The sequence below is a fragment of the Thioalkalivibrio sp. ALE12 genome (assembly GCF_000381105.1).
Classification (GTDB): Bacteria; Pseudomonadota; Gammaproteobacteria; order Ectothiorhodospirales; family Ectothiorhodospiraceae; genus Thioalkalivibrio.
On the sequence record NZ_KB905906.1, the window covers coordinates 168,935 to 225,497 of the forward strand.

54 protein-coding genes and 1 riboswitch (2 of these 55 cut by a window edge) are annotated in these 56,563 nt (G+C 67.7%); of the genes, 16 read left to right on the plus strand and 38 right to left on the minus strand.

Annotated elements, in window-relative coordinates:
- The 20 genes from glmS to rpmH form a co-directional block, all read right to left on the minus strand.
- Positions 1–583, minus strand: the 5' portion of a protein-coding gene (gene glmS, locus F614_RS0104095) for a glutamine--fructose-6-phosphate transaminase (isomerizing) (protein WP_019558329.1). Its footprint begins 1,268 nt before the window's first position; only the first 583 of its 1,851 coding nucleotides appear in the window; its start codon is at positions 581–583; its stop codon lies beyond the left edge, outside the window.
- Positions 584–586: 3 nt separating this feature from the next.
- On the minus strand, positions 587–1,969 hold the full coding sequence (gene glmU / locus F614_RS0104100) for a bifunctional UDP-N-acetylglucosamine diphosphorylase/glucosamine-1-phosphate N-acetyltransferase GlmU (protein ID WP_019558330.1): 1,383 nt from the start codon (positions 1,967–1,969) through the stop codon (positions 587–589).
- Between the two features lie 79 nt (positions 1,970–2,048).
- Entirely contained in the window at positions 2,049–2,468 is a 420-nt protein-coding gene (locus F614_RS0104105; RefSeq protein ID WP_018867623.1) for a F0F1 ATP synthase subunit epsilon, read from the minus strand.
- 13 nt (positions 2,469–2,481) lie between these two features.
- Positions 2,482–3,858 (minus strand): F0F1 ATP synthase subunit beta, encoded by a 1,377-nt coding sequence (gene atpD / locus F614_RS0104110; protein ID WP_018867622.1) that lies wholly within the window; start codon positions 3,856–3,858, stop codon positions 2,482–2,484.
- Positions 3,859–3,916: 58 nt separating this feature from the next.
- On the minus strand, positions 3,917–4,777 hold the full coding sequence (gene atpG / locus F614_RS0104115) for a F0F1 ATP synthase subunit gamma (protein WP_018867621.1): 861 nt from the start codon (positions 4,775–4,777) through the stop codon (positions 3,917–3,919).
- A gap of 12 nt (positions 4,778–4,789) precedes the next feature.
- Positions 4,790–6,331 (minus strand): F0F1 ATP synthase subunit alpha, encoded by a 1,542-nt coding sequence (atpA, locus tag F614_RS0104120; RefSeq protein ID WP_018867620.1) that lies wholly within the window; start codon positions 6,329–6,331, stop codon positions 4,790–4,792.
- A 13-nt stretch (positions 6,332–6,344) separates the two neighbouring features.
- Entirely contained in the window at positions 6,345–6,881 is a 537-nt protein-coding gene (locus F614_RS0104125; RefSeq protein WP_018867619.1) for a F0F1 ATP synthase subunit delta, read from the minus strand.
- 9 nt (positions 6,882–6,890) lie between these two features.
- Entirely contained in the window at positions 6,891–7,361 is a 471-nt protein-coding gene (locus F614_RS0104130) for a F0F1 ATP synthase subunit B (RefSeq protein WP_018867618.1), read from the minus strand.
- Positions 7,362–7,414: 53 nt separating this feature from the next.
- Positions 7,415–7,651 carry a F0F1 ATP synthase subunit C gene (gene atpE, locus F614_RS0104135; RefSeq protein WP_012983953.1) on the minus strand — a complete coding sequence of 79 codons (237 nt, stop codon included), beginning with the start codon at positions 7,649–7,651 and terminating at the stop codon, positions 7,415–7,417.
- Between the two features lie 53 nt (positions 7,652–7,704).
- A complete protein-coding gene (gene atpB / locus F614_RS0104140) occupies positions 7,705–8,547 on the minus strand; it encodes a F0F1 ATP synthase subunit A (RefSeq protein ID WP_018867617.1) in 843 nt (280 codons plus the stop codon).
- Between the two features lie 31 nt (positions 8,548–8,578).
- Complete coding sequence (locus F614_RS0104145; protein WP_018867616.1) at positions 8,579–8,965, minus strand: ATP synthase subunit I; 387 nt, start codon at positions 8,963–8,965, stop codon at positions 8,579–8,581.
- A 167-nt stretch (positions 8,966–9,132) separates the two neighbouring features.
- The gene (locus F614_RS0104150) at positions 9,133–9,975 is read right to left on the minus strand and encodes a ParB/RepB/Spo0J family partition protein (RefSeq protein ID WP_018881972.1); all 843 of its coding nucleotides are present in this window, start codon (positions 9,973–9,975) and stop codon (positions 9,133–9,135) included.
- Between the two features lie 43 nt (positions 9,976–10,018).
- Entirely contained in the window at positions 10,019–10,774 is a 756-nt protein-coding gene (locus tag F614_RS0104155) for a ParA family protein (protein WP_019558331.1), read from the minus strand.
- A 3-nt stretch (positions 10,775–10,777) separates the two neighbouring features.
- A complete protein-coding gene (gene rsmG / locus F614_RS0104160; protein ID WP_019558332.1) occupies positions 10,778–11,401 on the minus strand; it encodes a 16S rRNA (guanine(527)-N(7))-methyltransferase RsmG in 624 nt (207 codons plus the stop codon).
- A gap of 301 nt (positions 11,402–11,702) precedes the next feature.
- The gene (gene mnmG / locus F614_RS0104165; protein ID WP_019558333.1) at positions 11,703–13,565 is read right to left on the minus strand and encodes a tRNA uridine-5-carboxymethylaminomethyl(34) synthesis enzyme MnmG; all 1,863 of its coding nucleotides are present in this window, start codon (positions 13,563–13,565) and stop codon (positions 11,703–11,705) included.
- 111 nt (positions 13,566–13,676) lie between these two features.
- Complete coding sequence (gene mnmE / locus F614_RS0104170; RefSeq protein WP_019558334.1) at positions 13,677–14,993, minus strand: tRNA uridine-5-carboxymethylaminomethyl(34) synthesis GTPase MnmE; 1,317 nt, start codon at positions 14,991–14,993, stop codon at positions 13,677–13,679.
- A gap of 7 nt (positions 14,994–15,000) precedes the next feature.
- Positions 15,001–16,701: a membrane protein insertase YidC gene (gene yidC, locus F614_RS0104175; protein WP_019558335.1), complete on the minus strand. Its 1,701-nt coding sequence runs from the start codon at positions 16,699–16,701 to the stop codon at positions 15,001–15,003.
- 8 nt (positions 16,702–16,709) lie between these two features.
- The gene (gene yidD / locus F614_RS0104180; RefSeq protein ID WP_017943060.1) at positions 16,710–16,967 is read right to left on the minus strand and encodes a membrane protein insertion efficiency factor YidD; all 258 of its coding nucleotides are present in this window, start codon (positions 16,965–16,967) and stop codon (positions 16,710–16,712) included.
- Entirely contained in the window at positions 16,964–17,317 is a 354-nt protein-coding gene (rnpA, locus tag F614_RS0104185; protein ID WP_019558336.1) for a ribonuclease P protein component, read from the minus strand. Before rnpA ends, yidD begins: the two co-directional genes overlap by 4 nt.
- 22 nt (positions 17,318–17,339) lie before the next feature.
- The gene (gene rpmH, locus F614_RS0104190; RefSeq protein WP_018141118.1) at positions 17,340–17,474 is read right to left on the minus strand and encodes a 50S ribosomal protein L34; all 135 of its coding nucleotides are present in this window, start codon (positions 17,472–17,474) and stop codon (positions 17,340–17,342) included.
- 153 nt (positions 17,475–17,627) lie between these two features.
- On the opposite strand from rpmH, the gene dnaA reads away from it, so the two are divergent.
- From dnaA to F614_RS0104235, 9 genes are all read left to right on the plus strand, one after another.
- Complete coding sequence (gene dnaA, locus F614_RS0104195; protein WP_019558337.1) at positions 17,628–18,998, plus strand: chromosomal replication initiator protein DnaA; 1,371 nt, start codon at positions 17,628–17,630, stop codon at positions 18,996–18,998.
- Positions 18,999–19,244: 246 nt separating this feature from the next.
- Positions 19,245–20,348 (plus strand): DNA polymerase III subunit beta, encoded by a 1,104-nt coding sequence (dnaN, locus tag F614_RS0104200; RefSeq protein WP_019558338.1) that lies wholly within the window; start codon positions 19,245–19,247, stop codon positions 20,346–20,348.
- A gap of 328 nt (positions 20,349–20,676) precedes the next feature.
- The gene (locus F614_RS0104205; RefSeq protein ID WP_019558339.1) at positions 20,677–21,759 is read left to right on the plus strand and encodes a DNA replication/repair protein RecF; all 1,083 of its coding nucleotides are present in this window, start codon (positions 20,677–20,679) and stop codon (positions 21,757–21,759) included.
- A 125-nt stretch (positions 21,760–21,884) separates the two neighbouring features.
- Positions 21,885–24,314 (plus strand): DNA topoisomerase (ATP-hydrolyzing) subunit B, encoded by a 2,430-nt coding sequence (gyrB, locus tag F614_RS0104210; RefSeq protein ID WP_019558340.1) that lies wholly within the window; start codon positions 21,885–21,887, stop codon positions 24,312–24,314.
- Positions 24,315–24,349: 35 nt separating this feature from the next.
- Complete coding sequence (locus F614_RS0104215) at positions 24,350–24,865, plus strand: hypothetical protein (RefSeq protein WP_019558341.1); 516 nt, start codon at positions 24,350–24,352, stop codon at positions 24,863–24,865.
- 129 nt (positions 24,866–24,994) lie between these two features.
- A complete protein-coding gene (locus tag F614_RS0104220; RefSeq protein ID WP_019558342.1) occupies positions 24,995–27,043 on the plus strand; it encodes a M3 family metallopeptidase in 2,049 nt (682 codons plus the stop codon).
- Positions 27,040–27,807, plus strand: a complete 768-nt coding sequence (xth, locus tag F614_RS0104225) for an exodeoxyribonuclease III (protein WP_018876797.1) — start codon at positions 27,040–27,042, stop codon at positions 27,805–27,807. Before F614_RS0104220 ends, xth begins: the two co-directional genes overlap by 4 nt.
- Before the next feature lie 42 nt (positions 27,808–27,849).
- Entirely contained in the window at positions 27,850–29,313 is a 1,464-nt protein-coding gene (ubiD, locus tag F614_RS0104230; RefSeq protein WP_018876798.1) for a 4-hydroxy-3-polyprenylbenzoate decarboxylase, read from the plus strand.
- Between the two features lie 3 nt (positions 29,314–29,316).
- On the plus strand, positions 29,317–30,297 hold the full coding sequence (locus F614_RS0104235; RefSeq protein ID WP_018876799.1) for an alpha/beta fold hydrolase: 981 nt from the start codon (positions 29,317–29,319) through the stop codon (positions 30,295–30,297).
- On the opposite strand, the gene F614_RS0104240 is transcribed toward F614_RS0104235, so the two are convergent.
- Positions 30,294–30,881 (minus strand): hypothetical protein, encoded by a 588-nt coding sequence (locus F614_RS0104240; protein WP_018876800.1) that lies wholly within the window; start codon positions 30,879–30,881, stop codon positions 30,294–30,296. The two genes, F614_RS0104235 and F614_RS0104240, sit on opposite strands and share 4 nt — an antisense overlap.
- Positions 30,882–31,059: 178 nt before the next feature.
- On the opposite strand from F614_RS0104240, the gene F614_RS0104245 reads away from it, so the two are divergent.
- The gene (locus F614_RS0104245) at positions 31,060–32,088 is read left to right on the plus strand and encodes a CDP-6-deoxy-delta-3,4-glucoseen reductase (protein WP_018876801.1); all 1,029 of its coding nucleotides are present in this window, start codon (positions 31,060–31,062) and stop codon (positions 32,086–32,088) included.
- 231 nt (positions 32,089–32,319) lie between these two features.
- Here F614_RS0104245 and F614_RS0104250 read toward each other — a convergent pair whose 3' ends face one another.
- From F614_RS0104250 to F614_RS0104265, 4 genes are all read right to left on the minus strand, one after another.
- Entirely contained in the window at positions 32,320–33,150 is an 831-nt protein-coding gene (locus F614_RS0104250) for a uroporphyrinogen-III synthase (RefSeq protein ID WP_018867597.1), read from the minus strand.
- A 4-nt stretch (positions 33,151–33,154) separates the two neighbouring features.
- A complete protein-coding gene (gene hemC, locus F614_RS0104255) occupies positions 33,155–34,099 on the minus strand; it encodes a hydroxymethylbilane synthase (RefSeq protein WP_081618404.1) in 945 nt (314 codons plus the stop codon).
- A gap of 135 nt (positions 34,100–34,234) precedes the next feature.
- On the minus strand, positions 34,235–34,957 hold the full coding sequence (locus F614_RS0104260) for a LytTR family DNA-binding domain-containing protein (protein WP_019558343.1): 723 nt from the start codon (positions 34,955–34,957) through the stop codon (positions 34,235–34,237).
- Positions 34,954–35,985, minus strand: coding sequence for a sensor histidine kinase (locus F614_RS0104265; RefSeq protein WP_019558344.1), 1,032 nt, complete (start codon positions 35,983–35,985; stop codon positions 34,954–34,956). Before F614_RS0104265 ends, F614_RS0104260 begins: the two co-directional genes overlap by 4 nt.
- 115 nt (positions 35,986–36,100) lie before the next feature.
- Here F614_RS0104265 and argH point away from each other — a divergent pair, with 115 nt between their 5' ends.
- Positions 36,101–37,549, plus strand: coding sequence for an argininosuccinate lyase (argH, locus tag F614_RS0104270; RefSeq protein ID WP_019558345.1), 1,449 nt, complete (start codon positions 36,101–36,103; stop codon positions 37,547–37,549).
- A gap of 57 nt (positions 37,550–37,606) precedes the next feature.
- Here argH and F614_RS0104275 read toward each other — a convergent pair whose 3' ends face one another.
- A complete protein-coding gene (locus tag F614_RS0104275) occupies positions 37,607–38,110 on the minus strand; it encodes a hypothetical protein (protein ID WP_018867592.1) in 504 nt (167 codons plus the stop codon).
- 145 nt (positions 38,111–38,255) lie between these two features.
- On the opposite strand from F614_RS0104275, the gene F614_RS0104280 reads away from it, so the two are divergent.
- Complete coding sequence (locus tag F614_RS0104280) at positions 38,256–39,764, plus strand: YdiU family protein (protein ID WP_019558346.1); 1,509 nt, start codon at positions 38,256–38,258, stop codon at positions 39,762–39,764.
- A 42-nt stretch (positions 39,765–39,806) separates the two neighbouring features.
- Here F614_RS0104280 and F614_RS0104285 read toward each other — a convergent pair whose 3' ends face one another.
- Both F614_RS0104285 and F614_RS0104290 read right to left on the minus strand, forming a co-directional pair.
- Positions 39,807–41,066 (minus strand): inorganic phosphate transporter, encoded by a 1,260-nt coding sequence (locus F614_RS0104285; RefSeq protein ID WP_018881984.1) that lies wholly within the window; start codon positions 41,064–41,066, stop codon positions 39,807–39,809.
- 32 nt (positions 41,067–41,098) lie between these two features.
- Complete coding sequence (locus tag F614_RS0104290; RefSeq protein WP_018867589.1) at positions 41,099–41,779, minus strand: TIGR00153 family protein; 681 nt, start codon at positions 41,777–41,779, stop codon at positions 41,099–41,101.
- A 101-nt stretch (positions 41,780–41,880) separates the two neighbouring features.
- A riboswitch (TPP riboswitch) is annotated at positions 41,881–41,978 on the plus strand.
- A gap of 77 nt (positions 41,979–42,055) precedes the next feature.
- Between F614_RS0104290 and thiC the strand changes: the two genes are divergently transcribed.
- Complete coding sequence (gene thiC, locus F614_RS0104295; RefSeq protein WP_019558347.1) at positions 42,056–43,945, plus strand: phosphomethylpyrimidine synthase ThiC; 1,890 nt, start codon at positions 42,056–42,058, stop codon at positions 43,943–43,945.
- A gap of 30 nt (positions 43,946–43,975) precedes the next feature.
- Here thiC and F614_RS0104300 read toward each other — a convergent pair whose 3' ends face one another.
- Positions 43,976–45,073, minus strand: a complete 1,098-nt coding sequence (locus F614_RS0104300) for a diguanylate cyclase (RefSeq protein ID WP_019558348.1) — start codon at positions 45,071–45,073, stop codon at positions 43,976–43,978.
- A gap of 41 nt (positions 45,074–45,114) precedes the next feature.
- On the minus strand, positions 45,115–45,492 hold the full coding sequence (locus F614_RS0104305; protein WP_018876807.1) for a DUF5362 family protein: 378 nt from the start codon (positions 45,490–45,492) through the stop codon (positions 45,115–45,117).
- 226 nt (positions 45,493–45,718) lie between these two features.
- Here F614_RS0104305 and F614_RS0104310 point away from each other — a divergent pair, with 226 nt between their 5' ends.
- Together F614_RS0104310 and F614_RS0104315 are read left to right on the plus strand one after the other, a co-directional pair.
- Complete coding sequence (locus tag F614_RS0104310) at positions 45,719–46,201, plus strand: FHA domain-containing protein (protein WP_018878226.1); 483 nt, start codon at positions 45,719–45,721, stop codon at positions 46,199–46,201.
- Positions 46,202–46,221: 20 nt separating this feature from the next.
- On the plus strand, positions 46,222–47,922 hold the full coding sequence (locus F614_RS0104315) for a serine/threonine-protein kinase (RefSeq protein WP_018878225.1): 1,701 nt from the start codon (positions 46,222–46,224) through the stop codon (positions 47,920–47,922).
- 295 nt (positions 47,923–48,217) lie between these two features.
- On the opposite strand, the gene F614_RS0104320 is transcribed toward F614_RS0104315, so the two are convergent.
- The 3 genes from F614_RS0104320 to F614_RS0104330 form a co-directional block, all read right to left on the minus strand.
- On the minus strand, positions 48,218–49,255 hold the full coding sequence (locus F614_RS0104320) for a LysM peptidoglycan-binding domain-containing protein (protein WP_019558349.1): 1,038 nt from the start codon (positions 49,253–49,255) through the stop codon (positions 48,218–48,220).
- 52 nt (positions 49,256–49,307) lie between these two features.
- Positions 49,308–50,144, minus strand: a complete 837-nt coding sequence (locus F614_RS0104325) for a PP2C family serine/threonine-protein phosphatase (RefSeq protein ID WP_019558350.1) — start codon at positions 50,142–50,144, stop codon at positions 49,308–49,310.
- A gap of 75 nt (positions 50,145–50,219) precedes the next feature.
- Positions 50,220–51,170 carry a PDC sensor domain-containing protein gene (locus F614_RS0104330; RefSeq protein ID WP_018867581.1) on the minus strand — a complete coding sequence of 317 codons (951 nt, stop codon included), beginning with the start codon at positions 51,168–51,170 and terminating at the stop codon, positions 50,220–50,222.
- Between the two features lie 148 nt (positions 51,171–51,318).
- On the opposite strand from F614_RS0104330, the gene F614_RS0104335 reads away from it, so the two are divergent.
- Positions 51,319–51,837 carry a GNAT family N-acetyltransferase gene (locus F614_RS0104335; protein ID WP_018879292.1) on the plus strand — a complete coding sequence of 173 codons (519 nt, stop codon included), beginning with the start codon at positions 51,319–51,321 and terminating at the stop codon, positions 51,835–51,837.
- Between the two features lie 2 nt (positions 51,838–51,839).
- Here the strand turns inward: F614_RS0104335 and F614_RS0104340 are convergent, their stop codons facing one another.
- The 5 genes from F614_RS0104340 to hypF all read right to left on the minus strand — a co-directional run.
- Positions 51,840–52,052, minus strand: a complete 213-nt coding sequence (locus tag F614_RS0104340; protein WP_018867579.1) for a hypothetical protein — start codon at positions 52,050–52,052, stop codon at positions 51,840–51,842.
- A gap of 139 nt (positions 52,053–52,191) precedes the next feature.
- Entirely contained in the window at positions 52,192–53,196 is a 1,005-nt protein-coding gene (gene hypE / locus F614_RS0104345; protein ID WP_019558351.1) for a hydrogenase expression/formation protein HypE, read from the minus strand.
- Positions 53,193–54,281: a hydrogenase formation protein HypD gene (gene hypD / locus F614_RS0104350; RefSeq protein WP_019558352.1), complete on the minus strand. Its 1,089-nt coding sequence runs from the start codon at positions 54,279–54,281 to the stop codon at positions 53,193–53,195. The genes hypE and hypD overlap by 4 nt, the downstream gene beginning before the upstream one ends.
- Entirely contained in the window at positions 54,278–54,532 is a 255-nt protein-coding gene (locus tag F614_RS0104355; RefSeq protein WP_018877027.1) for a HypC/HybG/HupF family hydrogenase formation chaperone, read from the minus strand. Before F614_RS0104355 ends, hypD begins: the two co-directional genes overlap by 4 nt.
- 4 nt (positions 54,533–54,536) lie before the next feature.
- On the minus strand, positions 54,537–56,563 hold the 3' portion of the coding sequence (gene hypF / locus F614_RS0104360) for a carbamoyltransferase HypF (RefSeq protein WP_019558353.1). The gene runs 280 nt beyond the window's last position; the window shows 2,027 of its 2,307 coding nt (coding positions 281–2,307); its start codon lies beyond the right edge, outside the window — the gene reads right to left on this strand; its stop codon occupies positions 54,537–54,539.

A 56,563-nucleotide genomic window follows, 5' to 3' on the forward strand; every position in this document is an offset into this window, starting at 1 on the left:
CGTCGGATGCGGCAAAGGTCTCGCCAATCCCCAGGCCGAGCAGCACCGGACTCCCGGAGCGGGCGACGATCAGCTCGTCGGGGAAGTCCGCGAACACCGCGGCGATGGCGTAGGCCCCCTGGAGCTCGGCGCAGGTGCTGCGCATCGCCTCTCGCGGGGTGGCACCGGCCTCCAGCGCCTGTTCCAGCCGGTGGGCGATGACCTCGCTGTCGGTCGCCGACACGCAGGGCCAGCCCGCTGCGTCCAGTCGCGAGCGCAGGTCCGCATGGTTCTCGATGATGCCGTTGTGCACGATCGCCACGCGGCCATCCCGCGAACGATGGGGGTGGGCATTCTCCTCGCTCGGGGCACCGTGTGTGGCCCAGCGGGTGTGGGCGATGCCCACGCGCCCCTGCAGGCCGGCGGCGTCGATGCGCTGCTCCAGCGCCGCCACCTTGCCGATGGCGCGGATGTCCGCAACCGCCCCGTCGTTCACCACCGCCACGCCGGCGGAGTCATAGCCCCGGTACTCCAGGCGGTGAAGCCCTTCCACCAGGACGGGGACCAGGTTGCGCTCGCCGATGCCTGCCACCAGACCGCACATGGGTTAGCTCTCCTCGTTCTTGCTGGTCTTCTTCGGACGCGGCCAGTCGCGGATGGTGCGGGGCCGGGCGCGCGTGAGCGCCAGGGCACCCGGCTCGACGTCGTCGGACAGGGTCGACCCGGCCCCCACAGTGGCATCGTCGCCGATGCGGATGGGCGCCACCAGCGCGGTGTTCGAGCCGATAAAGGCCCGTTCGCCGATCTCGGTGTGGTGCTTGTTGGCCCCGTCATAATTGCATGTGATGGTGCCGGCGCCCAGGTTCGCGCCCGCGCCCACCCGGGCATCACCAACATACGTCAGGTGATTCGCCTTCGCTCCCGGGCCCAGGGTGGCGTTCTTGATCTCCACAAAGTTGCCGACCCGCGCGCCCGTGCCGAGAACCGTACCCGGCCGGAGGCGCGCAAACGGCCCGACCCGGGCATCCGCATCCACGCGCACCCCCTCGAGGACGCTGTGCGCCGCGATCTGCGTGCCCGACCCGATCTGGCAGTCGCGCAGCACGCAGCCGGGGCCAATGTAGACATCATCGGCGAGCGTGACCGTGCCCTCGATCACGACATTCACGTCGAGCGTGCAATCCTGCCCGAAGGTGAGAACGCCTCGGACATCGATACGGTCGGGATCGGCCAGGGCCAGGCCGTCGCGCATCATCTCGTTCGCCTGCGCCTGCTGGTAGAGCCGTTCCTGGACGGCCAGCTGGGCGCGATCGTTCACGCCGAGCACCGCGGCCGGATCCCGACTCTCGGCGACAGTGACCGCGGATCCGTCGGCGCGGGCCGCGGCGACCACGTCGGTCAGGTACCACTCGCGCGCGCCACCCGGTGCCGGCTCGCAGGCAGCCAGCCAACGGCGCAGATCGCCCGCCGGCGCGGCCAGGACCCCGGTATTGATCAGATCCACGGCCCGTTCGTCGATCGACGCCTCCTTGTCCTCGACGATCCGCTCGAGGGCGCCGTCCGGGGCCAGGATCAGGCGCCCGTAGCCCCCGGGATCGGCAACACGCGCGGCGAGCACGGTCACCCCATCGCCCGCCGCGCAGGCCTCGAGGTCGGCGACCGGGATCCGCGGCACATCGCCGTAGGTCACCAGCACGCGCGCTGCCTCGGGGACATGTTCCAGCGCGCGAAACACCGCGTGTCCCGTGCCGCGGGGCTCACCCTGATCGATCCAGTCGAGGGGCAGCGTCGATTCCGCGAACGCGGCGCGCACGCGTTCCTGCTGGTGGCTCACCACGAGGTGGCAGGCGGCGGCGTCCAGCGCGGCCGCGCGGTCGAGGACATGTGCAAGGAGGGGCCGGCCGGCGAGGGGCTGCAGGACCTTCGGCTTGCGCGAACGCATGCGCGTGCCCTTGCCGGCGGCCAGTACCACGAGATGGAGGGGTGTCATTTCAGGCATGGCTGCAATGATAAAGGGCCAACCGAGATGGTTGGCCCTTGGGGTAGGTCATCCGTCGCAATTCGCCGGATTATTTCCGGCGCAGCTTCTGGATCATCTGCAGGCGCGCGGCCGCCTCGACCAGTTCCGCCTGAGCCTTGGCGTAGTCGAAGTCGGCCTTGGAATTCTCCAGGGCCTCCTCCGCGCGCTTCTTGGCCTCCAGGGCCTCGGCCTCGTCGAGGTCCTTGGCCCGCACTGCGGTGTCCGCGAGGACGGTTACGTGGTAGGGCTGGACCTCGAGGATGCCGCCGGAGACGAACACCGGCTGCGGCTCGGCGCCTTCCTTTTCCTGGATGCGCAGTTCGCCCGGATTGAGCCGGGCGAGCATCTGGGTATGCCCGGCATATACGCCGACCTCGCCACCTTCGGCGGGCGCGGCGATCATCAGGGCCGTACCGGAGTAGATGGACTCCTCCGCACTGACCACATCCACATGCATATTCATGGGCATAACGCCTTGCTCCTTAGCCGAGCTTCTCGGCCTTCTCGACGGCTTCCTCGATGGTGCCGACCATGTAGAAGGCCTGCTCCGGCAGGTGGTCGTATTCACCGTCGACGATCGCCTTGAACGCACGGATGGTGTCCTTCAGGGACACGTACTTGCCGGGCGCCCCGGTGAAGACCTCGGCCACGAAGAACGGCTGCGACAGGTAGCGCTGGATCTTACGCGCGCGGGCCACGACCAGCTTGTCGTCTTCCGACAGCTCGTCCATCCCGAGGATCGCGATGATGTCCTTCAGCTCCTTGTAGCGCTGCAGGGTACCCTGCACCGCACGGGCGGTGTCGTAGTGCTCCTGGCCAATGATCTGCGGGTCCAGCTGGCGCGAGGTGGAATCCAGCGGATCCACCGCCGGGTAGATCCCCAGCTCGGCGATCTGGCGCGACAGCACGACGGTCGCATCCAGGTGCGCAAAGGTCGTGGCCGGGGACGGGTCGGTCAAGTCATCCGCCGGCACGTAGACGGCCTGGATGGAAGTGATCGAACCCTTCTTGGTCGAGGTGATGCGCTCCTGCAGCACACCCATCTCTTCCGCCAGGGTCGGCTGGTAACCCACCGCGGACGGCATACGACCCAGCAGCGCGGAGACCTCGGTCCCGGCCAGGGTGTAGCGGTAGATGTTGTCGATGAACATCAGCACGTCGCGGCCTTCGTCACGGAAGAACTCGGCCATGGTCAGACCGGTCAGCGCGACGCGCAGACGGTTGCCCGGCGGCTCGTTCATCTGGCCGTAGACCAGGGCCACCTTGTCGAGGACGTTGGAGTCCTTCATCTCGTGATAGAAGTCGTTCCCTTCACGAGTACGCTCGCCCACGCCGGCAAACACGGAATAACCGGAGTGCTCGATCGCGATGTTGCGGATCAGCTCCATCATGTTGACGGTCTTGCCCACGCCGGCGCCGCCGAACAGGCCGACCTTGCCGCCCTTCGCGAAGGGGCACAGTAGATCGATGACCTTGATGCCGGTTTCCAGCAGCTCGGTGGAGCCCGCCTGCTCGTCGAAGGTCGGGGCGGCGCGGTGGATCGACCAGGTCTCCTGGGCCTCCACGTCGCCGGCGTTGTCCACCGGACGACCGAGGACGTCCATCACGCGGCCCAGGGTCCCCTTGCCGACCGGCACGGAGATCGGCTTGCCGGTCGCGGTAACCGGGGTCTGACGCTTCACACCCTCGGTGGTACCCATGGCGATCGTGCGCACGACGCCGTCACCCAGCTGCTGCTGGACTTCCAGGGTCAGGCCGTTTTCCAGGGTCAGGGCGTCGTAGACCTTGGGCACTTCGCCGTGGGGGAACTCCACATCCACGACGGCGCCGATGATTTCGACAATCTTTCCAGAACTCATTTGTTCATCCTCGTAAGTCGTAATTCGTGCCGAGTCGACCGATACGTGACGGCGGGCGCTAGACCGCGGCCGCGCCGCTGACGATCTCGGAGATCTCCTGGGTGATCGCGGCCTGGCGCGCCTTGTTGTAGACGAGCTGCAGGTCCTTGATCATCGTGCCGGCGTTGTCGGAGGCGGACTTCATCGCCACCATGCGCGCGGCCATTTCGCAGGCCACGTTCTCGACCACCGCCTGGTAGATCAGGGACTCGACATAGCGCTCGAGCAGCGTATCCATCACCGGATGCGTGTCGGGCTCGTAGATGTAATCCCAGTGGTGCTTGAGCGATTCGTCCCGGCTCGGCGCCGTCGGCAGCAGCTGGGTCACCTCGGGCTGCTGCGTCATCGTGTTGACGAACTTGTTCTCCAGCAGCACGACGCGGTCCACCTTGCCGTCGCGGAAGTTGTCCAGCACCACCTTGATCGACCCGATCAGGTCGTTGATGTGCGGACGGTCACCGAGATCTTTGGCTTCGGCCACGATGTTGCCGCCAAGGCGCTTGAAGAACTGCAGCGCCTTGTTGCCCACCACGCAGAGATCGACCTCGACACCCTCGTCGCGGTACCGGCGCATCTCGCCGACAGCCTTCTTGAACAGGTTGGTATTCAACCCGCCGCAGAGGCCGCGATCGGTCGACACGATGATCAGCGCCACGCGCTTCACTTCGCGCTCAACCATGAACGGATGCTTGTACTCGGCATTCGCCATGGCGACGTGACCGATCACGTCGTGGATCTTCTGCGCGTAGGGCCGGGACTCTTCCATACGGTCCTGGGCCTTGCGCATCTTGGACGCGGCGACCATCTCCATCGCCTTGGTGATCTTCTGAGTATTCTGGATACTCTTGATCTGCGTCCGAATCTCCTTAGTGCCCGCCATTGCGTGCTCCCGTTACCAGCTGTGCTTGGCCTTGAACTCTTCCAGGGCCTTCTTCAGCTTTTCCTGGATGGAGTCGTTGTAGTCGCCAGTGCTGTTGATTTCGTCCAGGAGCTCCTTCTGCGAGGAACGCGCATAGGCGATCAGTTCCTTTTCGAAGCTCACGACCTTTTCCGCCTCAACGTCGTCGAGGTAGCCCTCGTTCGCGGCATACAGGGAGAAGGCCATCTCGCCAATGGACATCGGCTGGTACTGACCCTGCTTCATCAGCTCGGTCACGCGCTTGCCGCGATCCAGCTGCTTGCGGGTCAGTTCGTCCAGATCGGAGGCAAACTGCGAGAATGCCGCCAGCTCGCGATACTGGGCCAGCGCCAGACGCACGCCACCACCGAGCTTCTTGATGATCTTGGTCTGCGCCGAACCACCCACGCGGGAGACCGACAGACCGGCGTTGATCGCCGGACGGATACCCGAGTTGAACAGGTCGGTCTCGAGGAAGATCTGGCCGTCGGTGATCGAGATCACGTTGGTCGGCACGAACGCGGACACGTCGCCGGCCTGGGTCTCGATGATCGGCAGCGCGGTCAGCGAACCGGTCTGGCCCTTCACCTCGCCGTTGGTCTTTTCTTCCACGTACTCGGCGTTCACGCGGGAGGCCCGCTCCAGCAGACGCGAATGCAGGTAGAAGACGTCGCCCGGATAGGCTTCGCGGCCCGGCGGGCGGCGCAGCAGCAGGGAGACCTGACGGTAGGCCCAGGCCTGCTTGGTCAGGTCGTCGTAGACGATCAGGGCGTCTTCGCCACGGTCGCGGAAGTACTCGCCCATCGCGCAGCCGGCATACGGGGCAATGAACTGCATCGCGGCCGACTCGGAGGCGTTGGCGGCGACGATGATGGTGTTCTCCATCGCGCCGGCCTCTTCCAGCTTGGCCACCACGGACGCAACCGACGAGGCCTTCTGGCCCACGGCGACGTAGATGCACTTAACGCCGGAGTCCTTCTGGTTGATGATCGCGTCGATCGCCACGGCGGTCTTGCCGGTCTGACGGTCGCCGATGATCAGCTCGCGCTGGCCCCGGCCGACCGGAACCATGGCGTCGATCGCCTTGATGCCGGACTGCAGCGGCTGGTCGACGGACTGGCGTTCGATAACGCCCGGGGCGATCTTTTCGATCGGGCTGGTCACGTCGGTGTTCACCGGGCCCTTGCCGTCGATCGGGCGACCCAGGGAGTCCACCACGCGACCGAGCAGGGCCTCGCCCACCGGGACCTCGAGGATGCGGCCGGTGCACTTGACCGTGTCGCCTTCCTTGATGTGCTTGTAGTCACCCAGGATCACGACGCCGACGGAGTCGCGCTCGAGGTTGAGCGCCATGCCGAAGGTGTCCTCGGGGAACTCGAGCATCTCGCCCTGCATGACGTCACCCAGGCCGTGCACACGCGCGATACCGTCGGTCAGGCTGACCACGGTGCCCTCGTTGGAGGCCTCGGAGGAGGCATCGAATTTCTCGATGCGCTGTTTGATCAGATCACTGATCTCGGAGGGATTCAGTTGCATGTTAAATATCCTCTTAGCGACTCAAATTGGCAGCCAGGCGGTTCAGCTGGCCTCGCACGGAGCCGTCGATTACCAGGTCGCCGGCGCGGATGATGGCGCCCCCCAGCAGGGAGCTGTCGACTGAGCATTCGAGATCGACTTCGCAGCCCAGGCCCTTGACCAGGGCGTCGTGGATCTCTTTCTCCTGCGCCTGCGTGAGCTTGCGGAAGGCGGTGACATCGGCGTGCACGCGCTGTTCCGCGGCGGCCTTGAGTTCCTCGAAGGCGTCACGGACGGCGGGCAGGGCCGGCAGGCGGCCGTTCTCCGCCAGCAGGCGCACCAGATTGCCGGCCTCGGCACCGACCTTGTCACCGGCCACGTCCAGCACCAGCTGGGCGCGATCGGCACGCGGGAGCCGCGGGTTGGAGAGGAGACTGTGCATCTGCGAGTCGCTGGCGATCGCCGCCAGCAACTCGAGCTGCTCGGCCCAGCCGGCGAGATCCTTGGCCTCGCGGGCCCGCTCGAATGCCGCGCGGGCGTAGGGTCGGGCGACCGAAATCAGGTCTGACATAACGTCTCCTTAGAGCTTGGCCGCGAGCTTCTTGAGCAGATCGCCGTGGGCCTTGGCGTCAATCTCCTTAGCCAGGATCTGCTCGGCGCCGGCAACCGCCAGTTCGGAGACCTGCTTGCGCAGCTCTTCCTTCGCGCGATTGAGCTCCTGCTCGATTTCGGATTGCGCCGCTTCCTTGATGCGGTCGCCTTCCTCGCGGGCCGTGGTCTTGCTCTCCTCGACCAGATCGTTGGCACGCTTCTGGGCGGAGGCGACGATCTCGTTGGCCTGCTGCTTGGCTTCCTTGATCACCTCGGTCGCACGCTCCTGGGCGAGCTCCTGCTCTTTCTCGCCGCGCTCCGCTGCGGCGAGACCGTCGGCAATCTTCTTGCGACGCTCTTCCAGGGCGTTGGACATGGGCGGCCAGACGTAGCGCATCGTGAACCACACGAAGACGCTGAACGCGAGCAGCTGGCCGATGATGGTCAGATTGATATTCATCCTGCTACCTCGGGTTGACGAGTGTGAGGGATCCTCGGGACTCGGTCAGCCTCTTAGCCCAGGGCGAACAGAACGTACAGGCCGATACCCACACCGATCATCGGCACGGCGTCGGTCAGACCCATGACGATGAAGAACTGGGTACGCAGCATCGGGATCAGTTCCGGCTGACGCGCGGCGCCTTCCAGGAAGCGACCACCCAGGGTGCCCACGCCGATCGCGGCGCCGACAGCGGCCAGACCCAGGAGCAGAGAGCCAGCCAGAACGATCAGAGCGTTTGCCATTTCCATTTTTGTATCTCCAGTCGAGTGTTGAAACAGTCAGTTGAGTAGGAAGATCGGAATCAGTGGTCTTCGCTGTACGCCATGTCCAGATAGACGACGGTCAGCACCATGAAGATGAAGGCCTGCAGCGGCACCACGAGGATGTGGAAGATCGCCCAGCCGACATGCAGCACGCCGCCGGCCAGACCCAGGATCAGGCCCGCGGAGTACATCACGCCGATCAGGATGAAGATCATCTCCGCGGCGTAGAGGTTGCCGAACAGTCGCAGGGCGAGCGAGGCCGGCTTGGCCAGCAGGTTGATGAACTCCAGGACGAAGTTGATCGTCCAGAAGATCGGCTTCAGGAACACGATGTTGGTCTGGAACGGGATACCCGTGAGTTCCTTGATGAAGCCGACCGGGCCCTTGATCTTCAGCGAGTAGTAGATGATCAGGATAAACACGCCCAGCGCGAGGCCGGCGGTCACGTTGATATCCGTTGTGGGCACGATCTTGAAGTACGGGATGCCCAGCAGATAGGCGATGTGCGGCAGCAGATCCACCGGCACCAGGTCCATCAGGTTGAGCAGGAAGATCCAGACAAAGATGGTCAGCGCGAGCGGCGCGACCATGTCGTTCTTGTGCTTGAAGGAACCACGGACGTTGTCGTTGACGAAGTCCATGGTCATTTCGACGAAGTTCTGCCAGCCGCCCGGGACGCCGGCGGTGACCTTCTTGGCCGCGGCGCGGAACGTCAGGATAAACAGCAGACCCAGACCGATCGACCAGAGCATGGAGTCGACATGGATCGCCCAGAAGCCCATCTCGGCGGCTTCGGTGCTGGTCGAGGCGAAGCTCAGTCCGTTCTCGGGGTGGAGCCCGAAGGTGAGGTTCGTGAGATGGTGAGCAATGTGCTCTTCCATCGTGGGCAGTTCGCTTTCTGAAGCCATGCAGTTATCTCGTCATTGCTTGATCAGAAACCCGGTGCAGCCACCACAGGGGGGCCAGGTGCACCAGGAGGAAGATGCCGAACAGGGCCGGTAGGTCCGGCTCGTCCAGGTAAGCGAACGCCACCCCGAATGCCACCGCGATGATTGCCAGTCGTCCCAGCTGTGCGCCCATCATGCGGGCGGTCAGCGAGCCCACCTGATCGGCTCGATAGGGCCGAAACACGACGACCGCGGCCACGGCGTTGCCGAGGGTCGCGGTCATGCCGCCCACCGCGGCCGAGATCGCCACGATCGGGGGGAACAGGGCCAGAAGCAGGCCCGACAGAATCAGCGTTAAGGCGAGCTGCAGACCCAGCGATTGTAAGGCGTGTCTGAAGCGTCGCGGTGTCATTCAGCGGATGGGCACACCCACCCCTCTCCCAAAAAGTGCGCGTAGTATAAGAGCGCCCTTCTATTAGGTCAAACCGTTATGGGGCTGTAAGCAGGGGTTTGGGCCCGGTGCGGGCGGGGCGCGCGGACGGCGTTGCCGGGAGGATTGGCGCGGGGAGTCCGCGGCCTCTACTGGATGTGTTCGAGGATCCCGTCGAGCTCGTCGAGGCTGTTGTACTCGATGACCAGGCGACCCTTGCCCTGGCGGTTGTAGCGCACCTGCACCGGGGCGCCGAGCTGGTCGGACAGGCGGCTTTCCAGTTGCCGGACTTCGGGCGAGGGTCCGGTGTCCTTCTTCGGCTCCGGGGTGGCGGCCAGGACCTTCTTCACCAGTTGTTCGGTTGCGCGCACGGAGAGCCCGCGCTTGACGACGGTGGCGGCAACCCCCGGCTGATCGTCGAGGGGAACAGCGAGCAGGCAGCGCGCATGGCCCATTTCCAGGCGGCCCTCGTTGACGTGTTCCTTCACGCTGTCGTGGAGTTCCAGCAGGCGCAGCAGGTTGGTCACCGAGGTGCGCGAGCGGCCCACGGCATCGGCCGCGGCCTGGTGGGTCATCTCGAACTCCCCGATCAGGCGGCGGATCGCCTGGGCCTCCTCCAGCGGGTTCAGGTCCTCGCGCTGGATGTTCTCGATCAGGGCCATCGCGGCGGCGGCCTGGTCGGGGATTTCGCGCACCACCGCCGGCACGGTCTCCAGCCCCGCGATCTGGGCCGCGCGCCAGCGGCGTTCGCCGGCGATCAGTTCGTAGCCATCCTCCAGCCGCCGGACGACGACTGGCTGCACGATCCCCTGGGCACGAATGGAGTCCGCGAGTTCCGCCAGGGCGGCCTCGGCCATATGCACGCGCGGCTGGTATTTGCCACGCCGGATCTGCTCGATCGGGAGTTGATCCAGGCTGTCGGCTTCGTCGCCGCCGGCCTGGGCGCCGGAAAGGAGGGCATCGAGGCCGCGGCCCAGTCCACGTTTCGCCATGGTCGATCGTTCCTGCAGACAGTCGGTTGGGGGACGGGCGGCGTCAGCGCCGCAACATCTCGCCGGCCAGGGCCAGGTAGGCCACCGCGCCGCGCGAGGAGGCATCATACAACAAGGCCGGCTGGCCAAAACTGGGGGCCTCGGCCAGGCGGATGTTGCGCGGGATCACGGTGCGGAACACGCGGTCGCCGAAATGGCCGGTCAGCTGTTCGGAGACGTCCCCGGACAGCCGGTTGCGCGGGTCGAACATGGTGCGCAGCAGCCCGGAAATGCGCAGCTTCGGGTTGGGCCCGCGCTGGATGCTCTCGATGGTGCGCATCAGGGCGGTCAGGCCCTCGAGGGCATAGTACTCGCACTGCATCGGGATCACGACACCGTCGGCGGCGACCAGGCCATTGACCGTAAGCAGGTTCAGCGACGGCGGGCAGTCGACCAGGATGTGATCGTAGTTCGCAGTAGCCGCGCCCAGCGCATCCTGCAGGCGATATTCGCGGCGATCGGCCTCCATCAGCCGGACCTCGGCCACGGTCAGGTCGCCGTTCGAGGGCACCAGGTCGTAGCCGGCCTCGACCCGGTGGGCGGCCTCGGCGACCGTAGCCTGGCCCAGCAACACCTCGCAGGAGGTGGGGTCGTCGGCATGCTTGTCCACGCCGGAGCCGGTGGTGGCATTGCCCTGGGGGTCCATGTCCACCACCAGTACGCGCTTGCCCAGGCGCGCCAGCGATGCGGCCAGGTTGACGCAGGTGGTGGTCTTGCCGACCCCGCCCTTCTGATTGGTGATCGCCAGTGTATCGGTCACGGCTCAGGCTCTCTCGATAATGGCAACGTGGCGCTCGGCCACCTCGCCGGGAATGGTAACCGGATCCACCTGGCGGTACGTCCAGGGTGCCGGCAGGGGATCGTCGACCACCCGCCGCTGGCCGAGCATGGCCAGCACCCGGCCCCCGGGCGCCACGGTGTGTGCGACCCGCGCGAGCATTTCGGCCGGGGCCTTGAACGCCCGCGACAGCACCGTGGTATACGGCGCCTCGGGGTGGAAGTCTTCGATGCGCGCGTGAATGGCCTCGGCATTTACCAGGCCGGTCAGGCCGATCACGTTACGCAGGAAGCGGATGCGCTTGGCTGCGCTGTCCAGCAGACAGAAGTCGCGCTCGCGTTCCGTCGCGGCCAGGATGAACCCCGGGAGCCCGGCCCCGGTGCCCACGTCGAGCACGCGCTCGCCCTGAAGATACGGGCGCAGGGTCAGGCTGTCGAGTACGTGGCGTGGAATCAGCAAGGCGGGATCGCGCACCGCGGTGAGGTTGTGCACCCGGTTCCAGCGCTGGAGCTCGGCGAGGTACGTCGCCAGCGCCTCGCGGGCGCGGGCGTCCAGGTCCCAGGCCTCGGCGCAGGACGCGAGCCGCGCCCCCCAGTCGTCACTCGCCACTGGCGCGCTGCTCCAAGGAAACACTAATCCATGTACACCCTCGCGCTCGAGTCGCTTTTGCGTGCCAACAAGGCGCGGTGACCGCCGTGCAGTCATTCTGCACAAGGGAGCCGCAACGCCGTGCGCGCGCCCGTTTCTGATACCAACGGGCGGCCGAGCCCCTTCGGGGTTGGCACCCCAGGTTTTCGGATCCTGCGTTGCACCCCGAATCCATCAGAAACGGGCGGGTAGAACCACTACCCGCTGCGCGCCCCGCCTGGTCTCGGAAAACCTGGGGTACCAACGCGAGGGTGTACATGGATCAGTGTGTCCTTAGGTGTACGGCCAGGGCCGACAGCGCGGCCGGGGTCACGCCGGGAATGCGCTGGGCCTGGGCCAGGGTATGCGGACGGAATTCGGCCAGCTTCTGGCGGATCTCGTTGGACAGGCCGTGGACCCGGTCGTAGTCGAGACCGTCCGGCAGGGCCGTCTGCTCGGCGCTGGCCTGGCGCTCGATCTCGGCCTGCTGGCGCTCGATGTACCCGGCGTACTTGGCCTGGATCTCGGCCTGTTCGCGCACGTCCGGTGCGCAGCCCGCATCGAGTTCGGGGAGCGCCTGCATCAGGGCGTCGTAGTCGGCTTCGGGGCGGCGCAGCAGATCGAGCAGGGTCGCATCCGGGTCGGGGGCCTTGCCGAGGAGCTCGACCAGGGCCGGGCGGGTTCGCTGATCGCGGTCCGGTCGCGTCTGGGCCAGCCGGCTCATCTCCGACTCGATCGCGGCGGCGCGGTGCTCGAACCGTGCCCAGCGGGCATCGTCGACCAGGCCGTACTCGCGGCCGATCGGCGTCAGGCGCAGGTCGGCGTTGTCCTCGCGCAGCAGCAGCCGGTACTCGGCGCGCGAGGTGAACATGCGGTAGGGCTCCTGCGTGCCGCGGGTGACCAGGTCGTCGATCAGCACGCCGATGTAGGCCTCGGAACGCTGCGGGATCCAGGGTTCGGCGTCCCGGGTCAGGCGGGCGGCATTGAGCCCGGCGACCAGGCCTTGCGCCGCGGCCTCTTCGTATCCTGTGGTGCCGTTGATCTGCCCGGCGAAGAACAGATTGGCCACCTCGCGCGTGGCCAGCGACGGGCGCAGGCCGCGCGGGTCGAAGTAGTCGTACTCGATCGCGTAGCCCGGACGGGTAATACGCGCGTGCTCGAATCCCTCGATGCTCTGCACCAGCGGCACCTGGATCGCATACGGCAGGGAGGTGGAGATCCCGTTCGGGTAGAGCTCGTGCGTGGTCAGCCCTTCCGGCTCGACGAAGACCTGGTGGCTGGTCTTGTCGGCAAAGCGCACGACCTTGTCCTCGATCGAGGGGCAGTAGCGCGGTCCGGTGCTGTCGATCTGGCCGGAATACATCGGGGCCTGATCGAGGTTGGCGCGGATCAGGTCGTGGGTCTTCTCGCTGGTGCGCGCGATATGACAGGGGCGCTGGGCCGGGTGGTCGTCGGCCGAGCCGGTGAACGAGAACACCGGGCGCGGGTCATCGCCCGGCTGCACCTCGAGGCGCGCGAAGTCGACGCTGCGCCCGTCGATGCGCGGCGGGGTGCCGGTCTTCAGGCGCCCGACCGCAAAGGCCATCTCGCGCAGGCGCGCGGCCAGGCGCACGCTCGGCGGATCGCCCGCGCGACCGCCCGGCTGCCGGGTCAGCCCGGTGTGCATCTGGCCGTTGAGGAACGTCCCCACCGTCAGCACGACGGCGTGGGCCTGGAACGCAGTCCCCGCCTCGGTGACCACGCCGGTCGCACGATCGCCCTCCATGGTGATGTCGGCCACCGGCTGCTGGAAGATCTCCAGATTCGGCTCGGCCTCCACGAAGTGGCGAATGGCCTGGCGGTAGAGCTGCCGGTCGGACTGGGCGCGGGTCGCGCGCACCGCCGGGCCCTTGCGCCGGTTGAGGATGCGGAAGTGGATGCCGGCGGCATCCGCCGCACGTGCCATCACGCCCCCCAGGGCATCGATCTCCTTCACCAGGTGGCCCTTGCCGATGCCGCCGATCGCCGGATTGCAGCTCATCTGGCCGATGGTCTCGATGTTGTGGGTCAGCAGCAGCGTGCGCGCACCCGCGCGCGCCGCGGCCAGTGCGGCCTCGGTGCCGGCGTGTCCGCCGCCAATCACGATGACATCGAATGTTTCTGCCATGACCTCTGCAAGCCCGGCCGGTGGTCGGCCCGAAAACGTAAAATCAGCAGTTTAGCAGGAGTGGCGGCGGCGTCGAAGCGGCCGCATGGGGATCCATGTTTCCCTGCGCCATCACTTGCCGATGCAAAACCCGGCGAAGATCTCGCCGAGCAGGGCCTCGTGGTCCTGGCGACCCAGCAGGGCATCCAGCGCGGCCTCGGCCAGCCGCAGTTCCTCGGCGATCAGGTCGGGCGCGGCGCAGGCCTCGATGCGCCCCAGATGCAGCGCTGCCAGGCGCAGGCCATCGAGATGGCGCGCCCGCACGCTGAAGCGCTGCTGCCCGCCCTCGCCGGCACCGAGGCGCTCGACGATCGCCTGCTTGAGCTCATCAATGCCCGAACCCGTGCGTGCCGAGATGGAGATCCCCTCGCCTGGAAGGGAATCCTGTCCAACGCAGTCCTGCTTGTTCCAGACCGTGAGCCGCGGGATCTCGGGCGGGGCCTCCAGATCCGGCTTGGCCTCGGGGCGCGTGAGGTCGCGCAGATCCAGGATCAGGTCCGCCCCAGTGGCAGCCTCGCGGGCACGCTCCATGCCGATGCGCTCCACCGGGTCGTCGCTGGCATGCAGCCCTGCGGTATCGATCAGCTCGACCGGGATGCCGTGGATGGCGATCGGCGAGCGCAGCACATCGCGCGTAGTCCCGGGGCGGTCGGTGACGATCGCCACCTCACTCTCGGCCAGGCGGTTCATCAGGCTGGACTTGCCGACATTCGGGGCCCCCACCAGGGCCAGACGCAGGCCCTGGGCGAAGTACCGGGCCGGGCGCAGGCGCTCCAGCAACGCGACGATGGTGGCGTGCAGTTCCTCCGCCCGCCGGGCGATGTCCGGGGCCGCCTCGGATTCAAGATCGGTCTCGCCGAAGTCGATCTCGGCCTCGATGACCACGCGCATGTCGCGGATCGCGCGGGAGACCGGCTCCAGCTCCGCGGCCAGCGCACCATCGAGGCTGGAGCGGGCCAGGCGCGCGGCCTCGGCCGTCTGGGCATGGATCAGGTCGGCGACGGCCTCCGCCTGCGCGAGGTCGAGGCGGCCGTTCAGAAAGGCCTGTTCGGTGAATTCGCCCGGCCGCGCGCGGCGGGCCCCGAGATCGACCGACGCCGCGACCAGCGCCTCCAGCAGCACCGGGCTGCCATGCCCCTGCAGCTCGACCACGTCCTCGCCAGTGAAGGAATGGGGGGCGGGGAAATAGAGGATCAGGCCATCGTCGATGGCCTCGCCACTGGCCGGATCGAGGAGGCGGCCGTAGTGGGCATGGCGCGGTCGCAGGCGGTCGCGCCCGGTCAGACGCCGCGCGATCGCCGGTGCCTCGGGGCCCGACAGGCGGACCACGCCGATGCCGCCGACCCCCGGCGGGGTCGCGACCGCGACGATGGTGTCCGCCACGGTCACGGCCCGGTCAGCTCTTCTGCTTGTCCGGGTCCTCGCCGCTTTCGATCTTGCGCGTGATGTACCACTGCTGGGCGATGGAGAACAGGTTGTTGGTGAACCAGTACAGCACCAGGCCCGCCGGGAAGAAGGCGAAGAAGATCGTAAACACGAACGGCAGCGCCATGAAGATCTTCTGCTGCACCGGGTCCATCGGCGGCGGGTTCAGCTTGTACTGCACGAACATGGACACGCCCATCAGGATCGGCAGGATGAAGTACGGATCGCGCGAGGACAGATCCTGGATCCACAGCCACCACGGGGCCTGACGCAGTTCCACACTCTCCAGCAGCACCCAGTACAGGGCGATGAACACCGGGATCTGCACCAGGATCGGGAGACAGCCACCCAGCGGGTTGATCTTCTCCTTCTTGTACAGGTCCATCAGCGCCTGGTTCATGCGCTGCTTGTCGTCCTTGTAGCGCTCCTTCAGGGCCTGCAGCTTGGGCGCGACCTTGCGCATGCGCGCCATCGAGCGGTAGCTGGTCGCGGACAGCTTGAAGAACGCCAGCTTGATCAGGATGGTCAGGATGACGATCGCCCAGCCCCAGTTGCCGACCACCGCATGGATCTTGTCCAGCAGCCAGAAAAGGGGCTTGGACAGGAAGGTGAAGATGCCGTAGTCGACGGTCAGCTCCAGACCCTGTGCGATCTGGGAAAGCTCGTCCTGCAGCTTCGGGCCCACCCACAGGCGCGTGGAAAATGCGCCGCTGGAGCCGGCCGGGATCTGGATCGATTCGGAGTGGAGGCCGATCAGGTACTCGTCACCCACCTCGCCCGGCACCGCGCGGGCATAGAGCGCATTGACCTCGTCCTCGCCCGGGACCCAGGCGGACACAAAGTAGTGCTGGATCATCGCGACCCAGCCACCCTGGATGCGCGCCTGGATGGGGTCGTCGCGCAGCGACTCGAAGCGTTCGCGCTCGTAGCTCCCATCGAAATAGGCGGCACCGGTGAAGGTGTAAAGCCACCAGGACTCGCGGTCGGGCGTGGGGCCGTGACGCAGCTGACGGTACTGGCGACCGCTCCAGGTGGAATCCGAGCGGTTGTGGACCTCGTAGTCCACCTCGATCAGATGCGAGCCACGGGTGAAGGTATAGGTCTTGATGACCTCGATCTCGCCATCCTCGGAGGTCCAGCGCAGCGGGACCTCGAGGGTGTCCTGACCCTCGGCCAGTTCGAAGCGGTCCTGGTCGACCTGGAAATTGGCGTGATGCGACGGGGCGCGACCCTCCATGGATCGGTCGTTGACCCGATCATGGGTCAGGCCGCTCTGGGCAACATAGCCCCGGACCCGATGGTCGAACAGGCGCACAGGGACCAGCGGATCGTCCTGCAGGTCCCGCGGATACTGCAGCAGGTCCGCCCGCAGGAGCGTACCGCCACGGGTATCGATCAGGATCTCGTGGGTGTCGGTGCGCACCGTGATCTGGCGGCGGTCCGGCTCCTGCAGCGTACTGACCTGCGGCGCATCGTCCGCGCGCGGCTGGTCCTCCGACTCGAACTGCGGCGCATCCGGCACATCCTCCGGCCGCGCGTCCGGATCCTCCTCGGCCTGCTCGGCGGTACGATCCGGCTGGGAGGGAGTGCCGTAATCCTGATTCCAGGCCTGCCACATCAGGAACAGGACAAAGGCCAGGGTTAGCCACAGGAGGGGACGAAGGTTATCCATGAGCGCGACTACTTTGAGGGTCGGGTGCTGGGAGAATCGGAACGCGGTGCCGGAACCGGATCATAACCGCCCGGGGACCAGGGGTGGCAGCGCAGGATGCGCCGCAGACCCAGCCAGAAGCCCCGCAGGACCCCGTGGGTCTCGACCGCCTCGACGGTATACGCCGAGCAGGTCGGATAGTGACGGCAATGCGGGGCCATGAACGGCGAGATCCCGTACTGGTAGGCCCGCACGGGCAGCAGGGCAATCTTGCGGGGCAGGCTCATTGCAGACGTTCCAGCAGGCTGTCGATTTCGGCGCGCAATGCGCGTCGCTCGGCGCTCGCCGCGCCAACCCGCGCCAGCACGATCATGTCGAGCGGCGGCAGCTGGGCGCGGCGCACGCGGAACGCCTCGCGCACGATGCGCTTGATCCGGTTGCGGTCCGTGGCATGGCGCACATGCCGCTTGCCGATAGCCAGGCCCAGACGCGCCTCGCCGGTCTCCGAACGCCGATAGAGCAAGGTCAGGTTGCGACCGCGCTGACGTCGGGCATCCCCGAATACACGCTGGTAATCCGCGCCCGTCAGCAAACGGACGCGGCGCGGAAAGGTCTGGATGGCTGGCGCCGCGGTCACGGGAGCCGGCGCGCCGCCCGGTTTACGGGCAGAGGCGCTTGCGGCCCTTGGCGCGACGGGCGTTCAGGACCTTGCGGCCACCACGGGTGGCCATACGGGCCCGGAAGCCGTGCGTGCGGGCGCGGACGAGCCGGCTGGGTTGGAAAGTGCGCTTCATGTCGGTTCCCGGTGACGCTTGGTTAAAGGGCGGTGAAAACTATCGCCATCCGGGGACAAAGTCAATCTCGGGGTCGGCAAGCCGCTGGCACCGTGGGGGCCCATCGGCGTAGACTCGGGGACTTCCATTCCCCGCCGCCCCGGAGACAAACGCGTGTCAGCCAATGCCCTGTGGACAGCCTGTCTGGACCGCCTGCAGGGGAAGGTCAGCGAGCAACAACTCAACACCTGGCTAAGGCCACTGCATGCCGAAGAATCGGAGGGCTCGCTGCGCCTGCTGGCGCCGAACCAGTTCGTATTCGAGCACGTGCGCGACCACCTCCTGGCGTCGATCGAGGAAACAGTGGGCGAGCTGCAGCCCGCGAACGACCATTCGGGTCGGCGTGTGCGCCTCGGCATCGGTGGTGCGGAACTGTCGTCAAAACCGCCCCCCGATCCCCACGAGTCCCAGCGCGAGCGGGCCGCGGCGGAAAAGGCGAGCCCGCCACCCCGTCCCCAGGGCCCGGTCAGCAACCTGAACCCGGCATTCACCTTCGACACCTTTGTCGAGGGGAAGTCCAATCAACTGGCGCGGGCCGCGAGTCTGCAGGTCGCAGAGAATCCCGGGGTTGCCTACAACCCGCTGTTCATCTATGGCGGGGTGGGGCTCGGCAAGACCCATCTGATGCACGCGATCGGGCACAGCATCCTGGCGCGGCATCCGGAGGGGCGGATCATCTACCTGCACTCCGAACGTTTTGTGGCGGACATGATCAAGGCGCTGCAGCACAACGCGATCGACGAGTTCAAGCAGCACTACCGCTCCGCGGACGCACTGCTGATCGACGACATCCAGTTTTTCGCGGGCAAGGAGCGGTCCCAGGAAGAGTTCTTCCACACCTTCAACGCCCTTCTGGAAGGCCAGCAGCAGATCATCCTGACGTCGGATCGGTATCCGAAGGAGGTCGAGGGGCTCGAGGAGCGCCTGAAGTCGCGCTTTGGCTGGGGCCTGACGATTGCGATCGAACCGCCCGAACTGGAGACGCGCGTCGCGATCCTGCAGCGCAAGGCCGAACAGGCCGGGATCGAGCTTCCCACCGAGGTGGCCTTCTTCATGGGCAAGCGCATCCGGTCCAACATCCGCGAACTGGAAGGCTCCCTGCGTCGGGTGATCGCCAACGCCCATTTCACTGGCAAGCCGATCACGCTGGATTTCGCGAAGGATGCGCTGCGCGATCTGCTGGCTGTCCAGAACAAGTTGATTACGCTGGAGAATATCCAGAAGACCGTGGCGGATTACTATCGCGTGAAGGTCGCGGATCTGCTCTCCACCCGACGCAGCCGATCCATCGCCCGGCCGCGTCAGATCGCGATGGCACTGGCCAAGGAACTGACCCAGCACAGCCTCCCGGAGATCGGCCAGGCCTTCGGCGGGCGAGACCACACCACCGTGATCCATGCCTGCCGGAAGGTAGCGGAATTGCGCGAGGCGGATGCGAGCCTGGACGAGGACTACTCCAACCTGTTGCGGACATTGAGCAGTTGAACGCGGGGCATTCCGGTGGGCCGAAACCTGTGGATAACCTGGGTGCAACACCGGTATGGATGCGGGGAAAAATCGAGGGGGCAAACTGTCCACAGGTTGGCAACAGGCTTCACAGAGGTAGCAGAACCCCAAGGGAAAGAATTAAGTTTCTGATAAAAAAGAAGTTATAGGGTTTTCTTCACAGGGAAGTCGGCCCCTTATTATCACTAGATGAATATCTAAACAGACTAGATACAGGACATCGCCATGGAACTGTCTTTCAATCGCGAGACGATGACCGAAGCGCTGCAACGGATTGTGGGCGCGGCCGAGAAACGATTGACGATGCCCATTCTCGGGAACGTGCGCCTGCGCCCGGATGACCATGGCGCGATCCGGATGGACACCACCGATCTCGAACTCGCTTGGCAGGCCGGCGCCGAGGGCTCAATTCCCGGGGAATGCGATGTTACGGTCTCGGTTCGCAAGCTGCTCGACGTGGTCAAGGCCGCACCGGCCGACAGCGAGATTCGCGCGAAGGTCGAGGGCGAACGCATGACGGTCGGTTTCGGGGGCTCGCGCTTCAGTCTGGCCACGCTCCCGGGGGCAGATTTTCCCGACTGGGAGGCGCGTGGGTCCGAGGTCGTGCTGGATGTGCCGCAGAACCGACTGCGTCGGTTGCTGGAGGCTACGATGTTCTCCATGGCTCAGCAGGACGTGCGCTACTACCTGCAAGGGCTTCTCCTGGTCGCCAGTGGCAACAGTCTGCGGGCGGTAGCCACGGATGGTCATCGCCTGGCGCTCGCCGAGGTGGAGCTGGAACAGCCGGTCGAGGAGCGGATCGAACGCATCGTGCCGCGCAAGGCCGTCGCCGAGCTGCGGCGCAACCTGGCCGATGACGACACGTCGGTGCGCATCGGCTTCGGCGAAGACCAGGTGGTGTTCGAGCTCGGCAGCGCGGTGTTGCGCAGCAAGGTGATCGAAGGACGGTTCCCGGACTACGAACGGGTGATCCCGGCGGATCTGCCGGCGACCCTGCGGGTGGACCGCGAGATCCTGAAGCAGGCACTGGGGCGCGTCGCGATTGTGGCAAGCGACAAGTATCGGGGTGTGCGGATGGTGCTGGGCGAGAGCGGGTGTCAGGTCATGACCCATAACGCCGATCGTGAAGAGGCCCAGGAGTCGGTGGAGGCGGAATACGACGGCGGTCCGATGGAGATCGGGTTCAACCTGGGCTACCTCGCGGATGTGCTGAATGTGCTGGAGACCGACCAGGCGCGGATCGGGCTGCGCGACGGCAACTCGTCCATCCTGATCCAGGCGGAACCGCCGGGCGGGGCGCGCTACGTCGTTATGCCGATGCGGCTCTAGGGAAACACGGATTCATCTACTCACTCGCGTGGGCACCCCAGATTTTCCGAGGCAAGGCGCGGCATGCCGCGGGTAGTGGTTCTACCCGCCCGTTTCTGATCGAGTCGAGGCGCACCGCAGGATCGGGGAACAGGGGGCACCAACCTCACAAGGCATTCAATGCAGGAGCTGGGCCGCCCGTTGTTGATCAAAAACGGGCGCGCGCACGGCGTTGCGGCTCGCCTGCAACAGAATGACTGCACGGCAGTCACTGCGCATTAAACGCACGCAAAAGCGACTGGAGCGCGAGCGTGTAGACGAATCACTGTTTCGCTAGGCTGGAGGTTGTGTGCTGAAGTCGCTCTGGTGGCAGGGGGTGCGTAATCTCGAGGAGCAGTCGCTGGTACTGGGGCCGGGGATCAATCGCCTGATTGGCCCGAATGGCGCGGGAAAGACCTCGGTGCTCGAGGCCGTCCATATTCTAGCGGCGGGGCGTTCGTTCCGGACGCAGCAATTGCGGCGGGTATTGCGAAGTGGCGGCGAGTCGCTGTGGGTTGGCGGAGAGGTCCGCGACGGGCGTGGCGGGGCGCATCGTCTGGGCGTGGTCTGGGATGGTACGCGGCGATCCCGGTTGGATGGTCGCTGGATGGAGGGCCATGCGACGGTGGCCGAATGGCTGCCGGTGCGCACCCTGCATGCCGGTTCGTTCGAGTTGCTGACCGGGGGGCCGGAGGAGCGACGGCGCCTGCTGGACTGGGGTTGTTTTCATGCGATCCCGGGCTATCGTGCGAACTGGCAACGCTGGAAACGCGCCCACGATCAGCGCAACGCCGCCCTGCGCACCGGTGACCGGGCCGCCGCCCGGGAGTTCGAACGCCCGTGGGTGGAATTCGGGGTGGCGATCAGCGAGGCGCGGGCGCGGTACGTCGAGGCTTGGGAACAGTGCACGGCGGAGGCAGCGGAGCGATTCGGGTTTGGTGACCGGCTCGGCGACCTGGGCTTGCGGGTCCGCATGGGGTGGGATCGCGACCGCAGTCTCGGGGAGGCCCTGGAGCGTAGCCGGGGCAGCGACGAGGAGCGCGGGTTCGCGCAGGTCGGGCCGCAACGGGCGGATATCGACCTCCGGCTGGCGGGGCGGGCGGCAGCCGAGGCCTCCAGGGGGGAGCAAAAGCGGGTCGTGACAGCGCTGGTCGGGGGGCAGGCCCGAATGCTGGAACGCGAGTGCGGTCGGGCACCCGTGGTGCTGCTGGACGATGTCGTCTCGGAACTGGACCGGGAGGCGGTGGAGGGGTTGATGGCCGGACTGAGGGTGTCCGGTTGGCAGATCCTGGTGACGGCCGTGGAAGATGCGGTGCCGGGGCTGGTCGGAGCGGACGCGGGCGAATTGTTCCACGTGAAACATGGCCGCGTGACACCGGCCAACCCCGCCTGATCGCTCTTTCTTTCCCGAATCCCGCCTGCCCCGACGCTCCTGTAGCCTCTCGAAGCCCGCCCCCCCGGTTGCCCCCGTCTTTGCGCTATACTGGCGTGTCTGCAACTCGCCGGATGACCACCTGCATGTCCGATATCGAATCCCAAGATCCCGCCGCCTACGATTCTTCCCAGATCCGTGTCCTCAAGGGTCTCGACGCCGTGCGCAAGCGACCCGGGATGTACATCGGCGATACCGATGACGGGACGGGCCTGCACCACATGGTCTTCGAGGTCGTCGATAACTCCATCGACGAGGCCCTGGCCGGTTACTGCGACAGCATCGAGGTCACGATCCACGAGGACAACGCGGTCTCCGTCAGCGACAACGGTCGCGGTATCCCGGTGGATATCCACGAAGAAGAAGGCAAGTCCGCGGCCGAGGTTATCCTCACCGTCCTGCACGCCGGCGGGAAGTTCGACAACAACTCGTACAAGGTCTCCGGCGGGCTTCACGGTGTGGGTGTCTCGGTCGTGAACGCCCTTTCGGAAGAGCTGCGCCTCGAGATCCATCGCGACGGCAAGCGCCACGAACAGACCTACCACCTCGGGGTCCCCGCGGCGCCGCTGGCCGAAGCCGGCACGACCGACCGCCACGGCACCCGCGTATGGTTCCGGCCCAGCCCCGAGATCTTTACCGACATCAACTTTCACTACGAGGTGCTGGCCAAGCGTCTGCGCGAACTGTCGTTCCTGAACTCGGGGGTCCGCATCACCTTGCGCGATCATCGCGACAACCGCGAGGAGACGTTCGTCTTCGAGGGCGGGATTCGGGCCTTCGTCGAGCATCTCAACCAGAAGAAGACCGCGTTGCATCCTACCGTGGTCTATGCCGACCAGATGCGGGATGACTATGCGGTCGAGGTGGCGCTGCAGTGGAATGACTCCTACCAGGAGAATATCTTCTGCTACACCAACAACATCCCGCAGCGCGATGGTGGCTCCCACATGGCGGGCTTCCGCGCGGCGCTGACGCGCACCATCAACCAGTACCTGGAGAATGAAGGCCTCATCAAGAAGGCCAAGGTGGCCACGGCGGGCGACGACATGCGCGAGGGCCTGACGGCCGTGCTGTCGGTGAAGGTGCCCGATCCGAAGTTCTCCTCCCAGACCAAGGACAAGCTGGTCTCCTCAGAGGTCAAGCCGATTGTGGAGAGTGTGCTGTCGGACGCCCTCAACAACTTCCTGCTGGAGAATCCGCAGGAGGCCAAGGCGATTACGGAGAAGGTTCTGGACGCCGCGCGTGCTCGCGAGGCCGCCCGCAAGGCCCGCGAGGTGACCCGCCGCAAGGGGGCCCTGGATATCGCCGGGCTCCCCGGCAAGCTGGCCGACTGCCAGGAGAAGGATCCGGCCCAGTCCGAGCTCTACCTCGTGGAGGGGGACTCCGCGGGCGGATCGGCCAAGCAGGGGCGGGACCGTCATTTCCAGGCCATTCTGCCGCTGAAGGGCAAGATCCTGAATGTCGAACGGGCGCGCTTTGACCGCATGCTCGGCTCGGCCGAGGTCGGGACCCTGATTACCGCCCTGGGCTGCGGTATCGGCAAGGAAGAGTACGACCCGGACAAGCTGCGCTACCACCGCATCATCATCATGACGGATGCCGACGTGGACGGCTCCCATATCCGAACCCTTCTGCTCACGTTCTTCTTCCGCCAGATGCCGGAGCTGATCGAACGTGGCCATGTCTATATCGCCCAGCCGCCGCTGTACAAGATCAAGCGGGGCAAGCGCGAACAATACGTGCGCGACGAGGCGGAGATGGGCGAGATCGTGATCTCGCTGGCCCTGGATGGTGCCGCGCTCTATCCCAGCCCGGACGCCCCGCCCATCACCGGCGAGGCCTTCGAAGACCTGGTGAAGGGCTACCAGAAGGCCGCCCGCGCGGTCGAGCGCCTGGGCCGCATGTACGACCCGCGCATCCTCTGGGCGATGCTCGAGGCCGACGCCATCCCGGAACCGCGCAGCGTCACCAATCCGGAGGTGCAGGCCTGGTTCGCCCGCATCCTCAAGGGGCTCTCCAGCGACAAGGCCGGCGCGACGCGCTACAGCCTGGGGGCGGTGACCGACCGCGACGGCCACGCCCAGCTGAGCCTGGACCGGATCGAGCACGGCGCGGCCCTGTCCCAGTACATCAACGACGATACGCTGGCCTCGCGTGATTTCCAGGCTGTGCTGGACCTTTCTGCCCGACTCAATGCGTTGCTGGACGAAGGCGCCTACATGAAGCGCGGCGAGCGGGTCCACCTGATCGAGGGATTCTCGGAAGCGATGGAATGGCTCCTGCACGAAGGCCGCCGCGGCCTGGCCACCCAGCGTTACAAGGGTCTGGGCGAAATGAACCCGGATCAGTTGTGGGAAACCACCATGAACCCGGAATCCCGCCGCCTCCTGCAGGTCCGCGTGGAAGATGCGATCCGGGCCGACGAGATCTTCACCACGCTGATGGGTGACCAGGTCGAACCCCGGCGCGATTTTATCGAGTCGCGCGCATTGAGCGCGGAGAACGTCGATATCTGACGGACCCCGCCACGCCCCGACTTCAGCACCCGCGTATGGAGGTCCTGGCTGTCATCCTGACGCTCGTGGTCCTGAGCCTTGTCGGCTTCCGCGTCCACACCCACCTCGCGATCCACGAGCGCCAGGTGGTGTCCGCCTGGGATCGCCTGGACACACTGCTTACGCAACGCAACGGCGTCCTGCACATGATGGGATTGGCCGACCCCGATCCGCTCGTCGACGTCCAGACCGCCCTGCGTGCGCAGGAGGCTGCCCGACGCCGCGGCGATCTCCCCGCGCTGGCCCGAACCGAGCGCAGCATTCGAGCCGCGTGGGACAGCTATCTGTCTGAATTATCAGAAGAAAACGAATATGCACCGGCCCTTGTCGGGCGCACCCCGGAACGCGTCGCAGCCCTGGATCAGGCCATTACCGACGCACTCGCGCGATACAACACCGCGGTAGCTGACTTTTCCGCCCTGCGCAGGCACTGGGCCCTGGGTCCGCTGGCCCGCCTCGCGGGCTATCAAGCCTTCGACCCCATCGGACCCCCACCGGACACCTCGCCCTGAACCGGCTCGCATCCCCAGGGGGAACACCCTCCCGGGGATGCGGTCCGAATGGCATAATCCGCAGGCAGTCGCGCCCGCGTGTCTTGATCGGTTCGCGCGACCCTGGCTCACCCGACCCCTGGAGAGACCGTGTCCAATCCCCTGCTGCAGACCGACCGGCTGCCCGCCTTCCGCTCCATTGAACCCGAACACGTGCTGCCGGCGGTGGAAACCGTGCTGGTCGAGAATCGAACCGAGATCGACCGTCTCGTGGAAGCGGCCGGAGACCAGCCGAGCTGGGATTCGCTGATCCGACCACTGCAGGAACTGGATGCCCGTCTGGATGCCGTCTGGTCCCCGGTCGGCCACCTGAACGCCGTGATGAACGGCCCCGCGATCCGCGAGGCCTACAACGCCAGCCTGCCCCTGCTTTCCGACTATGGCAGCTGGGTTTCGCAGCATCAGGGACTGTACCGCGCCGTCCGTGCCCTGGCCGACAGCGACGAATATGGAGATCTCCCGGCCCCCCGGCGCAAGGTCCTGGACGACATGCTGCGCGATTTTCATCTCAGCGGCGTGGACCTTCCCGAGCCCCAGCGCGACCGGCTGCGCGCGATCAACGCCCGGTTGTCCGAGCTCACTGCTCGTTTCGAGGAGAATGTGCTCGATGCCACCCAGGCGTGGACCTGGCAGACCGATGATCCCGCGGCCCTGGCGGGCATCCCCGAGTCGGATCGCGCCATGCTCGCCCAGAACGCCCGCGACCATGATCAGTCGGGCTTCGTCGTCACCCTCGACATCCCGAGTTACCTCGCGGTGATGACCCATGCCGAGGATCGCGAGCTGCGTTACCGGGTTTATGAGGCCTTCACCACGCGAGCCTCCGATCGCGGGCCGGGGGCCGGCAACCATGACAACTCCGAGATCATGGTCGAGCTCCTGCAGCTGCGCGCGGAAAAGGCAGATCTGACGGGCTTCGCCCACTATGCCGAGCGTTCGCTGGCGACCAAGATGGCCACCAGCGCCGAACAGGTCGAAGGGTTCCTGCTGGATCTTGCCCACCGCGCACGCCCCCGGGCGGAACGCGACCTCGAGGAATTGCAGAGCTTTGCGCGGGACGAGCTCGATCTGGAGACCCTGGAGGCCTGGGACATGGCCTTCGCCGCGGAGAAGATGCGCGAACGGCGCCTGGGCCTGAGTCAGGAGATGCTGAAGCCCTATTTCCCCGCCGACCAGGCCGTGAACGGCCTGTTCGGCCTGGTCCAGCGCCTGTTCCAGGTCCGCTTCGAGCCTGACGACAGCGTCGAGACCTGGCATGATGATGTCCGCTTCTACCGTATTTTTGACGCGAAAGGCGCGGAACGCGCCGGCTTCTACTTCGATCTCTACGCCCGCAAGAACAAGCGCGGGGGCGCCTGGATGGATGTCTGCCGCAACCGCTTTGTCTCGGGTGATCGCGCCCAACTGCCGGTCGCGTACATGACCTGCAACTCCACCCCTCCGGTGGACGGCAAGGCCGCCCTGTTCACCCATGACGAGGTGATCACCCTGTTCCACGAATTCGGGCATGGACTCCACCACATGCTGACCCGCGTCGACGAACCGGACATCGCCGGCATCAACGGGGTCGAGTGGGATGCGGTGGAACTCCCCAGCCAGTTCATGGAGAACTGGTGCTGGGAGCGCGAGGCCCTGGACCTGTTTGCCCGTCACCACGAGACCGGGGAGGCGATGCCCGAGGACCTCTACCAGCGTCTTCTGGGCACGCGTCACTTCCATGCCGCCCTGCAGCTGCTGCGCCAGGTCGAGTTTTCCCTGTTCGATATGCGCCTGCACGCCGGTCCGCCCCCGGGCGACGCGGCCGCCATCCAGCACCTGCTGGAGGCGGTTCGGGAAGAGATCGCGGTGGTGCATCCGCCGGAATTCAACCGCTTCGCCCACGGCTTTGGCCACATCTTCGCCGGCGGCTATGCCGCCGGCTATTACAGCTACAAGTGGGCCGAGGTCCTGTCCGCGGACGCCTTTGGCCGCTTCGAGGAAGAGGGCCTGTTCTCCCCGGAAGTCGGCGCCGCCTACCTGCACGAGATCCTCGAGGCGGGAGCCTCACGGCCCGCCGCTGATTCCTTCCGGGCGTTCCGGGGTCGTGATCCCGAGATCGATGCCCTGTTGCGCCACAGCGGCCTGGAGGACGCCGCGTGAAGATCGCCAGCTGGAACGTCAATTCGCTGAAGGTGCGCCTGCCGCAGGTGCTCGAGTGGCTCTCGAGCTCGCGCACCGACATCCTGGCGCTGCAGGAAACCAAGCTGACCGATGAGAACTTCCCCGTGGCCGCCATTCAGGATGCCGGCTACCAGGTGGTGTACTCGGGCCAGAAGACCTACAACGGCGTGGCGATCCTGTCGCGCACCGAGGCGACCGAGGTCGTCACCGATCCGCCCGGGCTCGAGGATGCCCAGCGCCGTATCCTGGCCGCCACCATCGGCGACATCCGCGTGGTCAACCTGTACGTGGTCAATGGCGAGAACGTCGGCACCGAGAAATACGCCTACAAGCTCGACTGGCTGGCACGCATGCGCGACTGGCTGGCCGACGAGATCGCCCGGCATCCGAATCTGGTGGTTCTGGGCGACTTCAACATTGCCCCCGACGATCGTGATGTCCACGACCCCGAGGCCTGGCACGAACGCATCCTCTGCTCCACGCCCGAACGTGAGGCCCTGGCAGCCCTCACCGGTCTGGGCCTGGTCGATACCTTCCGCGCCTTCGACCAGCCGGAGGCGGAGTTCTCCTGGTTCGACTATCGCGCCGCGTCGTTCCGCCGCAACCGCGGCCTGCGCATCGACCTGGTCCTGGCCAGCGCGCCACTGCAGGCGCGCCTGCAGGCCGCCGGCATCGATCGCGAACCGCGCTCCTGGGAGCGTCCTTCCGACCATGCCCCGGTCTGGGCGGAATTCTCCGACTAGCCGAGACCCCTCACCGGCCCGCCTGACCACTGGGAGCGACCCGTGAAGTACAAGGACCTGCGTGATTTCATCGACGGCCTCGAACAGCGCGGCGAGCTGCGTCGCATCACCCGCGAGGTGGACCCGAACCTCGAGATGACCGAGATCGCCGACCGCGTCTTGCGCGCTGGCGGCCCGGCGCTGTTGTTCGAGAACCCCACCGGATCCGACATCCCGGTACTGGCCAATCTCTTCGGTACTCCCGAGCGGGTGGCCATGGGTATGGGCGAGGACTCGGTCGAGGCCCTGCGTGAGGTGGGACGTCTGCTCGCCTTCCTCAAACAGCCGGATCCGCCCAAGGGATTAAAGGCCGCCTGGGAGCAGTTGCCGGTCTTCCGCAAGGTCCTGGACATGGCCCCGAAGAAGACCCGCGGGGCCGCCTGCCAGCGCCATGTGATCGAAGGCGACGCGGTCGACCTGTCGACCCTCCCGGTGCAGACCTGCTGGCCCGGGGACGCCGGGCCACTGATCACCTGGGGCCTGGTGGTCACGCGCGGCCCCGAGAAGTCACGCCAGAACCTGGGCATCTATCGCCAGCAGGTGATCGGTCGCAACCGGTTGATCATGCGCTGGTTGTCGCATCGTGGCGGCGCGCTGGATTTCCAGGAGTGGACCCGCGCCCATCCCGGAGAACCGTTTCCGATTGCCGTAGCCCTGGGCGCCGACCCCGCTACCATCCTCGGCGCCGTGACCCCGGTGCCCGACACCCTGTCGGAATATGCCTTTGCCGGCCTGCTGCGTGGCAGCCGTACGGAGGTTACCCGTTGCATGGGTTCGGACCTCGAGGTGCCGGCGTCGGCCGAGTTCGTGCTGGAGGGCCATATCCACCCGGGCGACACCGCGCCCGAAGGCCCGTTCGGCGACCATACCGGCTACTACAACGAGGTCGACGAGTTCCCGGTGTTCACCATTGACCGGATTACCCACCGCGACGACCCGATCTATCACTCCACCTACACCGGCCGCCCCCCAGATGAACCCGCCGTCCTCGGCGTGGCCCTGAACGAGGTCTTTATCCCGATCCTGCAGAAGCAGTTCCCGGAGATCGTGGACTTCTACCTGCCCCCCGAGGGTTGCTCCTACCGCCTTGCCGTAGTCTCCATGCGCAAGCAGTACCCGGGCCATGCCAAGCGCGTGATGATGGGCGTGTGGTCGTTCCTGCGTCAGTTCATGTACACCAAATTCGTGATCGTGGTCGATGACGATGTGAACACCCGCGAATGGAATGACGTGATCTGGGCCATCACCACGCGCATGGACCCGGCGCGGGATACCACGCTGGTCGAAAACACCCCGATCGACTACCTGGACTTCGCCTCCCCGGTGTCCGGGCTCGGATCGAAGATGGGCATGGACGCCACCTCCAAGTGGCCGGGCGAGACGGATCGCGAATGGGGGCGACCAATCGCCATGGACGAGGCGGTGAAACGCCGGGTTGACGAGATCTGGGATGACCTGGGGTTATGACGCGTGAGCCGCCGCGCTGTCCGGGCCGGTGGCTGGCTGCTGCCGGGCGTGCTGCTGGCTCTGGCCGGCTGTGCCGCCGTCCCGGAGCGTGACTCGATGCGGGCGGACTCAACCCCTGCAGAGCAAACCCCCACCGCGACCGCGATTGCGCCCGACCGCATCCGCCACTGGCCGGCCGATGCCCCGGCCGCGGTCGTGATCGCCCTGCACAGCTTCCGCGACCATGCCGGGGCGTATGCCTCCCTCGGTCCGTGGCTGGCCGAACGCGGGTACAGCGTTCACGCCCTGGATCAGCGCGGGCATGGCGCCAGCGAGCCGCATGGGCGCTGGCCCGGGATGCAGCCCGTGATCGAGGATGTGGTTGCGATGGTCCATGCCGCCCGCGCGGAGGATCCGGACCGGCCCGTCTTCCTGATGGGGGAGAGCATGGGGGGCTCGGCCGCACTGGCGAGCCTCGCGACGTATCCGGAACTCGATGTCGCCGGCGTGATCGCGGTGGCCCCGGGCCTGCGTGGCGGCATACCCGCGCGCGGGTTCTGGGACGCCGCGGTGCGCACCGGCGAGACCCTGGCCGGGGGCCTGACGCTCACCATCGACCCCGACTACGCCGACAGCCTGGACCCCGCCGCGGTGGAGCGATTCGCCAACGACCCGCAGGTCATCCGCCGAGTGCGGTTGGATACCTATGCCGGCGTGGTCTGGCTCGCGCAGTACGCCACCGATTACATCCACCACGTGACGGTCCCGGTGGTCTATTTGTGGGGCGAGCAGGACGGGACAATCCTGAAACCCTCGGTATGCGCCGCCGCCCGCGCGCACCCCGGGCATCGGGCGGAGGTCTGGACCGAACCGCACTGGCCGCACCTGCTCCTGCACGCCCCGGACTGGCCGACCACCGCCACCCGTCTGGTCGACTGGATGCAGCGGGTGACGGACGACGCACCGGGCCCGCGGGTTGCGCGGGCTCCCGCCGCCTGCGACTAGTCGCCCAGGTGGGCGCCATCCTCCGGCGCCGCCGACCAGGTCGCGATATCGCGGCCCATCGCCTGTACCGTGCGGCCGAGCACCGAGCACGACCCCTTGAAGCCTCCAAACGCACCGCCACCGGAGAAGCGCCGCGAGGTAAAGCTGGCCTCTTCCTCACCATCGCTGTAGAGCGTGCCGGCGGCCTCGGTGACCTTGCGATGGCCGATCCAGGCATTGCCGCCACTGACCGCGTCGGTCAGTTCCACCACCAGTACCTGACCCCCGGCGGAGGGGTCGACGCTCGCCTCGCGTTCGAAGCGCAGGCCCTGGTCGGCGCCATAGTGGGCGATGAACTCGGAGAACTGTTCCTCCAGGTTGCACTCCTGACGGATATTGCTGGCGATGGTGGCATCGGCACTGTAGGGCACCGAATGGGCAACCCGGATCACCGGTGCGTCCGCCGGGACATCCGCGGTCGCGGCCGGGGCGTCGGCCTCGGCCTCCGCCGCGCGGTCGCTGGAATCGGTGGAACGGGTCTCGTTGGAGGCACAGCCTGTCGCGAGCAGCAGGCCGGCCCCGGCCGCAATCAGCAAATGACGCATAGCATTCCCTTGTCGTTTTTGTGGAACGCACCTGATTCTGCCCAACCCGCTCGCGGGGCGAAACCCCCAGGGCTGGTTCCCGCGAGATCTCCATCCGGGCCACCCGGCGGGATTGCGGTTGCTTGCGTTCCGCTTGCTACTGGCGAGAATGATCGGCTTTCCGCGACCGGGGGTTTCCATGGCGTTCGATGTCACCATTCAGCCCAGTGGCCACGTGTTCGAGGTCGAGGACGACGAGACCGTCCTCGAGGCCGCCCTGCGCCAGGGCTATGCGTTTCCCTACGGCTGCCGCAATGGCGCCTGCGGCTCCTGCAAGGGGCGGGTCCTGCAGGGCGAAGTCGATCACGGACCGACCCGGCCGCAGGGCATCACCGACGCCGAACTGGCCGACGGCATGGCCCTGTTCTGCCAGGCCGTCCCGGTGGACGATCTGGAGATCGAGGTGCGCGAGATCGGCGCCGCCCGGGATATCGTCGTCAAGACCCTGCCGTGCCGTGTGGCGGAGCTGAACCGCCTCGCGGACGATGTGATGGAGCTGCGCCTGCAGCTACCGGCCACCGAACGCCTGCAGTTCCTGGCCGGGCAGTACCTGGACGTGCTGCTGAAGGGCGGCGACCGCCGCAGCTACTCGCTCGCCAACGCCCCGCATGACGATGCCCAGCTGGTACTGCATGTGCGGCAGATGCCGGGCGGGCGTTTCTCCACCATGGTGTTCGAGGAGCTCAAGCCCAAGGCCCTGCTGCGCATCGAGGGCCCGCTCGGCAGTTTCTTCGTCGACGAGGAATCGCCGAGGCCGCGCCTGTTCGTCGGCGGCGGCACCGGTTTCGGACCGCTGAAGGGTATGTTGGATCACCTGGCCGCGGAGGGGCTGGATCGGCCGCACCACCTGTTCTGGGGCGCGCGCGCGGCGGAAGGCATCTATGCCCCGGACTGGCTCACCCGAATGACGGACGAGCACGCCGAGTATTTCCGCTTCACGCCGGTCCTGTCCGATACCCCGGCCGAGACGGCCGCCGGTTTTGCCGCGGTCAGCGGCTGGCCGCACGACGCGGTGCTCGCTGAATATCCGGACCTGTCCGGCTTCGACGTCTACATGGCCGGGCCTCCGGCCATGATCCACGCCGCCCGCGAGGCCTTCCGCGCCGCCGGCCTGCCGCAGGAGCAGCTCTACTACGACAGCTTCGAGCCCGCCACCCCGGCCGAGTAAATTCGCCGGCGTTCGCAGGGCTTGTTCACCACGAAGCGCACGAAGGCACGAAGAAATTCAAGGGCGAAAAGCCTGAACAGGAAGACGCGAAGACAGGAAGATTTCTTGGGGGCATCAGAGAGTTCCCTGACGCTGGTGCTTGCAAGGCGTTGATCGTTTGGTCAACGCCCAAGCTGTAGAACCTTCCGATCTTCCAGTCTTCCTGTGAAAGGCTCTTGTCGTGGTGGATGATCAGGTGCGGTCCGTGCGTAGTTGGTCTGCCAGGCGGTGGACGGCGGCCAGCATGGCGGTGTCGGTGGGGTCCTCGGCGGTTTCCACCGCGGCCTTGAAGCCGAGTTCCCGCGCGATCTCGGCGATGCGCTCGCTGCCGACCACCAGCGGGGTCTTGCGCAGCCACATGCGGCCCAGCTTGCCGACCATCTCGTAGAGGTTGCGCAGGCCCTCGCCACTGGTGATGGTGATGATGTCGATCTGCCCGCGCGAGAAGGAATACATCAGTTCGCCGGTATCGCCCTCGGGGCGTCCGCGGCGGTAGGCCTCGGCAAAGGTCACCTCGGCGCCGCGTTCCTTCAGCGTGTCGCCCAGCAGCTCGCGCCCGCCGTCGCCGCGGAAGATCACCACGCGCTTGCCGGCCACGTCCTGCATGGCCTCCTGCGCCAACAGCGCCTCGCTGTCGAAACGCCGCGGGGGCAGGATATCCGCCGGGCGACCGAAGCCCTTCAGCTCCTGCGCGGTGCGGTTGCCGATGGCGGCGATCTGCGTGGTCGCGGGCCAGTCGCGTTCCGCCAGTGCCAGGTTGAGTACGCGCTGCACCGCGTTCGGGCTGATGAACACCGCGATGTCGAAGCGGTCCAGCCGCTCCAGGATCTCGCGCAGGTTGGTGGGGTCGCTGGGGGCCAGGATCTCCAGCACGGGGAAACGGATCACCGTTGCGGCCTCCGCCGCCAGCGCCTCGCAAAAGGGCTCGGCCTGGGCGGCCGGGCGGGTCACCAGGATGCCGAGGCCGGCCAGCGGACCCTGACCCTCGGTGGCCACGGCGTTCTCGTCTGCGGATGCGGTCATGCGTCTACCCCTTCGTGTCCTGGCCGTGTTCGCGGTGGGCGGCCGCGAGCAGTTCACCCGCCCCCAGTTCCAGCAGCATGTCCGCGAGGCGAATCCCCAGGGCCTCGGCCTCGCCGCGCGGCCCGTCCACCTGGCGGCGCAGCAGGCGGCTGCCATCCACCGCGCCCACCAGTCCGTCCAGGTGCAGCTGGTCACCGTCCAGCGTGGCATGGGCCGCCAGCGGCACCTGGCAGCCGCCCTCCAGACGGCGGTTGAAGGCGCGTTCGGCACGCACGCGGTCGGCGGTGTCGGGGTCGTTGAGCGGCGCAATCAGGTCGCCGATCGCGCGGTCGCCCGCGCGGCATTCGATGGCGATGGCCCCCTGGCCGACCGCCGGGAGGCTGACGTCCGGCTCCAGGCAGGAGCGGATGCGTTCGTCGAACCCGAGGCGCTTGAGCCCGGCCGCGGCCAGCAGGATCGCGTCGTACTCGCCGGCATCCAGCTTGCCCAGGCGCGTGTTCACGTTGCCGCGCAGGTCGCGCACCTCCAGGTCCGGCCGCCGGGCCCGCAGCTGGCACTGGCGGCGCAGGCTGGAGGAGCCCACCCGCGCACCTTGCGGCAGCTCGTCGACATGGGCGTAGCGGTTGGACACGAACGCATCATGCGGGTCTTCGCGGTCCAGGATCACGGGGAGTTCCAGCTGCTCCGGGAGCTCCATCGGCACGTCCTTCACCGAGTGCACCGCGATGTCGGCGCGGTCCTCCAACAGCGCGATCTCCAGCTCCTTCACGAACAGCCCCTTGCCGCCGATCCGGGCCAGCGGCGAGTCCAGCACGCGGTCGCCCTGGGTGGTCATGCCCACCAGTTCGACCGGGCGCTCGGGTTCGCGGGCGCGCAGGCGGGCGGCGACATGTTCCGCCTGCCACATGGCAAGCGGGCTCTTTCGGGTGGCGATGCGTACAGGCTTCATGGGTTGTCCGGGCGAGCCACGGCGCGGGCGGCCGGGCGTTCAAAACGCACTAGTATAACGATCATGGCGGTCGGCCCCGAATCCCGCGCGTTTCCCTGGCCTTGATCCGCCGGACGTCCGGGGCGGGCCAGGTAGTCAGGTGCCGTTGCGCAGGTACTCGCGCACCCGTGGGAGCTGGCGGCGGCTGATCGGCATCGGGTCCAGGTCGTCGTGGAACAACAGGCGGTTGTCGGTAGGTCCGAGGGTTTCGATCCCCTTGATCGACGCCTTCACCGCCAGGCAGCCGCGGTGCACCCGCAACAGCGCCGGGCCGTAGAGACTCTCCAGATCCCGCAGGCGGCCATCCACAAAACCCGCCAGGCGCGCGGAACGCGCCATCACGTAGCCGCCCTCGGCGATGAAGATATCGACCCGCTCCAGCGGGACGCGCTCCTCGCGCCGACCCACCGTGATATGCACCTCGTTGGGAAAGGTTTCGACCCGCCCCTGCTTCTGTTGCACCGCGCGCTGCAGCGCCTGGTCCAGTCGTTCGCGGCGTACCGGCTTCAGCACATAGTCGCGCACCCCCGCCTCGAAGGCCTCCAGCGGGAAGCGATCATGGGCGGTGACCAGGATCACGGTCAGCCCCGGGTCGGCGGCATGCAGGCGCCGCGCGAGCTCCAGCCCGGTTTCGCCGGGCATATCGATATCGAGCAGCAGGGCATCCGGCATGTGGTCTCGCAGGCGCGTCTCGACCTCACCGGCGTGCGCGGCCTCTGCCACCACCCGATGCCCCAGCTCCCGGGCCAGGGCGCTCAGGCGCTGGCGGGCGATGGGCTCGTCATCGGCCACCAGCAAGTCCAGTGGGCGGTCGTTCATGGGGTTCCCTCCCGGGTCGCGAGTGGTAGCCGGATACGGACCTCGAATTGCCCGTCACGGCCCTCGGTTTCGAAGTGTACCCGCTCGCCGAAGGCGTGCTGCAGCCGCAGCCGCACGGCCTCGGTGCCGGTCCCGGTACCCTCGCCGCGGGCCTGCGCGTCCACGCTGTTACCGAGGATCAGCGTCACGCGGCCCGAATCCATGCGGCAGCGTACCCAGATGCGGCCCGCTCCGCGCGCCGGGGCGATCCCGTGCTGGATGGCGTTCTCCGCGAGCGGCTGCAGGAACAGCGTGGGCACCGGCACGTCCAGTCCGGCATGGTCGGGACAGTCCCAGTCCAGTTCCAGGCGCTCGCCGAAGCGGGTCTGCTCGATCCCGAGGAAGGCGCGGACCAGCTCCAGCTCCTCGCGCAGCGAGTGGCGGTCCCCGGTGGCGAAGGTGGCGCGGAACAGGTCCGCCAGATCCAGGGTGATCTGCTCCGCCCGTTCCGGGTCACTGCGGCACAGGCCGGCGATGGTGTTCATGCTGTTGTAGAGAAAGTGCGGGCGCAGGCGGGCGCGCATCGCCTGTTCGCGGGCCGCGGCCACGGCCCGGGTCTCGCGCTGCCAGGCCGCCTGCAGGTAGAGGTAGTGCATCGCCACCAGGCTGAGGATGGTCGCCACACCGATCACCGGCCAGCGCAGGGCCGGGTCGGCCAGCACCAGCTCCTCCGCCAGACGATAGACGATGGCCGTGTTGGCGATGGGCACCAGCGGCGGCAGCACGATCTGGGCGATCAGGGGGAGCCGGTGCAGCGGGCGCTTCAGGGCGCACAGGATCAGAAGGCTGGTCAGCGCCACCCAGAAGATGAACAGGGCGTGCAGCGCCAGGGCCGACAGCCAGTCCTGCCCCCCGCCGCGCAGCAGGGCTACCGCCAGCGCCAGCAGCACGGCGACCATCAGCACCCGCAGCAGGGTCTCCGCGCTGCAGAAGTCCGGCAGCGGCGACAGCTCCCCGTAGGTCTGCCTGGCGGAGTCCCCCTGGGCCATGCGTCAGTTGCTCCCCTGGTACCGGGCCTCGTTCCGGGGACGTGGTCGTGCCATGTTCACCCCCCCTTTGTGCCCGTATACTTCCGTGTCTTTCCAAGTCCCTTCAGGAAGCACCATGACGCAGGATTCCCCGCACGACAAGCCAGCCGCCACACCCGCCGCCTCCGGCGAGGCCAAGCTGTGGGGCGGACGCTTCTCCGAGCCGACCGATGCCTTCGTCGAGCGCTTCACCGCCTCGGTGGCGTTCGACCGCCGTCTGTATCGCGAGGACATCCAGGGCTCCCAGGCCCATGCACGCATGCTGGCGAAGGTCGGGGTGCTGACCGACGCCGAGGCCGCGCAGATCCTCGAGGGGCTGGACGCGATCCGCGACGAGATCGCCGCCGGTGCGTTCGACTGGCAGGTCGGGCGCGAGGACGTGCACATGAACATCGAGGCACGGCTGATCGAGCGCATCGGTGACGTTGGCAAGAAGCTGCACACCGGGCGCTCGCGCAATGACCAGATCGCCACCGACATCCGGCTGTGGCTGCGTGCGAGCATCGACGACATCCTGCGCCTGATCCGCGGCTACCAGGACGGTCTGGTCGCCCTGGCCGAACGCGAGGCGGAGACGGTGATGCCGGGCTTCACCCACCTGCAGACCGCGCAGCCGGTCACCTTCGGCCACCACATGCTGGCCTGGTACGAGATGCTGGAGCGCGATGCCGAGCGCCTGCGTGACGCGCGTCGTCGGGTGAACATCCTGCCGCTGGGCGCGGCCGCGCTGGCCGGTACGCCGTATCCGCTGGATCGCGAATACACGGCCGACTTGCTGGGCTTTGATGGCGTGACCCGCAACTCCCTGGACGCCGTCTCCGATCGTGATTTCGCCATCGAAATCACCGCGGCCGCGGCGACCCTGATGATGCACCTGTCGCGCCAGGCCGAGGAGCTGGTGCTGTGGACCAGCGCCCAGTTCGCCTTCATCGAGCTACCGGACCGCTACTGCACCGGTTCCTCGATCATGCCGCAGAAGAAGAACCCGGACGTGCCCGAGCTGGTGCGCGGAAAGACCGGCCGCGTCTATGGCCACCTGATGTCCCTGCTGACCCTGATGAAGAGCCAGCCGCTGGCCTACAACAAGGACAACCAGGAGGACAAGGAGCCTTTGTTCGACACCGTCGATACCCTGCTCGGGTCGCTGCGCGCCTTCGGCGACATGGTGCCGAACCTCGAGGTGCGGCGGGAGAACACCCTGGCCGCGACTCGCAAGGGCTTTGCCACCGCGACCGACCTGGCGGATTACCTGGTTGGTCGCGGCGTGGCCTTCCGCGACGCCCACGAGGTGGTCGGCCGGGCGGTGCGCATCGCCCAGGAACGCGGGGTGGATCTGGCGGAGCTGCCGCTGGCAGAGCTGCAGGCGATCAGCCCGGCGGTGGGCGAGGATGTCTTCGCGGTGCTGACGCCGGAGGGCTCGGCGGCGGCGCGCAACCTCACTGGGGGGACCGCCCCGGACCAGGTCCGCCGCCAAGCCGCAGCGGCGCGCGAACACCTGGCCGCGCTGGCCCGCGCGGATACCTGACGCAGAGGGCCTTGCCGGACGGACACGGGGAGAGCGCGACCCCGTTCGCCGCGAGCCTTACCTGCGATCCAGCGTGGACTCCAGCACTTCCCAGTGCACGTTGCCGTGGACGACCTCGTAGGCCAGCAGCAACTGGCCATGCGCGGAGTCACCCTCGAAGTTCGCCAGCACCCATTGGTGGTTGAGTACGTGGATGCCGTCGCGGCGGAAGGCGTATTCCTCGCCCGCCGGGGCCTCGTGGGGGATCAGGTCGGTCTGCGGCATCAGGTCGTCGGCCAGGCGCTCATTCGGGCGCACCATGCCGCGGCGTTGCAGGTCCTGGATGTGGGCGTTGGTCAGACCCAGTTCCACCGGGCGCGGGACTTCGTGGCGGGTGTACTGCTGCAGTTGCATCTGCGCCTGCAGCAGGTCGCGGTTGGCCTCCGACAGATCCTGTTCCAGACCGTTGCCGCGGGCGATGTAGATCGCCAGCACGACCACGAAGAACAGCATGAAGCCGAGCCACACCAGGCGTTCGCTGGTCTTCAGGTTCTGCGGCTTGGGGTTGTCTTGTTCGGACACGGGGCTTGCCTCCGGGATGCATGCGGACGGCCGGTGGCCACGGGCCCCGGCCGGGGAATGAACGTGCGACCGCCGTGGGTTCCTGAACCGGGGTCGTTGCGACGCGCATGATAACCCCTGACACCGCAACCTGCCGAGCTGCCCCATGTCGGTCCACGACCCTGCACAATCTGACCTCCCCGATACGGAACTGGAGTGGATCAACCGCTTCGCCCGGTTGCCGGAGGCTTTTTATGACCGGCCCGCCCCGGCCCCGTTTCCCGGCGCCAACTGCCTGGCCGCAAGCCCCGACATGTGCGATCGCCTGGACCTGGACCCGGCCGCGTTGGAGCGCGATCCGTGGTTGGGGGCCTGTACCCGGGGGAGCGAGCTGCCGGGCGCCGAACCCCTGGCATCGGTGTATGCCGGTCATCAGTTCGGAGTATTCGTGCCACAGTTGGGGGATGGTCGCGCCAAGCTGCTCGGCGAGATCCGAACCGCCCGGGGCGAGACCTGGGAACTGCAGGTCAAGGGGGCTGGACCAACCCGGTACTCGCGAGGGGCGGACGGTCGTGCGGTTGTCAGGTCCTCGGTGCGCGAGTACCTGGTCTCCGAGGCGATGGCGGCGCTGGGTGTGCCTACCACGCGGGCCGTGGCGCTGTTTGGTTCCAGTCTGCGGGTCTATCGCGAGCGCATCGAACCGGGGGCCATCGTGCTGCGGGCGGCGCCGTCTTTCATCCGCTTCGGCCATTTCGAGTACTTCCACTACAACGGCTACAGCGCGCGCCTGCAGGAGCTGATCGACTATGCCCTGGCGCACGACTATCCGGAGCTGGTGGATGCCGAAGATCCGGTGGCTGCGATGCTGGAGGCGGTGATTGGACGCACCGCGGAGATGATCGCGGACTGGCAGGCCATCGGGTTTTGTCACGGGGTGATGAACACCGACAACATGAGTCTGGCCGGGCTGACCATCGACTATGGTCCGTTCGCCTTCATGGATGCCTTCGACCCCGGCTACATCTGCAACCACACCGACCAGGGCGGGCGCTACGCCTTCGATCAGCAGCCGCAGATCGCGCAGTGGAACCTGATCCGCCTGGCCGAGACCCTGGTGATTTACTTCGCCGACCCTACCCGGGAGGCGGCGATCGAGCGCGCCAAGGCCTTGCTGGAGGATTTCCAGCCGCAGTACCGCCGTGCCTGGCTCGCGCGCATGCGGGCGAAACTCGGCCTGCAGGCGGCGCAGGAAGGCGACGAGGCCCTGATCCAGGACCTGCTGGCCCGCATGGCGGCCGAGGGCGTGGACTACACCCGCTTTTTCCGCCAGTTGCCGGATCTGGAGCAGGCGGAGACGCGCGCGCAGCTGGAATTGGAACTGGAGGATCGGGCCGCCTGGCAGGCATGGTGGTCGCGCTACCAGGCACGCCTGGCGCAGGAAGCCCGGGCGGCGGATGCGCGCCGGGCGGCGATGAACGCGGTCAACCCGAAGTACATCCTGCGCAACCACCTGGCGCAGGCCGCGATCGAGCGGGCCGAGGCCGGTGACCCCTCCGAGGTGCTGCGCCTGCAGCGGATTCTCGCCCGGCCGTTCGACGAGCAGCCCGAGTTCGAGGCCTATGCCGATCTGCCCCCGGCGTGGGCCAGCGGCATCCAGCTGAGTTGTTCGTCCTGACCGGACGGAATGCGTGCGGGGTGTGGAATGAATGCCCCGAGCTTACCCGAGGATGCCGCGCAGGATGTAGAAGTAGACCACCGCGAGGATGGCCCCGGCCGGCAGGGTCACGATCCAGGACAGGAAGATCATCCGCACCAGCCCCAGGTTGATCGCGGCGATCCCGCGCGCCAGGCCCACCCCGAGGATCGCGCCGACCAGGGTGTGCGTGGTGGAGATCGGCAAGCCGGTGCCCGAGGCCAGCACCACGGTCGCCGCCGCCGCGGCCGTGGCCGCATAGCCACGACTGGGCGTGAGCTGGGTGATGCCGGTGCCGACGGTCGCGATGACCTTGTGGCCGTAGGTGAACAGGCCGAAGACGATCCCGAACCCGCCCAGCAGCAGCACCCACATCGGCACGACCGTCTCGGTGCTCACATCGCCGGTCTGGATCACGTCCACGACCGCGGCTAGCGGCCCCACCGCATTGGCGACGTCGTTGGAGCCCAGGGCGAAGGCCATCGCGCAGCCGGTCACCACCATCTGGACGCCGAACACCTTCTCGACATTGGCAAAATGGGAGCCCTCTTCGCCCACGCCCGTGGGGTCGTCGAAGCGCAGGCGGCGGATCGCCATCATCCCGAGCACGACCACCACCGCGCTTACCAGGGTGGCGAAGCCATAGGCCTGCAGCGTCGTCAGATCCAGCCCGACATGGGTCAGCCCCTTGAACATCGTGACCAGGGCGGTGACGAAGGCCGTCAGGAAGATGTATAGCGGGGCCCAGCGCTTGGCGTTCTTCAGCGGATCGACGGTGTCCAGGATCAGGATCTGCACACTGCGGAACAGGGCAAACGCAATCATGCCGCCGACCATGGGCGAGACCACCCAGGACATCGCAATGGTCCCGACGCGCTCCCAGCGCACCACCTCGAACCCCAGCCCCACCACGGCAAAGCCGACGATCGCGCCGATGATGGAGTGGGTCGTGGAGACCGGCCAGCCGAAGTAGGAGGCCACGAGCAGCCATGTTCCGGCTGCGGCCAGCGCGGCCAGCATCCCGTACACGAGCAGTTCGGGGTTGTCCGCCATCAGGCTGGAGTCGACCATCCCGCTGCGGATGGTCTGGGTGACCTCGCCGCCGGCGAGCCAGGCCCCGGAGAATACGAAGATCGCGGCGACAAAGACCGCCTGGCGGATGGTCAGCGCGCGCGAGCCGACCGAGGTACCCATCGCATTGGCGACGTCATTGGCGCCGATGCCCCAGGCCATGAACAGGCCGAAGATCACTGCAAGGCCGAGCAACAGGGTGCTGTATTCCATGCGGTCCTCGGTTCCTTACTTGGTATGGCCTGTTACTTCGCCAGCATCAGTTGCAGGCGGCTGCCTACACGCTGGGCCAGGTCGGCCAGCTCGCCGATCGAGTCGATCACGCGGTACATGAAGATCACGTTAACCGGGGGCAGCTCCGCCTCCTGGGCGAACAGGATCTCGCGCACCTCGCGCTGGGCCTCGTCGGATTCGTGCTCGATCTGGTCCAGCTCGGTGAGGATGCCGTTGACGACCTCGACCTCGTGGCCGCGGAAACCCGCCTCCACCAGCTCGTCCAGTTCGTTGATTGCCCGACCGGCCTGATCGACCGCATCCACACTGCGGTCGAGGAAGCGCTTGATCGGTTCCCGCATGTTGTCGGGGAACTGCATCTGGCGGCCCAGCATCAGCCCGGCGATGTCCTTCGCCATGTTGGCGATGCGATCCTGGATCAGCAGGGTATCCAGCACGTCGCGGCGCGACATCGCCAGCATCATGCCCTTGGGCAGGTGCAGCCGCAGGTCCTTCTTCAGGCGGTCGGCCTCGCGCTCCAGCTTCGCGATCTTGCGCTGCTGCTCGCGCGCGGTCTCCCAGTCATCGCGCGCCATGGCCTCCATGAACGGGGGGAGCTCGGCGATGCAGGCGCGGATCTTCTCCATGTGCGCCTGCAGCGGGCGCACCGGGGAACGGCCAAACAACTCGAAGACGAAGTTCTTGGGGGACATGGCGGCGCGAAGGTTGTCACAAAGCCATAATCTAACGCAAAACACCGTGGCCCGCGCGGACTTGTTTCGTGTCGAGGCCGCCGTTCTGCGCTAGACTCGTGGATCAGAGCTGGGGGTGCCCGCCGTGGATGCGGGCTGAGAGAGTCCCCTTGAACCTGAACCGGTTAACACCGGCGGAGGGAAGCTCGGTCAACGGTCTGCTGTACCCGGGGTCCCTGCCCCCGCGATCGCCCTGCCCGCGCTCCCTTCGCCTCACGCGACAGCAGAGGTCCGATCATGAGCGCCATCCCCGAGTCGTTTGCCCGCAAGACCGCCGAGGTCTCCGCGGAGGTCACCCGCCCGTTCCCGAACTCCGAGAAGCGCTACGTCGAGGGGTCGCGCGCGGACATCCGCGTGCCGTATCGCGAGGTCGCGCAGACGCCGACGATGACCTCCGGCACGCCCGAGGAGAACCCGCCGATCCCGGTGTACGACACCTCCGGCCCCTACACCGACCCCGAGGCGAGCATCGACCTGCACCGGGGCCTGGCGGACCTGCGCGGCCCGTGGATCGACGAGCGCGGCGACACCGAATGGCAGGATGGCCCCAGTTCCGAATACGGCCGCGTCCGCGCCGCCGACCCGGAACTGGCCAGCCTACGCTTCGAGCACATCCGCCCGCCGCGCCGGGCGAAGTCCGGGGCGAACGTCTCGCAGATGCACTACGCCCGCCAGGGGGTTGTCACCCCGGAGATGGAGTTCGTCGCCATCCGCGAGAACAACCGCCTGCAGGAGCTGCGCGCCGACCCGCGCTACAAGAAGCTGCTGCGCCAGCACGCCGGCGAGTCCTTCGGGGCGTCCATCCCCGAGGCGATCACGCCCGAGTTCGTGCGTGACGAAATCGCCCGTGGCCGCGCGATCATCCCGGCCAACATCAACCACCCGGAGCTGGAGCCGATGATCATCGGCCGCAACTTCCGCGTGAAGGTCAACACCAACATCGGCAACTCCGCGGTCTCCTCTTCGATCGAGGAGGAGGTCGAGAAGCTCGTATGGTCCGCGCGCTGGGGCGGCGACACCCTGATGGACCTGTCCACCGGCAAGAACATCCACGAGACCCGCGAGTGGATCCTGCGCAACTCGCCGGTGCCGATCGGCACCGTGCCGATCTACCAGGCGCTGGAGAAGGTCGACGGCAAGCCGGAGGACCTGACCTGGGAGCTGTTCCGCGACACCCTGATCGAGCAGGCCGAACAGGGCGTGGACTACTTCACCATCCACGCCGGCGTGCGCTTGCAGTACGTGCCGCTGACCGCCGACCGCGTGACCGGCATCGTCTCGCGCGGCGGCTCGATCATGGCCAAGTGGTGCCTGGCGCATCACGAGGAGAACTTCCTCTACACCCGCTTCGACGAGATCTGCGAGATCATGAAGGCGTTCGACGTCTCCTTCTCGCTGGGCGACGGCCTGCGCCCCGGCTGCCTGGCGGACGCCAACGACGCCGCGCAGTTCGGCGAGCTGGAGACCCTGGGCGAGCTGACGCAGAAGGCCTGGGCGCACGACGTGCAGGTGATGATCGAGGGCCCCGGCCACGTGCCGCTGCAGAAGGTGAAGGAGAACGTCGACAAGGAGCTGGAAGACTGCTTCGAGGCGCCGTTCTATACCCTCGGCCCGCTGGTCACCGACATCGCCCCGGCCTACGACCACATCACCTCCGGCATCGGCGCGGCCAATATCGGCTGGTACGGCACCGCGATGCTCTGCTACGTGACACCGAAGGAACACCTGGGCCTGCCCAACAAGCAGGACGTACGCGACGGCATCATCACCTACAAGATCGCCGCCCACGCCGCCGACCTGGCCAAGGGTTTCCCCGGCGCGCAGCTGCAGGACAACGCACTCAGCAAGGCACGCTTCGAATTCCGCTGGGAGGACCAGTTCAACCTCGCGCTGGATCCGGAGCGCGCGCGTGAATTCCACGACGAGACCCTGCCCAAGGATGCGCACAAGGTCGCCCACTTCTGCTCCATGTGCGGCCCCAACTTCTGCTCGATGAAGATCACCCAGGACGTGCGCGACTACGCCGCGGCGCAGGGCATCAGCGAGGACGAGGCCCTGAAGAAGGGCCTGCAGGAAAAGGCGGTCGAGTTCGTCGAGAAGGGCGCGAAGATCTACCGCGAGGTGTAGGCCAGCGGGGCTGGCCCGGGTCAGGACGCCCTACCGCACCTCGATGCGGTCGCGGCCGTTCTCCTTCGCCGCATACAGGGCCTGGTCGGCACGATCAAAGGTGTCGACCCGGCTCTCGCCCGGCCGGTATTCGGTCACGCCGAAGCTCGCGGTGCGCCGCCCGACCGTCTCGAAGTCGAAGGCATTGATACGGGCCTGCAGGTCACGGGCGACCCCCTGTGCCTGCGTGACGGGCGTCTGCGGTAGCAGCACGAAGAACTCCTCGCCCCCGATCCGGCCGATCGCATCCACCTCGCGCAGGTTCTGGCGCAGCAGGTCCGCGAACTGTCGCAGCACGCGGTCACCGGCACTGTGCCCCCAGGTATCGTTCACCGCCTTGAAGTGGTCGATGTCCAGCAGGATCACCGAGAACGGTTCGCCGTAGCGCTCGGTGCGGGCCCGCTCCGCCTCGAACAGGCGCTCGATATGGGCGCGGTTCCATAGCGAGGTCAGCTCGTCGACCTGCGCCGAGCGTTCCAACTGGCGTTGCTGCAGGAAGCTGTGCTTGCGCGCATGCTCCAGCATGAAGGCACTCAGCGCGCCGAAGCTGAAGGCGGCCAGCACCCACAGGAGATGCAGCTGGATCAGCTCGCCCTGCATGGGATCGCGAAAGGCCGCGACAATCACCTGCGCCACGATGGCGGTGGCGGCCATCGTGGCCGGGCGCAGCGGCAGGCCCGATATTGCGAAGGTCCACATGATGCTGAGGTAGATCTCGGGGGCGAACACCAGGAACTGCGGCGATCCGGTGTTCAGATAGAGATTGGCGCCATTCGCGATCACCGGCGCTACCATCAGCAGGGCCCACATCGGCCGTTGCAGCGGGGCCCGCAGGCTCATCGCGGCCACCGCCAGCAGCAGGCCGGGCACCAGCATCGCATGCGCGACCAGCCGTTCGCTGTGCAGGTCCGCCGCCACAGACTGTTCGACGGCGCTGAACAGGAGGTACATCAGGGCCGTCAGCAGCGCGACATAGCGGACCTGCGGGATACGCGCCTGGCGGTGCCAGGCGTCGAACGCCTGTTGAACCGCGGTGTCTTCCCGGTGCAGCGGGTCCCAGAGGGCCCGTGGGCGCCTGGTGTTATCCAAGCCATGACTCCTTTTCTGGCCCGAGCCCCGGGCGAGGGTACCTACATGGCGCCGCTCATGCCCCCCATACCCATCAGTCCGGCGCCGATCCCGAAGATCATGCCCAGCACCATCAGGATCAGGTAGATCAGCAGCAGCACACCGAAGATCGTGAAGTAGATCCGCAGGCGCCCGAGCGCGTACTTGATCGCCTCGGGGTCGCCGCTTTCGTAGGCGCGCTGGGAGGCACCGGCGGCCTGCATCAGAACCACGCCGGCCCAGATCGGGATCCACGCGATGATGATGCCGATGATCGACAGCGCGGTGAGTACGCCGGAGATGATCAGCATGATGCCGATCAGCTGCATCCAGAACTTCCCGCGAACGAGTGGTTCGATCAGTGCGCGAAGGTCGGCCGTGCTGGTTGCGTCCTGTTCCATGTTCAGACTCCTTGTCGTGTTGGCTGGTCGTGACGGGTGGGTCTCCGGAGCATAGCAGGCCGCCTCATGCTGTGACGCATTCGTTGTTTTGGCGCGTGCAGCCCGTGCATACTCGACCGGGTGCAAGCCCGAAGAGCAGGGCCGGGTCACGGCTCGAGAAGCAGGGGGATGTATGAGCGATCAGGGACGACGCAGAGATGGCGGCCGCAGCGGGCCGCAGGGCACGATGCTGTTTCAGGGACAGGCCGTGCCCGAGCCGGAGGCGGCGACCGACCCCGCCGGCGAGGAGACCCCGCCCGGTGGCCATCCGGTGCTGGTGGGGCTCTCCGAGCCCTTCGGCCAGCAGCGCCTGACGCTCAAGCCGGGCAAGCGCTCGGTCGGTCGCCAGGCGGACAACGACATCGTCCTGCAGGAGGGCAGCGTGTCCTCGCAGCATGCCTGGCTGGTCAACGACGGGGGCGAGTGCCGGGTGGTCAACCTGCTCTCCACCAACGGGACCTGGGTGAACGACGAAAAGGTGCACGAGGCCGTGCTGAAGGACGGCGACCATGTCCGTTTCGGGCGTGCCGAGTTCGTCTTCCGCCGCCGCGATGACGGCTCCGATGCCCGACCCGGTGGTGGCCGCCGGTCGCGCTGGCGCTGGCTCGGTATCGCGGTCGTGGTCCTGGTGCTGGCGGTGATCGCGCGCATCCTGCTCGAGACAGCCTGAGGGCCGGGCCCGGCTCCCCCATGCAGCGGATCGGGCGCTACGGGGTCGGCGAGGAGATCGGCCGCGGTGCGATGGCCGTGATCCATCGTGGTTACGACCCGGACATCCGCCGGCCGCTGGCCATCAAATCCCTGCAGCCCGACTACGCCTGCCGCCCCGAGTATCGCCGGCGCTTCCTGGCCGAGGCCCGCGCGGCCGGCACGCTGACCCACCCGGGTATCGTTACCATCTTCGATGTCGGCGAGTCGGATCACCAGCCGTTCATCGCGATGGAGCTGCTGGACGGAATCACGCTCGCGGAATTTGCCGACCAGTTCCGTCCGTTGCTGCTGCGCAATGTCCTGAAGATCGCCATCCAGCTGGTGGAAGCGCTCGATTACGCGCACCGGCATGGTGTGGTGCACCGGGATATCAAGCCGGAAAACATCATCGTCACCAGCGCCACGGCCAATATCAAGGTGATGGACTTCGGCATCGCCCGCACCCTCAGCGATCCCGACTGGCGGGCCGACGATGATGGCTATGTCGCCGGTTCCCCACACTACATGGCCCCGGAGCAGGTGCGCGGCCAGCCCACCGATGCGCGGGCCGACCTGTATTCGGTCGGCGTGGTGCTGTACGAACTCCTGACCGGCGCCACGCCGTTTCGTGGCCACGATGTCGAGACGCTGCTGACCCGGGTGGTCCGGGACCCCGTACCGTCAGCCCGAGTCATCGTGCGCGACTGCCCGCAGGAACTGGTCGAGTTGGTATTGCGCCTGCTGGCGAAAGACCCGGACCAGCGCTATCAGTCGGCGGGCGAACTGCTGGTGGACCTCGAACGCATCGAAGAGCAACGCAGCGAACGTGAGCGGGCCGGGGCGGGCCGCCGCATCGTCCCGTTGCGGTTGCGCTGGGCGGCGGTGATGGGGGTCCTGGTCGCGGTCACGCTGGTCGTCGGCGGGGCCCTGGTCCACCAGAAGCAGAATGCGGTGATGACCGACCTGGCCTTCGACTATGGCTCCACGCTCGCCCAGATCATCTCGGTGGAGAGCGCCGAGGACCTGCTGCTGGAGGACACCATCGCGGTCCAGGGCCGCCTGCGCGACATGCAGGCCAACCGCGAGATCGCCCTGCTGAGCGTGGCGGACCATCGCGGACGGGTGGTGGCCAGCAGCGATCCCGAGGCCATGGGCCAGCCGTATCAGCCGCCGCCCGAGGAGCATCTCCTCCAGCGCCGCGACGGCCAGGCCGTGTGGTCCGTGGCCGGGCCGGATGGCGGGGAGCTGTTCCTGTTCGAGGCCCCGGTGCGCTACCAGGATCACCACATCGGCCAGCTCCAGGTCGGGTTGTCCACCGGGTCGCTGCGTGCGGCCAACGAGGCCACGTTCATGGCCCTGCTGATGCTCACCCTGGTCACGTTGCTCGCGGTGCTGCTGGGGGCCTACGTCCTGGCCCGGCGCCTGCAGGAACCCCTGGACCGCCTGCGCGGGGCCCTGGACCAGATCGGTCAGGGACGGCTGGACACGCGCATCCGGGCCCGGCGTCGGGATGACTTCGAACGTGTCTTCAGTGCCTACAACGCGATGGCGGATTCGCTGGAGGCGCGCATGAAGCGGCGCACGGACGGGGTGAGCGAACCCGGCACCGGCCACGCAGCATCTGCCGGGGACCGGACCCAGGAACTGGCCCCCGAGGATCTGCCGTCCGAGGCGGCCCCGAGACGGACCGGAACCGACTAAGGAAACACTGATCCCTGTACGCGCTCGCGTTGGCACCCCAGGTTTTCCGAGACCAGGCGCGTCGCGCAGTGGCTAGTGGTTCTACCGGCCCGTTTTGGATGGATTTGGGGCGCAACGCAGAATCGGAAAACCTGGGGTACCAACCCCGAAGGGGCTCGGCCCCCCGTTGCTATCAAAAACGGGTCGCGAACGGAGTTGCGGTTCCCTTGTGCAGAATGACTGCATGGCGGTCACCGCGCATTAAACGCACGCAAAAGCGACTCGAGCGCGAGCGTGTACAGGGATCAGTGTTTCCTTAACCGTCGAGGGCGTCCAGCCGGCGCTGCAGTTCCAGCGCGCGCAGCCGGTACCCGCGGGCCGCCTCGAACTCGGGGTCGATGGCCAGCGCCTCGTCCCACAGCGCGATCGCGGTATCCAGGTCCTGGTTGCGGTAGCGCACGATGGCCTCTGCATGGAGGGCCTCCTTGCGCTGTTGCTCCAGTTCGGCGTGGTGCTGGCGGGCGCCGGAATGCTGCGGGTCCCGCGCGAGCACCTCGCCGAAGGCCTCGAGCGCCTCCGCGGTGTCCCCGGCTGACCGGGCCTCCAGACCGCGCTGGTACCAGTAGCCCGTTTTGGCCTCGCGCGCCAGGGGCTCCAGCCAGTCGGCCCACTGCGTCTCCGCCTCGGGGCGCTGCCGGGCCCGCTCCACGACCTCCAGGGCCGCGCCGTAACGCTCCGCAGCCAGATCGGCCTCAAGGGCCCGGCGCAGGCCGTCCTCGCCCACCCCGGGGGCGGCATCCGGATCCAGCGCGGTCAGCTGATCGTCCAGGTCGCTGGTGCCGCGTGGCAGATCCGATGCGTCTCGGGGGATGCGCAGCCGCTGCCCGACCAGCAATCGGTCCGGGCGCTCGAGGTCGTTGTACCGCGCGAGGATCACGAAGCGGTTGGCATCCCCCAGGTGTTCGCGGGCCAGTCGGGCCAGGGTCTCACCGGGTTCCACCGTGTGCTCGAAATGCGCCTCGCCGAGCATGGCCCGCGGATCCCCGGAAAGCTGCTCGCGCAGATGACGGGCGGCGTGGTTCCGCGGCTCGTCCGCGAGGATCCGGTCGAGCGCGACCTGTGCCCGGTCCATCTCGCCGCGCTGCAGGAGCTGCACGATCTCGGCGATCTCGAGACGTTCGATCTCCGGCTCTTCCGCTGCCGGTTCGGGCGCGGGGGGTTCCGCAAACGCCGTTTCTTCCTCGGCCTCCGCATCCGGGTTGAATACCCCCTGCAACTGCGCGCAACCGGGCAGCAGCCCGGCCAGTGCGGCGAGCAGAACGAGGCGTAAAGGCAGGGTGCGGAACTGCGTCATGGCAAGATCTTCGGTTCGGGCGCGGTGCGGCGCCCGGAGTATACGATCGGCATCAGTCCAGCGGCCACAGCAGGATCGCCAGCGCCGCGGCGAGCAGCAGCAACAGCGCCAGCGTCGGCTGGATACGGGCCTTCAGGTGCCGGCGCCAGAATCGGCCACGGGGTCGCGCCGCCCGCCAGGTGGCGAGCGCCACGTTGTCGCCGCCGGGCCCGGCGCGCCGCGCCGCCTCGCGGGCCGCCTCGGTGGTCGCGGTGCCCAGATCGGGATGGTCCAGCAGTTCGACGATCGCGTCCGGCGCGAACTGTTCCCAGAAGCCGTCGGAACACAGCAGGAAGCGGGTCTGGGCGGTCACGGGCGCCGCGTCATGGTCGACCTGTATGGGATCGACCACGCCCAGACCCTGCAGCAAGCGATTCTGCTCCGGGTGCGTGGCCATCTCCGCCTCGCGGATCACCCCCTGGTCGACCAGCTGCTGCACCCGTGTGTGGTCGCGCGTGCGGCCCTGCAGGCGGTCGCCGTCGATGTGATACAGGCGGCTGTCGCCGCAATGGGCCCAGCAGGCCGAGTCCGGCGTAACGTACAGGGCCACCAGCGTGGTTCCGGGGCGCTGGGCCGGATCGGCGCCGCCTTGTTCCAGCAGGGCCGCATGGGTCTCGAGGAACAGGCTCTCCAGCAGGGCAGGGCCATCCGCGGTCCGCCCCGCGCAGCGATTCCACAGGCGTTCGGCCGTCGCCACGGCCGTCTGCGACGCTTGCGCCCCGCCCTCGTGGCCGCCCATGCCATCGGCCACCAGCAGCAACGCAGTTTGCCCGTCGGGACCGTGCAGCACGGTCACCGCATCCTGCTGCTCGGCGCGGCCACCTGTCTCCCTGGCGTATCCGGTTTCCATAGGCATGTAGCCCCGGTGATCCTGTACCCATGATGACCGAGATGGGCGGCCCGCGACAGCCCGGGCCGGGACCCTTTACCCGGTGGCGCCGATCCAGAACTCGATGGAGCGGCCGAGGAACTCGTCCCAGGTCATGTAGTGCGAGCCGTCACAGGAGAAGGTCAGGCTGACCATGCCGTTGAACAGGTTGATGGAGGCGGAGCGCAGGTAGATGGTCTCGTCCGCGTAGCGCAAGGCCTTCAGCCCCTCCAGTACCCGGCCGACCTCGTCCTTCGGGATCAGTGCCTCCTCGGGGTACGGCTCGTGCGGAAACGCCAGGCAAACGTCGGGATCGCCGAGGGATTCGTGGGTCAGGATGCGGTAGCGGTACGGGTCCTCGGTGGTCCACAGCGTGGCGCGTGAACTGGAGAAGTGGAATACCCCCTGGAACACCCCGCGCTCGGTGAACAGTTCCTCGATGATGGCCAGGGCCGTATCCATGTTCTGGTCCATCAGGCTCTCGGTACGGCTCTGCAGGAACAGCGTGCCGCGGATGGACGGATCGCCCTTGATCTGCCGCCACTCGTTCGGTTCTTCGTACAGGTCCTCGGAAAAGTCGGGCAGGTTGCGCAGGTCGAAATCGGCGCCCAGGAAGCCCAGTGCGTTCCCGTCGCTGTCGCGAACCAGCTGCAGCGCGGTCAGCGAGGGCCGCCGTCCGAGCAGGCTGATGTAGGCATCCGAAAGCAGAAAGCCCGTCGCCGGCACGACCTCCTTCATGTACGGGCGTTGTGACCGGTCGCGCCCGAAATGCTCCGGCAGTACGCCGCTGCGCGAGATGTTGTCGGAGAGCTGGATGCCCCGGGTATTCAGGGCATAGACGAACGTGGCCTCAGGGATCTGGCGGATCGCCTCTTCCAGAATCGAGTCCAGGTCCTCGCGGCGCGGCCAGACCGCGGACAGCCGACGGGCGATGTTGGCCAGAGGCTCCTGCAGCTTGTTCTCGAGGTACTCGCGCTGGTGCTCGATCGCCTTCTTCAGTTCCGTCATGGTGCGGGGTCGTCTCCTTTCGGTGCGGCGCGGATTATCCCCGATCGGGGGTTTCGTTGTCGTGAAGGGCCTCGTGGCTCCATGCGTTTGGCACTTCGCGTTGCGCAAAAGGTCCGAGCAGGAACCGTGCCGACAAACCTGATGACCGATGCCCGAAACCACAACCTCCCTTACCACCTTGACTGCCCGTGCCGCGCGCCCAGAGGATCTCGATGCCATCAACCGCCTCGTCGCCGAGGCGATTGAGGACTGGCCGTTGCCCGAACGCGTGCGCCGCCTGGCCCTGCCGGCCTACCGCTACACCGAGGCCGACCGGATGTTCCTCGACATGGTCGTGCTGGAGTGCGCAGGCGACGTGGTCGGCGTCGCGGCCTGGGAGGCGGCGGGGGCCCAAGAACTGCCGGAGGGTATACCGGATGGCCTTCTGCTCCACGGCCTCTATGTCGGGCGCGCCGCGCGCGGGCAGGGGGTGGGGCGGCAACTGGTCGAGGCCAGTCGCGCCGCCGCGAGGGAGGCCGGTGTCGCCGGGGTGCTGGTCAAGGCCCAGGCCTCCGCCGCCGGTTTCTTCGCCGCCATGGGCTTCGCCCCGGTGCCGGTCCGCGATCGCGACCGGGATTACGAACAGCGTTACTGGTGGCCGGCGAAGGGCGCGTCCTCTCCGCCCTGAGCTCAGCGCCGCGGGCGCTTGCGGTGCCACTGTCGGGCAAACAGCCCCACGATGATCGCCATGGCCAGAAGGCCCAGGCCCAGCGGCCACGCGTGTTCCGGAGCGCTCAGGAAGTGAAGCAACGAGAACCCTTCGCCATGGCCGTGCCCCGGGTGGGCCAGAGCGGGGCTGCTGGCGAGCGTGAGGACTGCGGGAATCAACGGGCGCATCGACATCGGGGGTTCCTCCTGATTGAACCGGGGGGATCACCATAACGCCCGGCGGCCGCCGCCGTCATGCGCGTGATCCCGTGTCGTCGTGAGCACTCCATCGGGCGGTTTCCGTGGTCCCTCGGCAGGCGCTGCAAACAGCGACTCAGCAGATGCGGGGCAACTGCTCGCCGGCGGGCAGGATCACCCGGCGTTCCACGCCGGTCGCGAGGCGTCGGATGACCTCGGGCTCGCCCGCCTTGGCCTGGCCGATCGCAACGGCACCGGCCGTCTCCGGTCGTGACCGCAGCACGCCCAGTGCCTGTTCGGCCGCGGGTTCCGGCACAGCAGCCAGGAAGCGGCCCTCCGAAGCGCTGTGCAGCGGGTCCAGACCGAGGATCTCGCAGGCCCCGCGCACGTCCGCGCGCACCGGGATGGCCCCATCGTCCAGAACCAGGCGGCAGCCGGAGGCGTGGGCCAGTTCCTGCAGCGCGGCCACCGTGCCGCCGCGGGTGGGGTCGCGCAGGGCATGCACGGGCACATCGGCTGCCAGCAGCGCGGCCACCGCCCCGGCGACCGGGGCGCTGTCGCTGGGGATCGGCGGGTCCAGCCCCAGTCCCTCGCGCGCGGCCAGGATGGCGACGCCATGCCGGCCCAGGTCACCGCTGGCCAGCAGCATGTCACCGGGCCGGATCGCGTCCGGTGCGATCCGCACCCCCTCCGGCACGATGCCCACCCCGCTGGTATTCAGGTAGGCCCCGTCGCCGCACCCGGCCTCGACCACCTTGGTATCGCCGGCCACCACCCGGACGCCGCATTCTTCGGCGGCCGCGCTTACGGAGGCGAGGATGCGCCGCAGGTCCTCCAGGGGCAGCCCCTCCTCGAGGATCAGCCCCAGCGTCAGCCACAGCGGCCGCGCCCCGGCCATCGCCAGGTCATTGACCGTACCGTGCACCGCGAGGCGGCCAATGTCGCCGCCAGGGAAGAACAGGGGGCGCACCACGAAGCTGTCGGTGGTCATGGCCAGGCGTCCGTCCGGTGCGTCGAGCACGGCCGCATCGGGGGCGCCGCGAGCGGACGTGCCCAGCGCCGACAGGATCACCTCGTCCAGCAGCTTGGCCTGCAGGCGGCCCCCACCGCCATGCGCGAGGCGGACCACCTCCGTGGTCATGCCCCGCCCCGGTAGTGCAGATAGGCGGCACAGGCCCCCTCGGAGGACACCATCGGCGCGCCCAGCGGAGTGTCCGGGGTGCACTCGCGGCCGAAGGCGGGGCAATCGGTCGGTCGGCGCAGCCCGCGCAGCACCTCGCCGGCGATGCAGGGCCCGTCCGCACCGGTCGCGGGGGCCGTGATCCCGAAACGCGCGACCGCATCGAAGCGGGCATAGGCCGGGCGCAGACCCAGCCCGCTGGCGGGCAGGCGGCCCATGCCGCGCCACTCACGTTCGACCGGCTCGAACACGCGGCTGACCGCATCGCGCGCGGCCGCGTTGCCGTCGTCGCGGGCGGCCCGGTCATAGCGGTTCTCGACCCGGGCCTCGCCGCGTTCCAGTTGTTCCACGCAGGCCCGGATGCCGGCCAGCAGGTCCACCGGCTCGAAACCCGTCACCACGATGGGCACCCGGAAATGCTCGGCGATTGCCTGATAGGCCGCCGCCCCCTCCACGGTGCAGACATGCCCGGCGGCCAGGAACCCCTGGATACGGTGGTCCGGATCCGTCAGCAGAGCCTCCATCGCTGGGGGTACCAGCGAGTGCGAGACCAGCAGCGACAGGTTGGGCAGCCCCAGGGCCTCGGCCTGCAGTACCGCGATCGCGGCGGCCGGGGCGGTGGTCTCGAAGCCCACCGCCAGCAGCACCACCTCGCGCTGCGGGTGTTCGCGCGCCAGGGCGACCGCATCCAGCGGCGAGTAGATCACGCGCACATCGCCGCCGGCCGCGCGCGCGGCGTTCAGGTCGCCCAGTGCGCCGGGGACGCGCAGCATGTCGCCGAAGGTACACAGCATCACCTCCCGGCGGCGGGTCAGCAGCACGGCCTGGTCCAGAGTCTCGGTCGGGGTCACGCAGACCGGGCAGCCGGGCCCGTGGAGCAGCTCGACCGAGCCCGCCAGCAGGTCGTCCAGCCCGTGGCGCAGGATCGCGTGGGTCTGGCCGCCGCAGACCTCCATCAGGGTCCAGCGCCGGGTGCAGGCCGCGCGGATCGCCTCCGCCTGGCGCAGGATCAGCGCCGGGTCGCGGTATTCGTCGAGGTGCCTCACGGGCCCTCCGGCGCGGGCGGCTCGTGCTCGGGGATCTCGCGCAGTGCGGCCAGGGTGCGTTCGGCCGCGGCCTCGTCGATGGTGGCGATCGCGATGCCGGCATGTACCAGCACGTAGTCGCCCGGCCCGGCCTCCGGCGTGCAGGCCAGCGAGACCGTGCGGGTGACGCCGCCGAAGGCCACGCGCGCCTGGCGGAACAGCGGGTCGTCACCTTCCACGCTGTCGATACGACCGGGGATGGCAAGGCACATCGGCTCAGTCTCCGTTCGTTGGCACAGCGGCCCGGCGCGCGATCACCGCCTGACCGAGCGCCAGCCCGCCGTCGTTCGGCGGTATGTGCTGCGGCCACAACGGGCGGAAGCCGGCGGTTTGCAGGGCGTCCACGCATTGTTGCAGCAGTCCCCGATTCTGGAAGCATCCGCCGGTCAATGCCACGGTCTCGCGTTCGCCCGTCCGGGCGGCCGCCACCGCGAACCGCGCCAGTGCGCTATGCAGCCGCGCGGCGATCGCCCCGGGGGTGGCACCGCCCGCCTGCGCCGCCAGCAGGGCGGTGATCAGCGGGCCCCAGTCCGCCTGCCAGGGCATCGCGTTCTCCAGCTCGAGATCCGGGGCATCCACCACGCCCGGCGCGGCCTCTGCTGCCTGCTGCACCAGCATCGCGGCCTGCCCCTCGAAGCCGGCACCGGTGCGCAGCCCGGTCAGGGCTGCCACCGCATCGAACAGCCGCCCGACGCTGCTGGTCCAGGGCGCATTGACCCCGCGATCCAGGGCGCGGAGCAGGGGTGCCCACTCGGCATCGCTAAACAGCGCCCGGGCCGGGCTGGCCGCCAGGGCCGCCGTATCGCCCGCGAAGTGTGCATGCAGCAGCCCCAGCAGTGCGCGTCGCGGCTCGCGGATCGCGGCCTCGCCCCCCGGCAGTCGGAACGGGCGCAGATGGCCCGCACGCTGCCAGTCACCGTCGGCGTCCACGGTCAGGCACTCGCCCCCCCAGAGCGTCCCGTCCGTACCCAGCCCCGCGCCGTCCCAGACCAGCGCCAGGACCGGGTCCTGCACCCCGTGCTCGGCCAGACAGGCCGCGGCATGGGCGTGGTGGTGCTGCACGGGGAAGACCGGCACGCCCGGGCGCTCGGCGAGTGTGGTAGAGGCATAGTCCGGGTGTCGGTCGCAGGTGATGCGCTCGGTCTGCACGCCGCAGAGCCCGGCCAGCGCGCGGGCCTCGCTGTCGAGGCGGCGCAGGGCCGGATCGCTGTCGAGGTCGCCGACGTGGGCGCCGACCACGACCTCGCGGTTCAGGGCCAGCGCCGGTGCCGCCTTGAGGTGGCCGCCCAGCGCCAGCGTGACCAGGCCGGGCTGCGGCAGCGGGATGCGCAGGGGCATGGCTCCCCGTCCCACGCGCAGGCACTGCGGCTGCCCGGCCGCGATCTGGAACACGCTGTCGTCCAGCGGCCGCGCAATCGGCCGGTCGTGGTCGAGGATGGCATCCGCGATCCCGCCCAGCCGAGCCACCGCCTCCTCGCTATCAATACAAAGCGGTTCGCCGCTGCGGTTGCCGGAGGTGCAGACCAGCGGGATCGCGAGTGCGTCCAGCAGCAGCTGGTGCAGGGGCGTGGCCGCCCGCATCAGCCCGAGACGGTTCAGCCCGGGGGCGATGTTCCCGGCCAGCGGCGCATCAATCTTGCGATCCACCAGCACGATCGGAGCCTCCGGGGCATCCAGCAGGCCCCTTTCCGCATCGGATACGTGGGCCAGACAATCCAGCCAGTCGCCGTCCGGCAGCAACACCGCCAGCGGCTTTTCCGGGCGCTGCTTGCGCGCTCGCAGGCGGGCGATGGCCTCCTCGCGGGTGGCGTCCGCCAGCAACTGGAACCCGCCCGCGCCCTTCAGGGCCAGGATCTGCCCCGCGCGCAGGGCCGCCACAGCGGCCTCCAGTGCCGCATCCCCGGTGGCCTGTTCGGTGCCGTCCGGCGCGCGCAGCAGGAGCCGGGGCCCGCAGTCCGGGCAGGCCATCGCCTCGGCATGGAAGCGCCGATCCCCCGGGTTCTCGAACTCCGCACGACAGGCCGGGCACAGCGGGAAGTCATGAAGGGTGGTGCCGGCACGATCCCAAGGCAGCGCCGTGGCAATGCTCCAGCGCGGGCCGCAGGCCGTGCAGGCGGTGAACGGGTAGCGGTAGCGCCGCGCCGTCGGGTCGCGGATCTCGGCCAGGCAGTCGGGACAGGGGGCGCGGTCCGGGGCCAGGGCCGGGGCGCCGCCTCGGTTCGGCCCCGTAGTGAGCCGGAAGC

Bases quoted from the DNA above. Each gene is read 5' to 3' on its own strand.
- glmU (WP_019558330.1), bottom strand. From the start codon at position 1,969: ATGACACCCCTCCATCTCGTGGTACTGGCCGCCGGCAAGGGCACGCGC.
- F614_RS0104105 (WP_018867623.1), bottom strand. From the start codon at position 2,468: ATGCCCATGAATATGCATGTGGATGTGGTCAGTGCGGAGGAGTCCATC.
- atpD (WP_018867622.1), bottom strand. From the start codon at position 3,858: ATGAGTTCTGGAAAGATTGTCGAAATCATCGGCGCCGTCGTGGATGTG.
- atpG (WP_018867621.1), bottom strand. From the start codon at position 4,777: ATGGCGGGCACTAAGGAGATTCGGACGCAGATCAAGAGTATCCAGAAT.
- atpA (WP_018867620.1), bottom strand. From the start codon at position 6,331: ATGCAACTGAATCCCTCCGAGATCAGTGATCTGATCAAACAGCGCATC.
- F614_RS0104125 (WP_018867619.1), bottom strand. From the start codon at position 6,881: ATGTCAGACCTGATTTCGGTCGCCCGACCCTACGCCCGCGCGGCATTC.
- F614_RS0104130 (WP_018867618.1), bottom strand. From the start codon at position 7,361: ATGAATATCAATCTGACCATCATCGGCCAGCTGCTCGCGTTCAGCGTC.
- atpE (WP_012983953.1), bottom strand. From the start codon at position 7,651: ATGGAAATGGCAAACGCTCTGATCGTTCTGGCTGGCTCTCTGCTCCTG.
- atpB (WP_018867617.1), bottom strand. From the start codon at position 8,547: ATGGAAGAGCACATTGCTCACCATCTCACGAACCTCACCTTCGGGCTC.
- F614_RS0104145 (WP_018867616.1), bottom strand. From the start codon at position 8,965: ATGACACCGCGACGCTTCAGACACGCCTTACAATCGCTGGGTCTGCAG.
- F614_RS0104150 (WP_018881972.1), bottom strand. From the start codon at position 9,975: ATGGCGAAACGTGGACTGGGCCGCGGCCTCGATGCCCTCCTTTCCGGC.
- mnmG (WP_019558333.1), bottom strand. From the start codon at position 13,565: ATGGCAGAAACATTCGATGTCATCGTGATTGGCGGCGGACACGCCGGC.
- yidC (WP_019558335.1), bottom strand. From the start codon at position 16,701: ATGGATAACCTTCGTCCCCTCCTGTGGCTAACCCTGGCCTTTGTCCTG.
- yidD (WP_017943060.1), bottom strand. From the start codon at position 16,967: ATGAGCCTGCCCCGCAAGATTGCCCTGCTGCCCGTGCGGGCCTACCAG.
- rpmH (WP_018141118.1), bottom strand. From the start codon at position 17,474: ATGAAGCGCACTTTCCAACCCAGCCGGCTCGTCCGCGCCCGCACGCAC.
- dnaN (WP_019558338.1), top strand. From the start codon at position 19,245: ATGGAACTGTCTTTCAATCGCGAGACGATGACCGAAGCGCTGCAACGG.
- gyrB (WP_019558340.1), top strand. From the start codon at position 21,885: ATGTCCGATATCGAATCCCAAGATCCCGCCGCCTACGATTCTTCCCAG.
- F614_RS0104215 (WP_019558341.1), top strand. From the start codon at position 24,350: ATGGAGGTCCTGGCTGTCATCCTGACGCTCGTGGTCCTGAGCCTTGTC.
- F614_RS0104240 (WP_018876800.1), bottom strand. From the start codon at position 30,881: ATGCGTCATTTGCTGATTGCGGCCGGGGCCGGCCTGCTGCTCGCGACA.
- F614_RS0104245 (WP_018876801.1), top strand. From the start codon at position 31,060: ATGGCGTTCGATGTCACCATTCAGCCCAGTGGCCACGTGTTCGAGGTC.
- F614_RS0104250 (WP_018867597.1), bottom strand. From the start codon at position 33,150: ATGACCGCATCCGCAGACGAGAACGCCGTGGCCACCGAGGGTCAGGGT.
- hemC (WP_081618404.1), bottom strand. From the start codon at position 34,099: ATGAAGCCTGTACGCATCGCCACCCGAAAGAGCCCGCTTGCCATGTGG.
- F614_RS0104260 (WP_019558343.1), bottom strand. From the start codon at position 34,957: ATGAACGACCGCCCACTGGACTTGCTGGTGGCCGATGACGAGCCCATC.
- F614_RS0104265 (WP_019558344.1), bottom strand. From the start codon at position 35,985: ATGGCCCAGGGGGACTCCGCCAGGCAGACCTACGGGGAGCTGTCGCCG.
- argH (WP_019558345.1), top strand. From the start codon at position 36,101: ATGACGCAGGATTCCCCGCACGACAAGCCAGCCGCCACACCCGCCGCC.
- F614_RS0104280 (WP_019558346.1), top strand. From the start codon at position 38,256: ATGTCGGTCCACGACCCTGCACAATCTGACCTCCCCGATACGGAACTG.
- F614_RS0104285 (WP_018881984.1), bottom strand. From the start codon at position 41,066: ATGGAATACAGCACCCTGTTGCTCGGCCTTGCAGTGATCTTCGGCCTG.
- F614_RS0104290 (WP_018867589.1), bottom strand. From the start codon at position 41,779: ATGTCCCCCAAGAACTTCGTCTTCGAGTTGTTTGGCCGTTCCCCGGTG.
- thiC (WP_019558347.1), top strand. From the start codon at position 42,056: ATGAGCGCCATCCCCGAGTCGTTTGCCCGCAAGACCGCCGAGGTCTCC.
- F614_RS0104305 (WP_018876807.1), bottom strand. From the start codon at position 45,492: ATGGAACAGGACGCAACCAGCACGGCCGACCTTCGCGCACTGATCGAA.
- F614_RS0104310 (WP_018878226.1), top strand. From the start codon at position 45,719: ATGCTGTTTCAGGGACAGGCCGTGCCCGAGCCGGAGGCGGCGACCGAC.
- F614_RS0104315 (WP_018878225.1), top strand. From the start codon at position 46,222: ATGCAGCGGATCGGGCGCTACGGGGTCGGCGAGGAGATCGGCCGCGGT.
- F614_RS0104320 (WP_019558349.1), bottom strand. From the start codon at position 49,255: ATGACGCAGTTCCGCACCCTGCCTTTACGCCTCGTTCTGCTCGCCGCA.
- F614_RS0104325 (WP_019558350.1), bottom strand. From the start codon at position 50,144: ATGGAAACCGGATACGCCAGGGAGACAGGTGGCCGCGCCGAGCAGCAG.
- F614_RS0104330 (WP_018867581.1), bottom strand. From the start codon at position 51,170: ATGACGGAACTGAAGAAGGCGATCGAGCACCAGCGCGAGTACCTCGAG.
- F614_RS0104335 (WP_018879292.1), top strand. From the start codon at position 51,319: ATGCCCGAAACCACAACCTCCCTTACCACCTTGACTGCCCGTGCCGCG.
- F614_RS0104340 (WP_018867579.1), bottom strand. From the start codon at position 52,052: ATGTCGATGCGCCCGTTGATTCCCGCAGTCCTCACGCTCGCCAGCAGC.
- hypE (WP_019558351.1), bottom strand. From the start codon at position 53,196: ATGACCACGGAGGTGGTCCGCCTCGCGCATGGCGGTGGGGGCCGCCTG.
- F614_RS0104355 (WP_018877027.1), bottom strand. From the start codon at position 54,532: ATGTGCCTTGCCATCCCCGGTCGTATCGACAGCGTGGAAGGTGACGAC.